The sequence below is a fragment of the Paracidovorax oryzae ATCC 19882 genome (assembly GCF_000687165.1).
Classification (GTDB): Bacteria; Pseudomonadota; Gammaproteobacteria; order Burkholderiales; family Burkholderiaceae_C; genus Paracidovorax; species Paracidovorax oryzae.
The window spans coordinates 1-56058 of the sequence record NZ_JMKU01000012.1 but is presented as its reverse complement, the minus strand read 5'-3'; the positions used below and the strand labels follow the sequence as shown (position 1 = coordinate 56058).

Below are 56058 nucleotides of genomic sequence, written 5' to 3'. Positions count from 1 at the left end.
GGTGGGCTGGGAGCACAGCATGAAGAACGAGTTGATCGTGGCGCGACACACCGGCCAGCGCAAGCGCAGCGCGGCCGAGCGGCTGCGTGCGATCCTCTCCGAGTTCGGACTGGAGCGGGACCTCGGTTCGCGTTTCGGCCTGGCGGGCGACGAAGGTGCTAGCCCGGACGAGGGCAGGGCGGCTGCCCACGACGTGCCCGCCTGAGCCGGCAAAGTGCGTAGCGGCTTGTCAGGGCGGCCGTCCACGGCGGGTCTAATATCGCAGCCCCGCCGCTCCCTTCGTGCCCGACCATGGCCCGCCTTCCCCGCCTGACCCTTCCCGGTTATCCGCACCACGTGATCCACCGGGGCAACAACCGGCAGGCGGTCTTCGTGGACCGGCAGGACCGCGAGATGCTGCTCGAATCGCTCGCCGATCAAGCGCGTGCCTTCGACGTGGCGGTCCACGCCTACGTGCTGATGGACAACCACTTCCATTTGCTGGCCACGCCACGCACGGCCGAGGGCCTGCCGCTGCTGATGCAGGCCGTGGGCCGCCGCTACGTGCGCGCCTTCAACCAGCGCCACGGGCGCACGGGAACGCTGTGGGAAGGGCGCTACCGTTCCACCGTTCTCGATCCTGCGCGCTACCTGCTGGCCTGCATGGCCTATATCGACCTGAACCCGGTGCGCGCCGGCCTGGTGGCCGATCCCGCGGAGTACCCCTGGTCCAGCCATGCGCATGCTCTGGGCCTGCGGCCCGACCGGCTGGTGACGCCGCACGCGCTCTACTGGGCCTTGGGGAACACCCCTTTCGCGCGCGAGGCTGCCTATGGCGCGCTGGTGCACGCCGGACTCTCCGCGCAGGACTGCAAGCGCATTACCGACGCGACGCTGTCGGGATGGGCGCTCGGCGATGCGGAGTTCGCCGCAGCGCTGCAGTCCCAGACGGCGCGGCGGGTGACGAAGGCGCAGGCAGGGCGCCCGCGCAAGCGCCTCGTGCCTCCCGAGGGCTGAGCGCAGGCATGTGAATGCCCATTTGCCAGTTTTGATGTGTCCCTTATTAAATGTTGATGAATCGTATGGGAAGAATATTGCTTATCTGACCCTGATTTAAAATGCTTGCTCCGCATAACGTCATGCAATACGCTCGGGCTCCCCGCGATTTTTCTTGAGGAGTGCGCCATGACGACGGCCGCCGAAATCCAGCACCTGCAACAGCACGGTTTGTATGCATCCGCCAACGAGCACGATGCGTGCGGCCTCGGCTTCGTGGCCCACATCAAGGGCGAGAAGCGCCATGACATCGTCACCCAGGCGCTGAAGATCCTCGAGAACATCGACCACCGCGGTGCCGTGGGTGCCGACAAGCTGATGGGCGACGGCGCCGGCATCCTGATCCAGATCCCGGACGCGCTCTACCGCGAAGAGATGGCCCGCCAGGGCGTCACCCTGCCGCCCGCCGGCGAGTACGGCGTGGGCATGATCTTCCTGCCCAAGGAGCACGCATCGCGCCTGGCCTGCGAGCAGGAGATGGAGCGCGCCGTCAAGGCCGAGGGCCAGGTGCTGCTGGGCTGGCGCGACGTGCCGGTGAACGTCGAGATGCCGATGTCGCCCACCGTGCGCACCAAGGAGCCCATCCTGCGCCAGGTCTTCATCGGCCGCGGCAACGACGTGATCGTGCAGGATGCGCTGGAGCGCAAGCTCTACGTGATCCGCAAGACGGCCAGCGCCGCCATCCAGAGCCTGAAGCTCAAGCACAGCAAGGAATACTACGTTCCCAGCATGTCGAGCCGCACCGTGGTCTACAAGGGCCTGCTGCTGGCCGACCAGGTGGGCACCTACTACCTCGACCTGCAGGACCCGCGCTGCGTCTCGGCCATCGGCCTCGTGCACCAGCGCTTCTCCACCAACACCTTCCCCGAGTGGCCGCTCGCCCACCCGTACCGCTACGTGGCGCACAACGGCGAGATCAACACCGTCAAGGGCAACTACAACTGGATGCGCGCGCGTGAAGGCGTGATGGCCTCGCCCGTGCTGGGCCCGGACCTGAAGAAGCTCTACCCGATCAGCTTCGCAGACCAGTCCGACACCGCCACGTTCGACAACTGCCTCGAACTGCTGACCATGGCCGGCTATCCGATCAGCCAGGCCGTGATGATGATGATCCCCGAGCCGTGGGAGCAGCATGCCACCATGGACGGCCGCCGCCGCGCCTTCTACGAATACCACGCCGCCATGATGGAACCCTGGGACGGCCCGGCCTCCATCGTGTTCACCGACGGCCGCCAGATCGGCGCCACGCTGGACCGCAACGGCCTGCGCCCCTCGCGCTACTGCGTGACCGACGACGACATCGTGATCCTGGCCTCCGAGTCCGGCGTGCTGCCCGTGCCCGAGAACAAGATCGTGCGCAAGTGGCGCCTGCAGCCCGGCAAGATGCTCCTGATCGACCTGGAGCAGGGCCGGATGATCGACGACGACGAGCTCAAGGCCAACATCGTCAACACCAAGCCCTACAAGCAGTGGATCGAGAACCTGCGCATCAAGCTCGACAGCGTCGGCAGCGACGTGCCGGTCGCGCCGCTGCCGGCCGAGCTGCCGCTGCTGGACCGCCAGCAGGCCTTCGGCTACACGCAGGAGGACATCAAGTTCCTGATGGCCCCGATGGCGAAGAACGGCGAGGAGGGCATCGGCTCCATGGGCAATGACAGCCCGCTGGCCGTGCTCTCGGGCAAGAACAAGCCGCTCTACAACTATTTCAAGCAGCTGTTCGCGCAGGTGACCAACCCGCCGATCGACCCGATCCGCGAAGCGATCGTGATGTCGCTCGTGAGCTTCATCGGGCCGAAGCCCAATCTGCTGGACATCAACCAGGTCAACCCGCCGATGCGGCTCGAAGTGGGCCAGCCCGTGCTCGACTTCGCCGGCATGGCCAAGCTGCGCGACATCGAGCAGCACACGCAGGGCAAGTTCAAGAGCGCGGTGATCGACATCACCTACCCGCTGTCCTGGGGCCGCGAGGGCGTGGAGGCCAAGCTGGCCTCGCTGTGCGCGCAGGCGGTGGACGCGATCAAGGGCGGCGCCAACATCCTGATCATCAGCGACCGCGCCGTGAGCGCGACGCAGGTGGCCATCCCCGCGCTGCTGGCGCTGTCGGCCATCCACCAGCACCTGGTGCGCGAGGGCCTGCGCACCACGGCGGGCCTGGTGGTGGAGACCGGCACGGCGCGCGAGGTGCACCACTTCGCCGTGCTCGCGGGCTATGGCGCCGAGGCCGTGCACCCCTACCTGGCCATGGAGACGCTGGCCGACATGCACAAGGACATGTCCGGCGACCTGTCGCCGGAGAAGGCCATCTACAACTATGTGAAGGCGATCGGCAAGGGCCTGTCGAAGATCATGTCCAAGATGGGCGTGTCCACGTACATGAGCTACTGCGGCGCGCAGCTGTTCGAGGCCATCGGCCTGAACACCGACACCATCGCCAAATACTTCACCGGCACGGCCAGCCGCGTGGAAGGCATCGGCGTGTTCGAGATCGCCGAAGAGGCCATCCGCATGCACAAGGCCGCGTTCGGCGACGACCCGGTGCTGGAGACCATGCTGGACGCAGGCGGCGAGTACGCCTGGCGCGCACGTGGCGAGGAGCACATGTGGAGCCCCGACGCGATTGCCAAGCTGCAGCATTCCACGCGTGCCAACAACTGGAACACCTACAAGGAATACGCGCAGATCATCAACGACCAGAGCCGCCGCCACATGACGCTGCGCGGCCTGTTCGAGTTCAAGTTCGACCCGGCCAAAGCCATCCCCGTCGAGCAGGTCGAATCGGCCAAGGAGATCGTCAAGCGCTTCGCCACCGGCGCGATGTCGCTGGGCTCCATCTCCACCGAGGCGCACGCCACGCTGGCCGTGGCGATGAACCGCATCGGCGGCAAGAGCAACACGGGCGAGGGTGGCGAGGATGCCGCGCGCTACCGCCAGGAGCTCAAGGGCATCCCGATCAGGCAGGGCGATACGCTCAAGAGCGTGATCGGCGCTGCCAACGTCGAGGTGGACCTGCCGCTGCAGGACGGCGATTCGCTGCGCTCGCGCATCAAGCAGGTGGCCTCGGGCCGCTTCGGCGTCACCGCCGAATACCTGTCGTCGGCCGACCAGATCCAGATCAAGATGGCCCAGGGCGCCAAGCCGGGCGAGGGCGGCCAGCTGCCCGGCGGCAAGGTGTCCGACTACATCGGCAAGCTGCGCCACAGCGTGCCGGGCGTGGGCCTGATCTCGCCGCCGCCGCACCATGACATCTACTCGATCGAGGATCTCGCGCAGCTGATCCACGACCTGAAGAACGTGGCGCCGCACGCCGACATCTCGGTCAAGCTCGTCTCCGAAGTGGGCGTGGGCACGATCGCGGCCGGCGTGGCCAAGTGCAAGAGCGACCACGTGGTGATCGCCGGCCATGACGGCGGCACGGGCGCCTCGCCCTGGTCGTCCATCAAGCACGCGGGCTCGCCCTGGGAGATCGGCCTCGCCGAAACCCAGCAGACCCTGGTGCTCAACCGCCTGCGCGGCCGCATCCGCGTGCAGGCCGACGGCCAGATGAAGACGGGCCGCGACGTCGCCATCGGCGCGCTGCTGGGCGCCGACGAGTTCGGCTTCGCCACCGCGCCGCTGGTGGTGGAGGGCTGCATCATGATGCGCAAGTGCCACCTGAACACCTGCCCGGTGGGCGTGGCCACGCAGGACCCGGTGCTGCGCCAGAAGTTCTCGGGCAAGCCCGAGCACGTGGTGAACTACTTCTTCTTCGTCGCCGAGGAAGTGCGCCAGATCATGGCGCAGCTGGGCATCGCGAAGTTCGACGACCTGATCGGCCGCACCGACCTGCTCGACATGCGCGCCGGCATCGCGCACTGGAAGGCGCGCGGCCTCGATTTCGGCCGCCTGTTCGCCCAGCCGCAGGTGCCGGCCGACGTGCCGCGCTTCCACGTGGACACGCAGGACCACAACATCGAGCACACGCTGGACCGCAAGCTGATCGAGCGCAGCCGGCCCGCCATCGAGAAGGGCGAGCGCGTGCAGTTCATCGAGGTGGCGCGCAACGTGAACCGTTCCGTGGGCGCGATGCTCTCGGGCGCGGTGACGCGCGTGCACCCGGAAGGCCTGCCCGACGACACCATCCGCATCCAGCTCGAAGGCACGGGCGGGCAGTCGTTCGGCGCGTTCCTGACGCGCGGCATCACGCTCTACCTGATCGGCGACGCCAACGACTACACCGGCAAGGGCCTCTCGGGCGGCCGCGTGATCGTGCGTCCCAGCATCGACTTCCGCGGCGACACCACGCGCAACACCATCGTGGGCAACACGGTGATGTACGGCGCCACGACCGGCGAAGCATTCTTCGGCGGCGTGGCGGGCGAGCGCTTCGCGGTGCGCCTGTCGGGCGCCTCCGCGGTGGTGGAGGGCACGGGCGACCATGGCTGCGAATACATGACGGGCGGCACGGTGGTGGTGCTCGGCAAGACGGGCCGCAACTTCGCGGCCGGCATGAGCGGCGGCGTGGCCTACGTCTATGACGAGGACGGCCTGTTCCACACGCGCTGCAACCTGTCGATGGTGACGCTGGACCGCATCCTGCCCTCCGACGAGCAGATGGCGACCACCCACGCCGGCATCTGGCACCGCGGCCAGACCGACGAGGCGCAGCTCAAGAAGATGCTGGAGGACCACAACCGCTGGACCGGCAGCAAGCGTGCACGCGAACTGCTGGACAACTGGGCGGCCTCGCGGGCGAAGTTCGTGAAGGTGTTCCCCACGGAATACAAGCGCGCGCTGTCCGAGATCCACGAACGCAAGGCGCTGCAGGAGCCGCCCACCCCGCCGGTGGCCGCCCCCGAGCAGGAGAAGGCGCGCACAGCGGTGCCGGCCAAATAAGGCCGCACGCACCGACGACGCACCGCTTCGCACCCCACAACGACAGGACACGCAATCATGGGAAAGACCACCGGCTTCATGGAATACGAGCGCATCGAGGAGGGCTACAAGCCCGTCGCCGAGCGCCTGAAGCACTACAAGGAATTCGTCATCGGCCTCGACGAGGCGCAGGCCAAGCTGCAGGGCGCGCGCTGCATGGACTGCGGCACGCCGTTCTGCAACAACGGCTGCCCGGTCAACAACATCATTCCGGACTTCAACGACCTGGTCTATCAGCAGGACTGGAAGAGCGCCTGGGCCGTGCTGGATTCGACCAACAACTTCCCCGAGTTCACCGGCCGCATCTGCCCCGCACCCTGCGAGGCCGCCTGCGTGCTGAACGTGAATGACGACCCGGTGGGCATCAAGTCCATCGAGCACGCCATCATCGACCGCGCCTGGGCCGAGGGCTGGGTGAAACCGCGCCCGGCCAGGCACAAGACGGGCAAGAAGGTGGCCGTGGTGGGCTCCGGCCCCGCGGGCATGGCGGCCGCCCAGCAGCTCGCGCGCGCCGGCCACGACGTGACGCTCTTCGAGAAGAACGACCGCATCGGCGGCCTGCTGCGCTACGGCATTCCCGACTTCAAGATGGAGAAGTCGCACATCGACCGCCGCGCCGAGCAGATGCAGGCCGAGGGCGTCACCATCCGCACCGGCGTGTTCGTGGGCGCGGCCAAGGACGGCCTGGGCAAGGGCTCCAAGGTGACCAACTGGGCCAAGGAAACGGTGACGCCCGAGCAGCTGCGGCAGGAGTTCGACGCCGTGCTGCTGGCCGGCGGCGCCGAGCAGAGCCGCGACCTGCCCGTGCCGGGCCGCGAGCTGGACGGCGTGCATTTCGCGATGGAGTTCCTGCCCCAGCAGAACAAGGTGAATGCGGGCGACAAGCTCAAGGGCCAGCTGCGCGCCGATGGCAAGCACGTCATCGTGATCGGCGGCGGCGATACGGGCAGCGACTGCGTGGGCACGAGCAACCGCCATGGCGCCGCGAGCGTGACGCAGTTCGAGCTGATGCCCCAGCCGCCCGAGGTGGAGAACCGCCCGCTCACGTGGCCCTACTGGCCCTACAAGCTGCGCACCAGTTCCAGCCACGAAGAGGGCTGCGAGCGCGAGTTCGCCATCGCCACGAAGGAATTCATCGGCGAGAAGGGCAAGGTCACCGGCCTGAAGACCGTGCGCGTGGAGTGGAAGGACGGCAAGATGGTCGAGGTGGAAGGCTCCGAGCAGACGCTCAAGGCCGACCTCGTGCTGCTGGCCATGGGCTTCGTCGCTCCGGTGTCGCCCGTGCTGGAAGCCTTCGGCGTCGAGAAGGATGCCCGCGGCAACGCGCGCGCCAGCACCGATTTCACCGGCGGCTACACGACCAACGTGCCCAAGGTGTTCGCGGCCGGCGACATGCGCCGCGGCCAGTCGCTGGTGGTGTGGGCCATCCGCGAGGGCCGGCAGGCCGCTCGGGCGGTGGACGAGTTCCTGATGGGCTATTCCGACCTGCCGCGTTGAAGCGTCGCCGTCGCAAGCGGCACGCCTCGAAAGGAAAATGGCGCTCTGAAGAGCGCCATTTTCTTTTTTCTCCTGCTTCTCTCTCTCCTGCCGAAAACAGGTTGGCGGATGCATTTCCACCGTGTCCGGAAGGCTCGTGAATTGCTGGTCAATTCGCCGCAAGCATGCTTGCTTCGCCTGGTCGGACGGTCGTGCGGCTTACGCATCTATAAGGAACTTTGATTCAAGGAGATGCTGAATGGATGATTGGATGAGAGGTGTTGGCAGGACTTTTGACTCCCGTGCCCATCGGGCTGCGGCAGGGTCTGAATCAACGCCGCACCGTCAGGCCGCGGGCAGTTCGACGCTTGCTCGCGACGGGGCCCTCGGCGGCCTGCCGCTGGGGAGGCGGCAGTCTGCATCGCGAGAGGGCTCCAACGTCGATCCCTTGACCGGCTTCTCCCGGCAGTCCGTGGTCAAGTTGCATCAAGTCTGCGCGCCGCAGGAACTGGGCGTGCCCAGCTACAGCGGCCGGAAAGTCCGAGTGCGCGGCGAGACGATGAAGAATCTGAAGACCGCCTCGGATGTGTTGATGGAAGTCAAGCACATGATGCCGTTCGGTGCCGGGAATCAGATCGCGGATATTGTCCAGACGCAGGGCGAATCTTGGGCCAGAGCGTCGATGGCCAGAGTCACGGCTAGCCGGAATTCGTCGGTCATGGAGTATGCCCAGGCCGGCATGCAGGCCCAGGGCGGCGCGTGCAATGAGCATGCGAGCGTGGCATTCGTGGCACTGGCTTCGAGGGAAATCAATGCGCCCATCATGAGGGTGAAAGACAACCGGATCGACCATGCCTACGCCTTGATCGGCGATCCCCGGGACCCCCGATGGGGAGAGTCCGATACCGTGGTCGTTGACCCGTGGGTTCGTTATCCCTCCGCCTGCACGCTGGCGGAAACCGGGATGCATCACACCCCGTCTTCTGCACACTCTCAGGTGCCCCCGCGCGGCGGTCCCATACCTGAAGCGGTTGCGTTGATGCAAGGTGTTCAGCAGGCGAGCCGTGCCGAAGTGGACCGGATGCTGGTGGACAATGGCCTTCCTCCCGTCGGCAATCCCCTTCTACGGCATCTGAATCACAACGTGCTGGGAACATCGCTTCATGCTTACGACAACCGAATCGCTGCCAGGGACCCCAGTGTCAGGTACACGGACGGAAGCCTTTTGGGAGGAAAGACCATGGACAAGATGGCCCTGTCGCAGGTAAATCGTCAGAAGGAAGCGCAGCGGATGCTGGACGAGCGGCGTGGGTAGACCTTGAGCGGCTGTCAACCAGGACGGCCGACCTGTTTCGGTCACCCGACGTCATGAAAATGGAGCCCCCAGGGCGTCGCAGCGTGGAGGGGGCTCGATAGCACGCCATGGTGCCCTCGAGGAATTCGAGGCGCTCCAGTCGGGGCAGCGCCTGACGGGCCATGGCGTGGCGCTTGGCCCATGGCCACCGCGCGTCGGGCGGCAGGGGTGTTTTATTTTGCTATTTAATTAATAGCACAATGTCGTGATCATAATTGTGCTGCAGGCCCTTTGGGGTTCGACGGGGTGGCGTGCCCTGCACCGCCTTGGGGCGCGCTCCTTACTCTCGGAGACAATACCGCCCTGAACCCACCACCTTCGTGCATGGCCGCCTGCAGTGCCGGGCCGCCGCGCGCATTGCTTTTCGTCCCTCTGGAATCCCCCCCTCTACCATGAAGAAGATCGCCGCCATCGCCCTGGTGTCCCTCGGTGCCCTGCTTGCCGCCTGCGGCAAGAACGACAGCGCCCAGCCGGCCGCCGCCACCCCCGCCACGCCCCCCGCCGCCGCCGCGAAGATCGTGATCGGGCTGGACGACAATTTCCCGCCGATGGGCTTCCGCGACGACAAGAACCAGCTCGTGGGCTTCGACATCGACATGGCCCGCGAGGCCGCCAAGCGCATGGGCGTGGAAGTGGAGTTCAAGCCCATCGACTGGAGCGCCAAGGAGGCCGAACTGTCGGGCAAGCGCGTGGACGCGCTCTGGAACGGCCTCACGATCACCGAAGAGCGCAAGCAGAACATCGCCTTTACCGCGCCCTACATGGAGAACCACCAGATCGTCGTGGTGGCCGCCAGCTCTCCGATCAGGACCAAGGCCGACCTCGCCGGCAAGATCGTCGGTGCGCAGGAGGGCAGCAGTGCCGTGGATGCGGTCAAGAAGGACGAAGCCGTCTTCAAGTCGTTCAAGGAGTTCAAGACCTTCGGCGACAACGTGACCGCGCTCATGGACCTCTCCACCGGCCGCCTGGAGGCCGTGGTGGTGGACGAGGTGGTGGGCCGCTACTACGTCGCCAAGAAGCCGCAGGACTATGCCGTGCTGGACGAGCATTTCGGCACCGAAGAATACGGCGTGGGCGTGCGCAAGGACGATACCGCGCTGCAGGGCCGGCTCGACAAGGCGCTGGCCGACATGAAGCAGGACGGCGCCGCGGCCACGATCGCGACGCAGTGGTTCGGCAAGAACATCATCAAGTAATAAGGTACAACCCCCTGAGCGGCTTTGCCGCTTCCCCCTTCTCTCGCATCGCTGCGCGATGCGGGAAGGGGGACGACGCCAGCGCGGCGGGGCGGCCCTTGCGCGGCGTCCGCTGATCTGGGCCGCGCCAGTTGCATACACCGCATGTCGTGCAATTGCTGAACTGTTCTGACTGCATGGATTACGTTCTTTCACTTCTGGGGCCGCTGGCGCAGGGCGCTACGGTCACGCTGAAGCTCTTCGCGATCACCCTGGTGCTGGCGGTGCCGCTCGGGCTGACGCTGGCGCTGGCGCGGGTGTCGCGCTGGGGGCTGCTGTCGGGGCTGGTCAACGGCTATATCTGGCTGATGCGCGGCACGCCGCTGATGCTGCAGATGCTGTTCATCTATTTCGCGCTGCCGTTCGTGCCGGTGATCGGCGTGCGGCTGCCGGACTTTCCCGCGGCGGTGGTGGCGTTCGCGCTGAACTACGCGGCGTATTTCGCGGAGATCTTCCGCGCCGGCATCCAGTCGATCGACCGCGGCCAGTACGAGGCCGCCAAGGTGCTGGGCATGACCTACGGCCAGACCATGCGGCGCATCGTGCTGCCGCAGATGGTGCGCCGCATCCTGCCACCCATGAGCAACGAGACCATCACGCTGGTCAAGGACACTTCGCTCATCTACGTGCTGGCCCTGAACGACCTGCTGCGCGCCGCGCGCGGCATCGTGCAGCGCGATTTCACGACCACGCCTTTCCTCGTGGCCGCCGCCTTCTATCTCGTGATGACCCTGGTGCTGACCTGGGGCTTCCAGCGCCTGGAGCGACGCTATGCCCGCCATGACGCCTGACCTCTCCACCGCCGCTGCCGGCGCCGCCGTGCCCATGATCGCGGCGCGCGGCCTGCACAAGGCTTTCGGCGGCCTGCCCGTGCTGCGGGACGTGTCGCTCACGCTCGGCCGCGGCGAGACCGTGGCCGTCATCGGCCCCTCGGGCTCGGGCAAGAGCACCTTCCTGCGCTGCCTGAACCACCTGGAGACCATCGACCGCGGCGACATCGCCATCGAAGGCGACGCTCTGGCCACGACCGGCCCGGACGGGCGCTGCCGCTACGTGCCCGATGCCGAGGTGCGCCGCATCGGCCGGCGCATGGGCATGGTCTTCCAGTCCTTCAACCTGTTCCCCCACCTCACGGTGCTGGAGAACGTCATCGAGGCGCCGATGGTGGTCAAGGGCGTGGCCCGGCAGGCTGCCGTGCCGCCCGCCCAGGCGCTGCTGGCCAAGGTGGGCCTGCTGGAAAAGCAGGACAGCTATCCCGGCCGGCTCTCGGGCGGGCAGAAGCAGCGCGTGGCGATCGCCCGCGCCCTGGCCATGGAGCCCGACATCCTGCTCTTCGACGAGCCCACTTCCGCGCTCGATCCGGAGCTGACCGGCGAGGTGCTGCGCACCATGCGCGCGCTCGCCCAGGAGCGGATGACCATGCTGGTGGTCACGCACGAGATGGGCTTTGCGCGCGAGGTGGCCCACCGCGTGGTCTTCATGGACCAGGGGGAGATCATCGAAGCCGCGCCGTCGGCAGAGTTCTTTGCGAATCCGCGACATGCGCGAACCCAGGCATTCCTTCGCAGCATGCTGTGAAAGGGCTTGCCGGCGGCGGGAGAATATCGCTCCGCTGGGCTTCCAGGGCTTTCCCGATCTGCTTTGCGTGCTATTGAAAGCGTAGTGCTCGGCCGCCAATCATTCCAGCAAACATGCATGCATGTATGTTTGCGTTACCATCGCTCGCATCGCCAATGGCCGCAGCCGCGACAATCACGTTCCCAACCGATATTTCCAGCACCCTCCGCATGTCCGAAACCCCCCTGGTCGAACTGCGCAACGTCACGTTCTCGTATGGCGAGCGCCCGATCCTGCGCGATGTCTCGCTGCGCATCCCGCGCGGCAAGGTGACCGCGCTCATGGGTGCCTCCGGCGGGGGCAAGACCACGGTGCTGCGCCTCATCGGCGGGCAGCATCTCGCGCAGCAGGGCGAGGTGCTGGTGAACGGCCAGGACGTCGCGCGCATGGACACGCAGCAGCTCTATGCCGCGCGTCGCCGGATGGGCATGCTGTTCCAGTTCGGGGCGCTCTTCACCGACATGAGCGTGTTCGAGAACGTGGCTTTCCCGCTGCGCGAGCACACCGACCTGTCCGAGGCGCTGGTGCGCGACATCGTGCTCATGAAGCTGCAGGCCGTGGGCCTGCGGGGCGCGCGCGACCTCATGCCCAGCCAGATCTCGGGCGGCATGGCGCGGCGCGTGGCGCTCGCGCGGGCCATCGCGCTCGACCCGGAACTGATCCTCTACGACGAGCCCTTCGCCGGGCTCGACCCCATTTCGCTCGGCACGGCCGCGCAGCTGATCCGGCAACTCAACGACGCCATGGGCCTGACCACGCTGGTCGTGTCCCACGACGTGGAGGAGACCTTCCGCGTGGCGGACCACGTCGTCATCCTCGGGCCGGGCGTGGTCGCCGCGCAGGGCTCGCCCGACGAGGTGCGTGCGAGCACCGATCCGCTGGTGCACCAGTTCGTGCATGCGCTGCCCACCGGGCCGGTACCGTTCCATTACCCCGGCCCTTCGGTGGCCGACGATTTCGGACCGCTGGGCGGCCCGGGCGGAGGCGCGCGATGAGCTGGTGGAAACCTTCCGACGTCGGCTTCGCCACGCGCAGCCTGCTGGCGGACATGGGCCGCGCGGCGCGGCTGTTCGTGCGCCTGGCCGGCCTCCTCGGTCCGACGCTGCAGCGCTTCGGGCTGGTGCGCGACCAGTTGCACTTCCTGGGCAACTATTCGCTGTCCATCATTTCCGTATCGGGCCTGTTCGTGGGCTTCGTGCTGGGCCTGCAGGGCTACTACACGCTGCAGCGCTACGGCTCCGCACAGGCGCTGGGCCTGCTCGTGGCGCTGTCGCTGGTGCGCGAGCTCGGGCCCGTCGTCTCGGCGCTGCTGTTCGCGGGCCGCGCCGGTACCTCGCTCACGGCGGAGATCGGCCTGATGCGCGCGGGCGAGCAGCTCTCGGCCATGGAGATGATGGCCGTGGACCCGGTGCGCCGCATCCTGGCCCCGCGTTTCTGGGCCGGCGTGATCGCCATGCCGCTGTTGGCGGCGGTGTTCAGCGCGGTGGGCGTGATCGGCGGATGGATCGTCGGCGTGGTCATGCTCGGCGTGGACGGCGGCGCCTTCTGGGGCCAGATGCAGAGCGGGGTGGACGTGTGGGCGGACGTGGGCAACGGCGTCCTCAAGAGCTTCGTCTTCGGCGTCACGGTCACCTTCATCGCGCTGCTGCAGGGCTACATCGCCAAGCCTACGCCCGAGGGCGTGTCCCGCGCCACCACCCGCACCGTGGTGATGGCCTCGCTCACGGTGCTGGGGCTGGATTTCCTGCTCACGGCCTGGATGTTCAGCATCTGACGCGGCAGCGCCCAAGAACCCTTCAGAGAGAAAAACACCATGCAGCATTCCAAGAACGACGTCTGGGTCGGCCTCTTCGTCCTCCTCGGCGGTGCGGCCCTGCTCTTCCTCGCCCTGCAGTCGGCCAACCTGCTGCGCGTGCAGTGGCAGTCCGGCTACCACGTCACCGCGCTCTTCGACAACATCGGCGGGCTCAAGCCCCAGTCCGCGGTGCGCAGCGCCGGCGTGGTGGTGGGCCGGGTGAATTCCATCACCTTCGACGACAAGACCTTCCAGGCCCAGGTGACGCTGGAGATGGACAAGCGCTACGCCTTCCCCAAGGACAGCTCGCTCAAGATCCTCACCAGCGGCCTGCTGGGCGACCAGTACATCGGCATCCAGGCGGGTGCCGACGAAAAGAACCTCGCCGAGGGCGACCGCATCACGTCCACGCAGTCCGCCGTGGTGCTGGAAAACCTCATCGGCCAGTTCCTCTACGGCAAGGCCGAAGAGGGCGGCGGCGGGGCCTCCGCGGGCGGCGCCAAGAAATGACGACAACAATGATGACCACCAAATCCCAAGCTCTCCGGGCCCCGTCCCTGCGCCGCGGTGCCTGCGCGCTGGCCGTGGCCTGCCTGCTGGCCGGCTGTGCCACCGGGCCCGACGCCAATCCGCGCGATCCGTTCGAGCCCTACAACCGCGGCATGACCCGGTTCAACGACAAGGTGGACGACGTGCTGCTGCGGCCCGTCGCCACCGCCTATACCGAGGTCACCCCGCGCCTCGTGCGCACTGGCGTGAGCAACTTCTTCGCCAACCTCGGCGACCTGTGGTCCTTCGTGAACAATGCGCTGCAGCTGCGCGGCGAGGGCGCGCTCAACAGCATCGCGCGCTTCAGCGCGAACACCGTGTTCGGCATCGGCGGCCTGTTCGATGTCGCCACCGAGATGCGCATCGAGCGCTCGAAGCAGGATTTCGGCCTCACGCTCGGCCGCTGGGGCGTGCCCACGGGGCCGTACCTCGTGCTGCCGTTCCTGGGCCCGTCCACCGTGCGCGACACGGTGGCCCTGCCGGTGGATGCCAAGGGCAACCTGATCACCTACGTCGATCCCGTGTCCGACCGCAACGCCCTCTATGCCCTGAGCGCGGTGAACACGCGGGCCAACCTGCTGCGCGCGAGTTCCGTGCTGGACAGCGCCGCGCTCGACAAGTACAGCTTCACCCGCGACGCCTACCTGCAGGTGCGCAGCCAGGCCGTGCAGACGGACCGGCGCAGCGAGGAACGCTACGACCAGGACGCCGGCAAGCTGCCCGAGGAGCCGAAGCCCTGAGGGCCGCGGCAGAGCCCGGAGCAGCGTTGCAGTTGCTTGCATCCATGCACCGGGCAGACGCATGGGGGGCGACACCCCCGCCCACAATGGAACATGACATGGGGCGCCCCGCCGGGGACGCCCCTTCAGAAAGGAAACCGATATGACGATGAGCCGACGTACCCTGGGCCACGCCGCCCTCTGCACCGCCGCTGTTCTGTGGCTGGGCATGCCCGTGGCGGCCCTGGCCGCCGACGAAACGCCCGACGAACTGGTCAAGCGCCTGTCCACCGACGTGCTGAACACGGTGCGCAGCGACAAGAGCATCAAGTCGGGCGACATCAACAAGATCACCGCGCTGGTGGACAAGGTCATCCTGCCGCACGTGAACTTCCGCCGCATGACGGCCGCCGCGGTGGGCCCGGCCTGGCGCCAGGCCACGCCGCAGCAGCAGGCGCGCCTGCAGGACGAATTCAAGTCGCTGCTCGTGCGCACCTACTCGGGCGCCCTCAGCCAGGTCAACGACCTGTCGATCCAGGTCAAGCCGCTGCGCGCCGGCGCCGACGACAAGGACGTGCTCGTGCGCTCCGAGATCCTGGGCCGCGGCGACCCGATCCAGCTCGACTACCGCCTGGAGAAGACCCCCGGCGACGGCGCGGGCTGGAAGATCTACAACCTGAACGTGATGGGCGTGTGGCTGGTCGAGACCTACCGAACGCAGTTCGCCCAGGAGATCAACGCCAAGGGCATCGACGGCCTCATCGAATCCCTGGCCGCACGCAACAAGGCCAACGCCGCCGGCTCCGGCAAGGCGGGCTGACGCATCCACGGGGCGTCCGCCATGCTGGTCTTACCCACCGAGCTGACCCACCAGCAGGCCGAGGCCTGCCTGCGCATGCTGCTGCAGGGGCTCAAGGCGCACCGCGACGAGATCCTCGTCGTGGACGCCGCGCCGCTCGCCACCTTCGACTCCTCGGCCCTGGCGGTGCTGCTCGAGTGCCGCCGCGCCGCGTTGCTGGAGAACCGGCGCTTCGAAGTGAAGGACCTGCCCGCGGGCCTGGCCAAGCTGGCCGGGCTGTACGGGGTGGGGGAGCTGCTGGCCAGCCCGGCGGTGGCCGCGGCGGCCGATTGAACTGAACGCGCGCCTCAGCGCGCGGCGTTCGAGCGCTCCTGCCACTGGCGCCAAAAGCTCTTCAGCCAGCCCGACAGGCTGAAGATGTCTTCCGTCACGCTCGCCACGTCGTCCTTCTTCCCGTGCTGCCGGAGCGCGGCCAGCCATTTTCGGGCGGCGGCGCGATCGACGCCGGTTCCATGCCCGAACCACAGGGCCCTGATCAGGTAGCTGATCGCCAGCACATCGTCCTCGCATGCCGCGTTGTACAGGTGCTCGAGTGCGGCTTCGAAGTCCACGGGCCCGCCCTGGCCGCGGTACAGCAGGACGCCATAGACCGCGGTAGAGTCCACGCAGTCCATGTCGGCACCCTGTGCCGCATAGCGCCGTGCCTTGGCGAAGTCCCTGGGAATGCTGCCCTTTCCCTGCCAGTACGCCAGCACGGCATTCCAGATGGCGGCGTGGGAGCCCCATGCCAGCGCGCTCTCCCAGTAGGGCACGGCGGCTTCGGCATCCTTGGGCGTTCCCAGGCCGAGCGAGAAGTGGCAGCCGCGCTCGAAAATCGCGTGTCCGCTGAATTGCTCTGCCCCCAGCTCGCACCAGCGCACCGCCTCGGCTGCCACGGCCGGGTCGCCCATGCGCGGCCGCAGGCGGTTGGCGACGGTGCCTGCGGCATCGCCGTCTCCCAGGAGCGCCGCCTGCGCATAGGCGGCATCCGCTTCCCCGTCACGCCCGAGCGCGGCCAGGCTCGTGGCCAGGCGTTCATAGAGGTCAGGCGCGGGCTTGTGCGCAATCACGGCCTGCAATGATTCGACGGCTTCCGCATGCCGGTCCTGCTGCTGGAGGTGCCGGCTCAGGCTTTGCAGAACCCGGGGCGACCGGGCATGCCGGCTGCCGGCCAGCAGGGCTTGCGCCCTGTCGATCCTGCCTTCGCAGCAAAGGATTTCCGCCTGGTAGCAGTCGTGTGCGGCTTCGAGCATCGCGGCGGATTCCGCGGGCCAGTCCAGCGCATGGATGCGCCGGAAGAAAGCCTCCAGCGCTCCGTCCTCTCCGCCCCATTTGGGCTGCAGCGCCCACATGTGCGCGAGGCACACTTCCACGGAGCGCTCGATATGCGTTTCCGACAACGCGAGGAAGCTGTGGGGCAGGTCCAGGCTGCCCGCGGTTTCCAGGTGAATGCCGATGGACAGTGCGCAATAGGGCCTGGGGCTCAGTTCGATGGCGCGGTAGAGGTGGGGCAGCGCTTTCTGGAAATAGGCATTCATCAGCGAAAACTGGTGTTCCGTCGTGAATTGCCGTGTCTGGATGCCGCGCGCCCGCCAGCCGATGTGGAGAAAGTAATTGCCCGCCGCGAACCGGGCGAAGTAGTCTTCCGGAAACTCGCTGGCCCAGGCCTGCATGGCGGGCTCTGCGCTGCGCCGCTCGACGGAGGCCGCTGCGGCCTGCCTCAGGTATTCCGGCTCGCCGATGCGGTCGTTCTCGAAATCCTGCTGCAGGGCCTGGAAATGCCGTGCGGGTGTCCGGTGGTCGCCTTGCAGCAGGAGGGACTGGATGTCTTGGAGTTGCATGGGAAGGGCCGGGGCCGGGTCTATGGGCGGGGCCCCCGAGGTGGCATCGATGAGGTCGGCAAGCATATCCGCGCCAGACCCGTAAAATGGCTGGCTCCCATGCCCGCAGTCTCCTTCCAGTCCGTCTCCAAGACCTACGACACGCCCAAAGGGCCCTTCCAGGCGCTCGACGGCGTGAGCCTCGACATCGAGGAGGGCGAGTTCTTCGGCCTGCTCGGGCCCAATGGCGCAGGCAAGACCACGCTCATCAGCATCCTCGCGGGCCTCTCCCGGGCCTCCGGCGGGCGCGTGCTGGTGCAGGGCAGCGACGTGCTGTCCGACTATGCCGATGCGCGCCGCAAGCTCGGCATCGTGCCGCAGGAGCTCGTCTTCGATCCGTTCTTCAACGTGCGCGAGGCACTGCGCATCCAGTCGGGCTATTTCGGTGTGAAGAACAACGACGCCTGGATCGACGAGCTGCTCGAGAGCCTGGGCCTGGCCGACAAGGCCTCCGCCAACATGCGCCAGCTCTCGGGCGGCATGAAACGCCGCGTGCTCGTCGCGCAGGCGCTGGTGCACAAGCCGCCCATCATCGTGCTGGACGAGCCCACGGCCGGGGTCGACGTGGAACTGCGCCAGACCCTCTGGCACTTCGTCGCGCGGCTCAACAAGGCGGGCCATACGGTGCTGCTCACCACCCATTACCTGGAAGAGGCCGAAGCGCTCTGCAACCGGATCGCGATGCTCAAGCGCGGCCGGATGGTGGCGCTCTCGACCACGTCGGAACTGCTGCAGGCCGCTTCCACGAACGTGCTGCGCTTCAAGACCGACGACGCGCTGCCGCCGGTGCTGGCTGCCGCCGCGCGCGTTACCGGCCGCGTGGTGCAGTTGCCCGCGCAGGACGCGGCGGACATCGAGCGCATCCTCTCGGGCCTGCGTGCCGCGGGCGTCGGCGTGCACGACGTCGAGATCCGCAAGGCGGACCTGGAGGACGTGTTCCTCAGCCTCATGGCCGAAGGGCGCTACCCCGATCCTGCGCGCGAGCCCGCTCCGGCGGACGAACCCGTGGAAACACCGGAAGGCGGGGTGCGCCTATGACCGGCTGGCAGACCCTGTTCTACAAGGAGGTGCTGCGTTTCTGGAAGGTGAGCTTCCAGACCATCGCCGCCCCCGTGCTCACGGCCGTGCTCTACCTGCTGATCTTCGGCCATGTGCTGGAAGACCACGTGAAGGTCTATGACCGCCTGAGCTATACCGCCTTCCTGGTGCCCGGCCTGGTGATGATGAGCGTGCTGCAGAACGCCTTCGCGAACAGCTCGTCGAGCCTCATCCAGAGCAAGATCATGGGCAACCTGGTGTTCGTGCTGCTCACGCCGCTGTCGCACTGGTCCTGGTTCTTCGCCTACGTGGGGTCGTCCGTGGTGCGCGGCCTGGCCGTGGGGCTGGGCGTGTTCATCGCCACGCTCGGCTTCGCGCGGCCGGAATTCGCCGCGCCGCTGTGGATCGCGGCGTTCGCGCTCCTGGGGGCTGCGCTGCTGGCCACGCTCGGCCTGATCGCCGGGCTCTGGGCCGACAAGTTCGACCAGATGGCGGCGTTCCAGAATTTCATCATCGTGCCGATGACCTTCCTCTCGGGCGTGTTCTATTCCATCCAGTCGCTGCCGCCTTTCTGGCAGACGGTGAGCCACCTGAATCCGTTCTTCTACATGATCGACGGGTTCCGCTACGGCTTCTTCGGGCAGAGCGATACATCGCCCTGGCTGAGCCTGGCCATCGTGGGCAGCGCCTGGCTGGCCGTGAGCGCGCTGGCCGTCCACCTGCTGCGCACCGGCTACAAGATCAGGAACTGATGACCACCCTCCCGGGCGTGCGCACGCCAGGCGCCGCGCGTGCGGCCCGGTGCCCGTCCTCCACATGAACCACTGACATGACCGCCGACCAACTCAAAGACCTGATCCGGGCGGGGCTGCCCTGCGAGCACCTCACGCTGGAAGGCGACGGCCGCCATTGGTATGCCACCATCGTCTCCGCGGAGTTCGAGGGCAAGCGTGCGATCCAGCGGCACCAGCGGGTGTACGCCACGCTGGGCAGCCGCATGCACACGGACGAGGTGCATGCGCTTTCCATGAAGACCTTCACCCCCGCCGAATGGGCCGCGCAGCCGCGCGGCGAATGAGCGCAGGTCCCCTCCCGCTGCGCCATCCGCCGCAACGGCCCCTTTTCGACCTCCAGATCCCAGAACAACAAGCCATGGACCAACTCCAGATTCGCGGCGGCCGTGCCCTGAGCGGCGACGTGCCGATCTCCGGCGCGAAGAACGCCGCCTTGCCCGAGCTGTGCGCCGCGCTGCTCACGGCCGAGCCCGTCACCCTCCTGAACGTGCCGCGCCTGCAGGACGTGGCGACCATGCTGCAGCTCATCCGCAACATGGGCGTGGCGGCCGAGCATTCCCAGGGCGATGACCGGGCCAGCAGCGGCACGGTGCGCATCGATGCCGGCGCGCTGTCCACGCCCGAGGCGCCCTACGAGCTGGTCAAGACCATGCGCGCGTCGGTGCTGGCGCTGGGCCCGCTGCTCGCGCGCTTCGGCGAGGCCACGGTGTCGCTGCCCGGCGGCTGCGCCATCGGATCGCGTCCGGTGGACCAGCACATCAAGGGCCTGTCGGCCATGGGCGCGGAGATCGTGGTGGAGCATGGGTACATGATCGCGCGGCTGCCCGAGGGCCGCTCGCGGCTGCAGGGTGCCCGCATCACCACCGACATGGTCACGGTGACCGGCACCGAGAACCTGCTCATGGCGGCCACGCTGGCCGACGGCGAGACGGTGCTGGAGAACGCGGCCCAGGAGCCCGAGGTGGTGGACCTGGCCGAGATGCTCATCGCCATGGGCGCGCAGATCGAGGGCCACGGCACGAGCCGCATCCGGGTGCAGGGCGTGGAGCGCCTGCACGGCTGCACGCACCGCGTGGTGGCCGACCGCATCGAGGCCGGCACCTTCCTGTGCGCGGTGGCCGCCACGGGCGGCGAGGCGCTGCTGCGCCATGGCCGCGCCGACCACCTGGACGCCGTCATCGACAAGCTGCGCGATGCAGGCGTGACCGTGGAGTCCGTCGAGGGGGGCATCCGCGTGCGCAGCCCGGGGGCGGGCCAGTTGCGGGCGCAGAGCTTCCGCACCACCGAATACCCGGGGTTCCCCACCGACATGCAGGCGCAGTTCATGGCGCTCAACGTGGTGGCCCAGGGCGCCTCGCGCGTGACCGAGACGATTTTCGAGAACCGCTTCATGCACGTCGATGAACTGCTGCGACTGGGCGCGCGCATCCAGGCCGACGGCAAGGTGGCGGTGATCGAGGGGCTGGGCGACACGGGCGCGCTGCTGTCGGGCGCCACCGTGATGGCCACCGACTTGCGCGCCTCCGCCAGCCTGGTGATCGCCGGCCTGGTGGCCACGGGCCAGACCACGGTGGACCGCATCTACCACCTCGACCGGGGCTACGACTGCATGGAAGGCAAGCTGCGCGCCCTGGGCGCCGATATCGAAAGGGTGAAGGCATGACGAACCCGGGCGACGTGATCACCCTGGCCCTCTCCAAGGGCCGCATCTTCGAGGAAACCCTTCCGTTGCTGGCCGCCGCCGGCATCGAGGTGCTGGAAGACCCCGAGAAATCCCGCAAGCTGATCCTGCCGACCAACCAGCCCGAGGTGCGCGTGGTGCTGGTGCGCGCCACCGACGTGCCCACCTACGTGCAGTACGGCGGCGCGGACCTGGGCGTGACGGGCAAGGACACGCTCATCGAGCACGGCGGCCAGGGGCTGTACCAGCCGCTGGACCTGCGCATCGCCAAGTGCCGCGTGAGCGTCGCGGTGCGCGAGGATTTCGACTACGCCCGCGCGGTGAAGCAGGGCGCGCGCCTCAACGTGGCCACCAAGTACACCACCATCGCCCGCGAGTTCTTCGCGGCCAAGGGCGTGCACGTGGACATGATCAAGCTGTACGGCAGCATGGAGCTCGCACCGCTCACGGGGCTGGCCGATGCCATCGTGGACCTGGTCTCCACGGGCAGCACGCTGCGCGCCAACCACCTGGTGGAGGTGGAGCGCATCATGGATATCAGCTCCCACCTCGTGGTGAACCAGGCCGCGCTCAAGCTCAAGCGCGAGCCGCTGCGCCGCATCATCGATGCGTTTGCTGCCGCGACGGACCGAAAAAGCTGAAATCCACGGTACGGATGAGTTTTCGTTGAAACAAGCATCAAAATGCGAAGACCGGGAAAATTGTTTCCTGGTGCATCATTTGTTTCAAATCGGAGGGGGCATCCCATGGTCAAGAAATTCCTGCTGCTCGGCGGCCTGTTCCTCGGCGGTGCCGCGTTCGCCGCGGACGCGGATTTCACGCTGGTCAACCGTACGGGCTATGCGCTGAACGAAGTGTTCATCTCGCCGACGAAAATGGACAATTGGGGTTCCGACCGTCTGGGCCGCAACCAGCTGGCCAACGGGGCCTCCCGGAAGTTCAAGTTCGGCGACACCAAGCACTGCGTCCAGGACATCAAGGTGGTGTTCACGGACGACGGATCGGAAGTCGAGTGGGAAGGCCTCAACCTCTGCGAACTCGACAAGATCACCCTGAAATACAACCGCAAGACGCGCGAGGTGTCGGCGGAGACCGAATAAGTCTCCCCTGCCGCCGCAAGCGCCAGAGAGATCCATGAAAGCCACGCCTGCCCGCCTGCATACCCAGAGTGCCGATTTCGAAACCGCCTTCCGGGAGCGCCTGCACTGGTCCGCGGACACCGACGCCGCCATCGAGCAGCGCGTGGCCGACATCCTGGCCGACGTGCAGGCGCGCGGCGATGCGGCCGTGCTGGAGTACACGCAGCGCTTCGACGGGCTGCAGGCGGATTCCGTGGCGGTGCTGGAGCTGTCCCAGGCGGAGCTGAAGGCGGCCTTCGAGACGCTGCCGGCGGCGCAGCGCGAGGCACTGGAGGCGGCAGCCCGCCGCGTGCGTACATACCACGAGGCGCAGAAGAAGGCGAGCGGCGAGAGCTGGAGCTACCGCGACGAGGACGGCACGCTGCTGGGCCAGAAGGTGACGCCGCTGGACCGCGTGGGCATCTACGTGCCCGGCGGCAAGGCGGCCTACCCTTCCAGCGTGCTGATGAATGCCATTCCGGCCCACGTGGCCGGCGTGCAGGACATCGTCATGGTGGTGCCCACGCCGCGCGGCGAGAAGAACCCGCTGGTGCTGGCGGCCGCCTATGTGGCGGGCGTGAGCCGCGCCTTCACCCTCGGCGGCGCGCAGGCCGTGGCCGCGCTGGCCTACGGCACGGCCACCGTGCCGAAGGTGGACAAGATCACCGGCCCCGGCAACGCCTATGTGGCCAGCGCCAAGAAGCGCGTGTTCGGCACGGTGGGCATCGACATGATCGCCGGCCCGAGCGAGATCCTGGTGCTGGCCGACGGCACCACGCCGCCCGACTGGGTGGCGATGGACCTCTTCAGCCAGGCCGAGCACGACGAACTGGCACAGTCCATCCTGCTGTGCCCGGATGCCGCCTACATCGATGCGGTGCAGGCTGCCATCGACCGCCTGCTGCCCGACATGCCGCGTGCCGAGATCATCGCCAAAAGCCTCACGGGCCGCGGCGCGCTGATCCTCACGAAGGACATGGAAGAGGCCTGCGCCATCAGCAACCGCATCGCGCCGGAGCACCTGGAGGTGTCGAGCCGCGACCCGCACCGCTGGGAGCCGCTGCTGCGCCATGCGGGCGCGATCTTCCTCGGGGCCTATACCAGCGAGAGCCTGGGCGACTACTGCGCGGGCCCCAACCACGTGCTGCCGACCAGCGGCACGGCGCGGTTCTCGTCGCCGCTGGGCGTGTACGACTTCCAGAAGCGCAGCAGCCTGATCGAGGTGAGCGAGCAGGGCGCGCAGGCGCTGGGCCGCATCGCCAGCGTGCTGGCGCATGGCGAGGGGCTGCAGGCCCATGCACGGGCTGCGGAGATGAGACTGAAGTGACACCCCCCTGAGGCGCTCTCGCCGTGCTGCGCACGGCGGGCAGGGGGACGCAGCCTTCGCTGCGGGGCGGCCTTTGGCCAGTGAAGCGTTCAGGCCACACCACGCACGGAGCCCGCCGTGCCGTCCCGCGGCGGGGCAGGCTCCACCACCCAGCGTAGCCGCAGGGGCGCGCTGCCCTCGGCGCCCACGTAGAGCCGCCCCGGCCCTGGCAGGGCCAGCCGCTGGCCGGCCTGCAGGAACCAGTCGTCCTCGTCGCCGTGCTGCGTGACCCATGCGAGGCCCGCCAGTACCTGCAGCGTGGCGCGGCAGCCGGGGGCACAGTCCAGCGGCTGCACCGGATCGGTGGGCGCCAGCGTGGCCACGAGGGTCCGGGGCGCCGCTGCCGGGCGCGGGACCAGGCGGCGCAGGAGGGCGAGGGATGCAGAGGCGGTTGCGGAGTTCATGCGGTCCACTGTGCCGGTGCCGGGCGGGGTGCGACAGCCGCAGGTACGCCCCGGATGGACCAGCACAGATGCCGGCCGCGTGGCGTCTGTATTGCCTGGATTGCCGGGCATCTGTATCGATTCCGGAGTGGTGGAGCGATACAGAATGGATGCAATGCCCGACCTCGACTCCACCCCGCTGTACTTGCAGATCGCTTCGCAGATGGCCGATCTGATCCGCAACGGCACGCTCGCGCGCGGAGCGCGCATGCCCTCCGTGCGCGAACTGTCCCGCCAGCGGGGCGTCGCCCAGAGCACGGTGGTGCAGGCCTACCACTGGCTGGAGGACGCGCGCCTGATCGCCGCCCGCCCGCGCTCGGGCTATTTCGTGGCGCCACGGCCGGCCGTGCTGCCCGAGCCGACGGTGTCCCGGGGGCTGCGCCGTCCGCGCGACGTGTCCGTGGACTGGCTGGGACAGCGCATCCTGGGCACGCCCCAGCCGGCCGACGTGGTGTCGTTCAGCAGCGGCACGCCGGGCCCGGACCTGCTCGACGTGGACCGGGTGCGGCGCGCGGTCGCCCGGTCGGTGCAGCGCCACCGCCACCTCCTGTGCATGTATCCCTCATCCGAGGGGCACGAGGAGGCGCGGCGCGCCATCGCGCGCTACGCCGTGGGCATGGGCTGTAGCCTGGATCCGGAGCGCATCCTCATCACCGGCGGCTGCATGGATGCCATCAGCCTGTGCCTGCGGGCGGTGACGCAGCCGGGCGATGTCGTGGCCCTGGAGTCGCCCACGCATTTTTCCTTCCTGGAGTTGCTGCAGGGGCTGCACCTGAAGGTGCTGGAGATTCCAACGCATCCACGGCACGGCATTTCGCTGGACGCCCTGCAGCTGGCGCTGGAAACGCAGCCGGTGAAGGCCCTGGTCGTGGTGCCCACGCTCAGCAATCCGCTCGGGGCCTGCATGCCGCAGGTGGAGCGGCGGCGGCTCGTGCAGCTTGCCATGCGCCACGGTCTGGCTGTGATCGAGGACGCGGTCTACAACGATCTCGCGGAGCAGGAGGAGCATCGACGCACCGTAAAATCTCACGATGCCGCGGGCCAGGTCATGTTGTGCAGTTCGTTCTCCAAGACGCTCGCGCCGGGTCTCAGGCTGGGCTGGCTGGAAGGCGGACGCTGGACGGATGCGCTGCGCCGGATGAAGGACCTGCAGGCCGGTGGCCAGTCTCCGGTACTGGAACTGGCGCTGGCCGACTTGATGTTGCAGACCGGACATGCGGCGGCGATGCGCCAGTTGCGTACGGCCGTGGCGGCGCGGATGGACGCCGTGCGGCACGCCATCGCGCAGTCGTTCCCTGCCGGTACCCGGGTGAGTGATCCGCCGGGCGGGCTGCTGCTGTGGTTGGAACTGCCGCGCGGGCTGGACACTCTGCAGTTGCACCAGGCCTGCCTGCAGGAGCGTATCCTCGTGCCTCCGGGTACCGTGTTCGGCACGGGAGGACGCTTCCGGAACTGCTTGCGCGTGGGGGTGGGGGGTGACTGGACAGAGCACCACGTGGCTGCACTGCGGAGGGTAGGCGCCGCCGCCTGCAGCATGCTTTTCAGGGAGTCGGCCAATACAGCCAAGTTGTCATGACGCTCGACGCCGACCGAATTCACAAGATTTTTTCATGAATTTTCCTAAATTCCTGCCTGCATTGCTGGTACCGACGATGGCAATGGCGACGGCCGCTGGCGCTGCCGGAAATGGGGTTGATCCTGAAGTCTTCTCGTGGAAAGATAATCCCATTGTCGAGACGCGGCCTCACTCCGAGGAATCCCTCCATGTCGAATACCCTACGGTGTTCATGGTGGGGGAACGAAAATTCATGCTTTACTCTGCATACGGTGACGACGGCCGATGGCGAATAAAGCTTGCCATTGCCGAAGAAGGGAATAATTTTATTGGGCAGGGAAATATTTTCGATGAATCATCCTTGCCTTTTAATGGGGCATATGCTTTCCCGTTCGTTTCGGTTTCGGTTTCGGTTTCGGTTTCGGGCTCGGGAGAGGGGACGGTCTATCACCTGTATTTTTCCGTGGCCGATGGGAAGGAGCCGTGGAGGTATTCTGCAATTTATCATTCTTCCAGCCGAGATGGCCTCCAATGGGCCATGCCAGGGAAGTTGCTGGCTGACAGCGCGCTCGATCCATTCGTGATGGAGCGCGACGGCAGGAAATTCATCATATATACCACCCTGTTCAAGAAAAAGAACTTCATCAAGATGGCGGAGTTGCCGGTTCCAAATGCTGCAGGGAAGCCGCGCGTGTTGTATTCCTCTTCCGCAGGCTTCTATACGCTGGGAAAGTTGACGGTTGGTGACAAGCCCATGGTCGTTGTTGAAACCACTGAAGACTGGGTGGCAATGTGCTTCGCGCCCGGTGGACAGCTCGTAAGATCTTCCATGAAACCCCTTTTGCGATTGGGCAAGGATGATGGCTCCCGGTGGGATAACCTGAGATATGGGATGTATTTCGCTGATACCACTGGAAGCCCGGAGATTTTCTATAACGGCATCAGAGGCCGGGGGGTGGAGAGTGGGGGGCAGATTGGAGCAGGTACCTACGACGTGACGGCCATTGCCAAGACGCTGGACACCACAGTCTGCCAGTAAACCTTGGCGGGCACACGAAGTTCGTGTTCCACGAACTTCGTGTAAATTTCCGCTACCATAGCTTCCGTGAAAAATGTCACCGTCACCATGGACGATGCGGTCGCCGAATGGGTCCGCGTGGAGGCCGCCCGGCGCGGCACGAGCGTGTCCCGCATGCTGGGCGAATGGTTGGCGGAGAAGATGCGCCAGGAAGATGCCTATGCCCAGGCCATGCGCGAGGCATTGGCGTTCGAGACCTGGGGCGCCGCGGCACGTCCTTACCTGGCGCGGCCCGAACTGATGGAGCGCGAGGAGCCGCCTGCGCCATGAGCACGCCCCTGTTCGTCGATACCGGCGTGCTGCTCAGCAGCGTGGACGACCGCGATCCCGTCCGGCAGGCCCGGGCCCGCGAATGGCTCGCGCTGTGCTGGAACACGCGCCGCGGCCGCATCAGCTCGCAGGTGCTCAACGAGCTGTATCACAACGCCGTGGCCTGCTTTCCCGGCCCGCAGACGCTGCACCTGGTGCGCGCGCAGGTGCGCCGCCTGCGCGTCTGGCAGCCGCCGCACCTCGATGCCTACGTGGTCGACGGCGCCTGGGACCTGCAGGACCGCTACGGCCTGAGCTATTGGAACGCGCTCATCGTCGCGTCCGCGCACCAGCAGGGCTGCCGCCACGTGCTGGGCGACGTGCTGCCGCACGGGCAGCGCTACGACGCTGTGCGCGCCGTCAATCCCTTTCTCCTGGCTCCCGACGAACTGGAATCGCTCGAATGACCGACACCCTTGCCGCCGCGCTCGGCCGCATCCGCCCCGACGTCCGCGCCATGCATGCCTATGCGGTGCAGCCCGCCACCGGCGTGCTCAAGATGGACGCAATGGAAAACCCGTTCCCGCTGCCCCCCGAACTGCAGGAGGCTCTGGGCCGGCGCCTGGGCGCGCTGGCACTGAACCGATACCCCGGCGCGCGGCTGCACGATCTGAAGCAGGCGCTCGCTGCGCATATCGGCATGCCGGAGGGCTTCTCGATGGTGCTGGGCAATGGCTCCGACGAGATCATCACGCTGCTGGCGTTGGCCTGCGCGCGGCCCGGCACGGGCGAGCGCGCGACCATGCTCGCGCCGATGCCGGGGTTCGTGATGTACCCGATGAGCGCGCAGCTGCAGGGCCTTGATTTCGTGGGCGTGCCGCTCACGGCCGATTTCGAGCTGGATGAACCTGCCATGCTCGCCGCCATCGCGCAGCACCGCCCGGCGATCACCTACCTGGCCTACCCGAACAACCCCACGGCCACGCTGTGGGACGAGGGGGCGGTGCAGCGCGTCATCGACGCGGTGGGCGCGCAGGGCGGCATCGTGGTCATGGACGAGGCGTACCAGCCTTTCGCGAGCCGCACCTGGCTGGACCGCATGCGCGCCGAGCCCGCCCGCAACGCTCACGTGCTGCTCATGCGCACGCTCAGCAAGTTCGGCCTGGCGGGCGTGCGCCTGGGCTACCTGGCGGGTCCGGCGGCGCTCGTGGACGAGATCGAGAAGGTGCGCCCGCCCTACAACGTGAGCGTGCTCAACTGCGAGGCGGCGCTGTTCGCGCTGGAGCATGCGCAGGTTTTCGCCGCTCAGGCGGCCGAGCTGCGCGCCGCGCGCACCGGGCTGGTCGCCGCGCTGCGCGCCATGCCGGGCATCGAGCGCGTGTGGGACAGCGAGGCCAACATGGTGCTCGTGCGCGTGCCCGACGCGGCGCGGGCCTTCGAGGGCATGAAGGCCCGCAAGGTTCTCGTCAAGAACGTTTCTACAATGCATCCCTTGCTGGCCCGCTGCCTGCGCCTCACGGTGGGCAGCGAAGCCGACAACGCCCAGATGCTCGACGCACTCCAGGCTTCCCTATGACTTCCTCCGCACTCGTTCCCTCCACCGCCTCCGAGGGCGCCGACCGCATCGCCGAGGTCGCCCGCAACACGGCCGAGACCCGCATCCGCGTGCGCGTGAACCTCGACGGCACGGGCGCTGCGCGCCTGTCCTCGGGCATCGGCTTCTTCGACCACATGCTCGACCAGATCGCCAGGCACGGCCTCATCGACCTGGACATCGAGTGCGAGGGTGACCTGCACATCGACGGCCACCACACGGTGGAGGACGTGGGCATCACGCTGGGCCAGGCGTTCGCGCGGGCCGTGGGCGACAAGAAGGGCATCCGCCGCTACGGCCATGCCTACGTGCCGCTCGACGAGGCGCTCTCGCGCGTCGTGGTCGATTTCTCGGGCCGGCCGGGCCTGCACATGGACGTGAAGTTCACGGCCGGCAGCATCGGGCAGCTCGATACCCAACTGGTGTACGAGTTCTTCCAGGGCTTCGTGAACCATGCCGGCGTGACGCTGCACATCGACAACCTGAAGGGCTTCAATGCCCACCACCAGTGCGAGACCATCTTCAAGGCCTTCGCGCGCGCGCTGCGCGCAGCGCTCGAGCGCGACCCGCGCTCGGCCGGTGTCATTCCCTCCACCAAGGGCTCGCTCTAGGCTGCCGCCATGCAATTTGAAGCAAAGACCGTCGCCGTCGTGGATTACGGCATGGGCAACCTGCGCTCGGTGTCCCAGGCCGTGCAGGCCGCCGCCGAGGGCAGCGGCTGGACCGTGGTCGTGACCTCGCGGCCCGAGGACGTGCGTGCCGCGCAGCGCGTGGTGCTGCCGGGGCAGGGCGCGATGCCCGATTGCATGCGCGAGTTGCGCGAATCCGGCCTGCAGGAATCCGTGCTGGAGGCCGCGGCGGCGAAGCCGCTATTCGGTGTCTGCGTGGGCATGCAGATGCTGCTGGACCACAGCGCCGAGGGTGACACCCCGGGCCTGGGGCTGGTCCCGGGCGACGTGGCGCGCTTCGAGCTGGCCGGCCGTCTGCAGCCGGACGGCAGCCGCTACAAGGTGCCCCAAATGGGCTGGAACCGGGTGCGGCAGGTGCCGCACGGCGGTGCCGTGCACCCCGTGTGGGCCGGCATTCCCGACGAAAGCTATTTTTATTTCGTGCATAGTTTCCATGCGTTGCCGCGCGATGCGGCGCACACTGCAGGGGAAACCGATTACGGCGGACGCTTTGCATCCGCCGTGGCTCGCGATAATATTTTCGCCACGCAATTCCATCCTGAGAAAAGTTCCGAGCACGGCCTGGCGCTCTACCGCAACTTCCTCCACTGGAATCCCTGAGCATTCCCCCGCTTCTTCCTTCCCTCTTTCCTTCACCCCCGGCCGGCACTGGCACGCCCCTGCCACGGCACATTCCCACCTCGTCATTCCATCATGCTGCTCATCCCCGCCATCGACCTCAAGGACGGACACTGCGTACGCCTCAAGCAAGGTGACATGGATCAATCGACCACCTTCGGCGAAGACCCGGCAGCCATGGCGCGCAAGTGGGTGGATGCCGGTGCGCGGCGCCTGCACCTCGTGGACCTGAACGGCGCTTTCGCCGGCACGCCCAAGAACTATGCGGCGATCAAGGCCATCCTCAAGGAGGTGGGCGACGACCTGCCCGTGCAGCTGGGCGGCGGCATCCGCGACCTGGACACGATCGAGAAATACATCGACGGCGGGCTGCGCTACGTCATCATCGGCACGGCCGCAGTGAAGAACCCCGGCTTCCTGAAGGACGCCTGCAGCGCTTTCGGCGGCCACATCATCGTGGGCCTGGACGCGAAGGACGGCAAGGTCGCCACGGACGGCTGGAGCAAGCTCACCGGCCACGAGGTGGTCGATCTCGCGAAGAAGTTCGAGGACTGGGGCGTCGAGTCCATCGTCTATACCGACATCGGCCGCGACGGCATGCTGTCGGGCATCAACATCGACGCCACGGTGAAGCTGGCGCAGGCCCTCACCATTCCCGTGATTGCCTCCGGCGGCCTGGCCGGCATGGCCGACATCGACCAGCTCTGCGCGGTGGAGAGCGAAGGCGTGGAAGGTGTCATCTGCGGCCGGGCGATCTACTCCGGCGACCTCGACTTCGCCGCGGCGCAGGCGCGCGCGGACGAGCTGAACGGCGCGGCCTGAGCCGGCGCCTGCGCCGCAGGGCGCAGGCGGTGTCCGCGTCAGCAGCCGGGAGGCGTGCGTCCCTGGTTCACGGCTGCCACGGTTTGCAGCAGGGCGGTCCAGTACGAGGGCAGCGAGGCCCACGGGTTGCCGATGTCCTTCACCGGGTCGTACTGCAGGTCCGTCATGTAGATGGGGCCGGCGTTGTAGAGCGCGGATGCGGCGGACCGCACGGCCTTCTGCATGTCGGCGCAGGTGGCCGTGTCGTGCACCAGCGAGCTCTGGCGGCTGTTGGCCAGGGTGTAGAGCCACGGGGTGGTGCGCGGATCGTAGGTGGCGTAGCTGCTGTTGCGCGCTTCGAAGGTCACCAGCACGTCGGCCACCGAGGCGTAGTCGGCGGTGTTCGGCACCATGCCGGGGTTGCCGATCACGCGCAGGCTGGAATCTTTGGCCTTGATGTAGGCGTAGATCTCGCGGTATCCGGCCAGCATGGCCGCGTCGGAAGACATTTCATCCAGGAAGATGCCGCTGATCGCGCTGCGCCCGTAGAGCGTGAAATACGCATCGATGTTGGCCTTCACGGTGGCCAGCGGGCGCTTCCCGTAGCCCGTGTACACGTAGCCCACCACCTTGCCGCCGGCGGCGACGAACTGGGTGAGCGCGCTCACGTAGGCAGGATCCGCCGCGTCGAACTCCCCGTTGTCGGGGTTCATGATGGCGGTGACCTGCACGCCGGGGTTGGCGGCGGCGCCGCTGGCCATGCGGCTCCATTCGGTACCGGAAGAGGGCGAGAAATAGGCAGGCACCAGCACTTCCATCGGCGCCGGGGCGGGGCGCAGGTAGATGACGCGCGTGGCCGTCGCGGTGGCGTTCGCCGACGACGAGGCCACCGACACGGAGGCGCTGAGCTGCTGCCGGCCCGGCGTGGCGCCGTTGAACGTGACCGTGGCCACGCCGGAGCGCGTGGTGCCGGTCGCGGAGAACGTGCCCGGGGAGACCGCGAAACTGACCGGCGTGCCGTCTGCGGCAGCTGCGCCGTTCACCGTGACCTGCGCGCTCAGCGACAGGGCGGCGCCCGCGGTGGAGACCGTTTCCGCATCGGGCCCGGAGAAGGCGATGGCGACGGTCGTGGGGTTCGAGGGATTGGTCGGGTTGGTCGGCGTCGTGCCGTCCGAAGAGCCGCCGCCTCCACCGCCACAGGCAGCGATCAGGGCCGCCAGCGACAGGCTGCACCAGCGGGCAAGGGGGGACATACGGGCCATGGCGATTCCTGTCTGGGTAAGAACGAAGGGGGCGGACGGCATTGTGTGTCGGTCCGGCCTGCGTAGTTTTGACGATTTCTGTTGTTCTTGTAAATTTTCGACACAATTCGGCGGGAAGACGCCGGGAAATGCCCGGCAGGTGCTCAGCAGGACGGCAGGGTCCCCCCACGGTTGACGGCATCGACCGTGCCGAGGAAGCGCAGCCAGTAGCCCGGCAGGGTGTCCCACGGGTCGCCTTCGCCTGTATCGGGGTTGAACTGGCCGTCGGTCACGTACAGCATGCCGGCGTTGCTGCGCGGCGCGGCGGCCGCGCGCACGGCCTGCTGCATCGCGGCGCAGTCGGGTGCATCGTGCAGCAGCGCCGCCTGCCGTGTGTTGGCCACCTGGTAGAGCCAGCCGCCATCGGCGCGCGGGTCGTAGCTGGCGAAGGCCGGCGATCGGTTCTCGAAGTTCACCAGCGTGTCGGCCGCCGCGAGGTAGCCGCTGGTGGTCTGGGTGCCGGGGTTGCCCACCACCCGCAGGCCCGCATCGCGCGCCTTGATGTAGGTGTACAGGTCCAGGTAATAGGCCAGGCGCTTCGGCGACGTGGACATCTCGTCGATGAAGAACCCGCTGATGAGGCCCCGGCCGTAGAGCTGCAGGTAGCTGTCGATGTTGCGCTTCACCGTGCTGGCGGAGCGGGCGCCGTAGCGGGTGTAGACGTAGCCGAGCAGCCGGCCGCCCGACTGCACGAAGGTGCCGGCCGCCGCCGCGAATTCCGGGTTGGCGCGCTTGAAGACGCCGTTGTCGGGGTTGAGGATGGCGGTGACGGCCACGCCCGGGTAGGCACGCGCGCCCGCGCTGAGGGCGTCCCAGGGCGAGCCCTCCGACGGATAGAAGTAGGCGGGCACCAGCACCTCGAGCGGGGCCGGGGCCGGCCGTGCGTACACCGTGCGCAAGGCGGATGCGGCGCCACTGGACGACGCCAGCGTGGCGGAAATCACCTGGGGGCCGGGGATGGATGCGGTGAAGCTGGCCGAGGCGGTGCCGGCGCGGACCGGGGCGGCCACCGGCAGGATGGCGGCGGTGCCCGCGGAGAACACCACGCTGTCGCCGTCCTCTGCACCCGGGGCCTCCACGGCGACGCCGACGGCAGCCCCCACGTCGAACACGTCCGCGCCATCGCCGGGCGCGGTGAACGCGAGGGCCGCCGCCGGCAGGGCGGAGGCCTTCGCGTCCTGCGCGGCCTCGGAGGTCATGGCGGTGCCGGTGCTTTCGGCGGGGCTTGCGCCGCCGCCGCAGGCGCCCAGCAATCCGGCAGCGGCCAGGAGGCAGGCGGGCAGGGCCGCGCGTGCGTTCGGAAAGTTCGGCTGTGCCATCGGGCCCCCTCTGCTGGTCTGGAGCACCGATTGTGGAATGCCGCCGGCTACTGCAGCATAAAAGTTTCGTATTCCAACCGGTTCAGCTGTCGAGACAATAAATACATGCCCGTGCACAGCGTGAGCAGCGTGGCGATGGCGAAGCCGTAGCCGTACAGCGCGGCGCCCGCATGCAGCGTGAAGCCGGTCAGCACCATGTTGAGCAGCACGAACTGCACGCAGAGCATCAGCACGATGCGGCGCTGGTCCAGGTAGAAGAACACGTTGAGGATGGCCATCAGCCCCACCTGCAGCCCCGCGCCGATCACCTGCACGTGCAGCAGCGGCAGGTACAGGCGCGAGATGCCCAGGCCGCTCAGGATGGCCGGCCCGGCGACGAAGGTGATGAGCACGGCCAGCGTCTGGATCTTGCCGATCTCGCCCAGGCCCTGCTGGATGGAATAGACCATCTCGTCGCGCATCGCCTCGATGTACTCCAGCGAACCGCCGCTGCGCACGGCGTCGTAGAACTTGTCGTAGTACTCGACGAAATCGGTCTCGATGCGCACCAGGAACACGGCCATGCCGGGAATGATGGACAGGTAGGCCAGGAACACGGGCAGGTCGTAGATCAGCGAGGCCCGCAGCGCCCCGATGATGGGCTCGGAGGTGGGCGGGAAGTACCAGAACATGAACTTGTCCACCCAGATCCCGAAGTTGTAGAGGAAGCCGATGGCGACCAGGGAGGGGTAGAGCAGCTTGCGGTCCGCGAAGTCGAAGGCGATGATGCGGCCGCGCGGGTTGAACTCGCGCACCACGAGCAGCCACATGCCCGCGAGCAGCAGGTAGTTGCCCAGAACGAAGCCCGCGAGCAGTCCTTCCAGGCCCCAGGGCCGCATCAGCAGCGCGCTGACCACGATGACGGCGTACGACACGCCGAAAAGCGCCACGATCTCCTTGTAGCGCTTCATGCCCGACAGCAGCACGGTGAGCACCCACACGTCGCACATGAGGGTGAAGCCCGCGAGCATGAGCATGCGGTACACCAGCCCCAGGTGCGGCAGCACGGTGAAGAGCGCCAGCGTGCCCAGGGCCGCGGCGGCCAGCGTGGTCACCAGCAGCAGGCCGTGCAGGTTGGGCAGGATCGAGTCCTTGCGCTTCTCGAAGAGCCGGTCGGACACGAAGCGCGTGAACGCCAGTTGCACCAGTCCGGTGAGGATGAGGCTGCCCGCCACCATGTAGGTGACGGACGTCTGGAACTGGGTGACGAGCACGCCCGGCACCACCACGCTCGCGCTGAAGATACCGATGAGCAGGATGCCCACGATGGAGAACACCCAGGGGCCGGAGCCGATCACGCCCGCGTAGGCATAGGCCTGCACGAGGCCGACCAGGGTGTTCTTGCGCAGCATGCGGCGCAGCTCGAATCCGATGCCAGCCATCAGCGGGGGCCCTCCGTCTGCTCGAACGCCCGTTCGTACACGCGCCGGTAGCGGTCGAACATCAGCGTGTCGGTGTAGTAGCGCTCCACGCGCGCCACGGCGGCGCGGCTGGCCGCATGCCAGGCGGGCGCGTCGTTCAGCAGCGACAGCGACGCGTCCGCGAGCTGCTGCGGATCGGCGATGGGCACCACCTTGCCGGAGGCGCCGAGCGCGCGGTCTTCGTCGTCCAGCCCCTCGATGAGCTGGCGGCACGAGCCCACGTCGGTGGAGACGGCCGGCACGCCGGCCGCGTAGCCTTCCAGCAGCACCAGGGGCAGCGCCTCGCTGATGGACGAGAGGATGATGAGCCCGATGCGCGGCATGAGGTCTTCCACCTTCTGGAAGCCCAGGAAGCGCACGTTGTTCTCCAGGCCCAGGCTGCGCACGAGGTTCTCGCATTCCTGCGCGTAGGCCGGGTCTTCCTCGGTCGGGCCGGCGATCCAGCCTTCGGCATCAGGGCGCTGGTTCACCACGCGGCGCATCGCGCGGATGAAGGTCTTGATGTCCTTGATGGGAACCACCCGGCCGATGAGGCAGAGGATGGGCGGCACCTCGGCCGGGCGCTGGTCGCGCAGCGGCGCGAAGCGGCCGAGCTTGATGCCGTTGGGGATGTTGAAGGTGCGCGCGGGGTCCGCGCCGTCGGCCACCTGCCGCAGCCGGTTGGCCTCGTAGAGCGCGATGATCGGGTCGGCCGCCGCGTAGCAGTAGTAGCCCAGCCACTCGAAGAACTGGATCCACATCTGGCGGAAGTACGACAGCTCGGTCGGGTCGCGCTGGAAGATGTTGCGGTTGTCGCGGATCCACTCGCTCTTGAACAGGTCGATCTTGCGTTCCTTGGTGTAGATGCCGTGCTCCGAGAGGATGAGCGGCACGCCGCGCATCTGCCGGACCAGGCCGCCCAGGTAGCCCGCGTAGCCGGTGGAGGCGCTGTGCACCATGCGCACGCGCAGCATGCTGCGGGCGACGCGCGCGAGCATCCAGAGCGGCTGGTACATGATGCGCACGGTCCAGAAATAGTCCACGAAGGACGGGTCCGTGCAGTGTTCGCGGTAGCTCTGGCAGATGATTTCCCAGGCGCGCTCGCTGTAGAGGAAGTCTTCCAGCGGCAGGCGGCCGCCGGGCTGCATCTCCAGGCTGATGCGCTGGAAGGCCTCGATCGCCGCAGGGCTGCGGTCGCCGAGCCGGAACGAATCGACGAGCGTGCGCACCATCTCGAGCGCGGCGCGGTCGCCCCGGCGCCGCGCGGGCATGGAGCGCACGCCGAGGTGCTCGTAGAGGTAGTGCTCCTCGAAATGCACCACGTTGGGCGGCAGTTCGTACTTGAACCCGGAATAGTCCTCGCGGCGGCTGCCCAGGAAGATGATGGCGAACCGGTATTCGGGGTAGGCGCGAATGATCTGGTTGATCCAGCTCGACACGCCCCCGCTCACGTAGGGAAACGTGCCTTCGAGCAGCAGCGCGATGTCGGCTTCCTGGGCCTGGGGGCGGACGTCGCTCATCGGGCGTTCCAGTAGTCGAGCACCGGCCGCAGGCGCGGCAGGGCGCGCCACTGGCCGAGTTCCTGCAGCAGCGCGCGGGCCTGCGCATAGTCGCGCCGCTCGAAGCACAGCTCGGCCTGGTAGGGCAGCACGCGCGTGGCCGGCAGCCCCAGTTCCCGGGCGCGGGCATACGCTTCGCCCGCCTCATCGGTGCGGCCCTGCGCGTGCAGCAGGCGCCCGCGCCGCAGGTTGAGTTGCGCGTTGCCGGGGGACTGGGCCAGCACCATGTCGCAGTAGCGCAGGGATTCGTGGATGGCGTGGGTGCGCAGGTCACCCTGCACCAGTTCCTGGTACACCAGTTCCCAGTAGAGGTCTGAGAGCCGGTGTGCGGATTCCAGCATCAGCGGGCCGGGCGTGGCGCCTTCCTCGGCCTCGGCGCGGCGCATGGCGTCGAGCTCGCTGTCGATGGTGCGGTTGATGCGCTTTTCCAGCGTGTCGAGCATGCCGTAGGCGAGCAGCCGCAGGTCTTCGCTGGGGTCGCTGAGGATGCTGCGCAGCAGGGGCGAGGCGATGCGGCCGGAGACGTGCTGCAGCGCCACCATGGCGCGCATGCGGGTCTGCATGGGGGCCTGGGCGTTGCCCAGGAAGGACCGCAGCCCCGCCTGCCGGAAGCTGGCCTGCATGCGCTGGTGCAGGTCGAATTCGGGCAGCTGCAGGGATTCGAAATCGTCCTGCCCGGTCGGCGACCGGTACAGGCGCAGCACCACCACGCCCACCACCGCGCCGACGAATCCGGCGATGGGGATGGCGTAGCTGAAGGCGGCCATGAGCACCAGCAGGGGCAGGCGGGGGCGGGCCTGCTCGCCCGAGAGCAATGGCAGCAGGCACAGCGCGAGCATGGCGCAGGCCAGCGCGTGCACGATCAGGTAGCTCGCCAGGGCCGCGTCGGAGCGGCCCTGCAGCATCAGGGGGCCGCTCCAGGCGCCCAGTTCGAGCAGGAAGGCCGAGATGCCGAGCTTGAGGTTAAGCATGGGCGATCCTGTGCAGTTGTTCCAGCACCGCAAGCGGTTCGCCCTCCAGGGGCAGCACGTGCGGGAAGATGCCGGATTCGGCGAGCGGCTGGCCGCCCTTCTGCCGGGACCAGTTCTCGAGCCGGTTGATGTAGCCCTCCGCGGTGGCCATGTCGCCCAGCGGCATGAGCACCGCCAGCACCTGGCGCTCGGGGCCGGTGATCAGCCAGCTTTCGTCGAGTTCGCGCTTCAGGCGCTCGATCTGGGCCGGCAGGCCGCGCTCGACGGCGCGGGGCAGGAACTCGAGCGCCACGATGATGCTGGGCACGCTCGTGGTGTCGCGCATGTGGGACAGCCGCCGGGCCTCGAAGGCGAAATCCGCCGGGCAGTCGGGAATGCGCTCCATGATCGGGCGTGCCAGGGTCTGCATGGCGAGGCCGTCGGTGTAGTAGCCCAGCAGCAGATTGATGGTCTGCAGGTTCTCGTCCTGCAGCGAGAAGAACGGCATGTCCTCGATCACCAGCAGGCCGTAGATCTCCCCGCCCAGGTCCAGCAGCGGCGCGACGGCGAGGTAGCGTGTCTGCTGCTTGTGCGTGAGCAGCTGGCTGATGTGGCAGAGCTTGCGGGTCTCCAGCGCCTGCTGCACCAGCGGGTCGTGCGTGTCCAGCGGCTCGCTGCCGCTGCCGATGCGGGCCACGGGCTCGGCTTCCACGCGGTCTTCGGTGGCCGCGTGCAGCGCGGCCGATTCGAGCTGGCAGTACTGCGCGAGCAGCCGCAGCAGGGTCTGCGCGCCCTGCGCGGCGTCCTCGGGCGCGCCGGTGTCCACGCTCTGCAGCGTGGAGAGCGCGTCGCGCATCGACATGGGCCGGCCGATGAGTTCCTGCTCCAGCCGGTCGTGCGACAGGCGCAGCAGGTAGTACTGGCGCACGAGGTGCTCCAGGCGCTGGTCGAGGTAGAGCTGCACGTTCTCTGCGCGCCGGGTGCGGGCCTGCCACAGGCTGGAGAACTCGCCCACGATCAGCACCAGGATGAGGCCGCCCAGGAAGAACAGCTGAGGGAAGCGGTCGTAGTGGCCGAGGTTGGTCAGCAGCCAGCCCGCGAGCAGCACCACGGCGCCGCCCAGGCCGGCGAGCGGCCCGTAGCGCAGCGCCACGATGACGGGCGCGAGCCAGGCCCAGGGGAAGTCGCCCTCGCTCCAGATTGGATCCTGCGGATGGAGCAGCAGGCCCAGCGCGATCGCCAGGCCCGGCAGCAGCAGGGTCTCCAGCAGCATGATGGCCGGGCGCGTGTCGGTGGCGGCGAGCTTGCCCAGCAGCTGCTGCGGCAGCGGGCGCAGGCCCGTGCGCCCCGAGGCCGGCGCGGCGCCTGCGGGCGCGGCGCCGACCGCGCGGCGGCGGCCGGGGGAGGGCGGGGGAGACTTCTCCGGCGGCATGGCGGGGTCAGCGGGCACCGGACAGGCCGGAATCCATCAGGCTGCGGATCAGCTTCTGTGCCACGCCCGAGAGGGACTCGCGGCTCCATCCGCTCTTGCCGCCCGTGCCGCTCCACAGCGTGTCGCCGGTGGCGACGTCGATGATCTGCAGGGTGACGCCGGCCGCGGGTTCGCCGTCCACGCCGACCTTGTAGCGCCATTCGTCCACCGCGCCGGCCAGCGCGTATCTGGCCTGCTTCTCGCGCGCCCAGGCCAGCACCTCTTCCTGGCGCTTGGCGTCCCCCGCGTCGAACAGGGCTTCCTGCTGCGTGCCGCCCGGGTAGCGCTGCACGCGGCCCACGCCGCGTGCCTGCAGCAGGGCCAGCGCGATGGCTTCCGCGCGGTTGCCGGCCAGCGGCGTTTCCGTGTGGTTGGCGAACGGCAGGACGACCCAGCTGGCATTGCGCTCCAGCGGCGGGGGCGTCCCGCGGTCGATGGTGGAGCACGCCGCGAGCATCACCAGGATCAGGCCGCCGGCAGCGCCGTTGCGCAGGCGTTGCAGCAGGGTGCGTGGATGTGGCATGGGAGAGTCCTTTCTTGTTGGGAGAAACGCGTCAGAAATGCAGCCGGTAGCTGAAGACCAGGTTGCGGTTGAGCCCCTGCTGCAGCTGCAGTCCGGACTTGCTCAGGCCCCAGGTCAGGCCCAGGTGGTCGCCGCCCAGCACGCTGCCGGCCATGCCCAGCCGCACCTCGTAGCCCGGCCCGAGCCGGCTGTGCCAGGTGCGGCTCGCGCTGGCGTAGGGCCGCAGCGTGCGGGAATACTCTTCCTCGTAGCGCATGTTGGTCGATACCTGCAGCCCGTAGTAGGTGAAGCTGTCGGGCAGGAAGTAGTCCGGCCCCGGAACGACCCCGGGCAGCAGGTAGCGCTGGAATTCGCGGTCGCGCGGGGCGAGCGAGAAGATGTCGTTGCGCGAGAAATCGTGCCGCGACCAGAACGCGCCGAACTCCAGCAGCGGCGCCTCCTGCCGGTAGGTGTGGATGTAGCTCAGCGTGGTGTGCCGTCCGCTGCCGAGGTCGGCGCCGGTCTGCAGGCGGTAGCGCTCGTCCGCGTATTCGAGCACGAAACGGTCCAGGCGCGATGCCTGGTAGCGCAGGCTGGCGCCCGCGCGGCGTTTCATGCCGGCGATGCGCAACGCCAGGCTTTCCTGGCTGGGCAGCTGGAATCCCAGTTCCATGCGCAGCGACAGGCGGTTGTCGATGCGCTGCTCGTGCTCGATCTGCACGGGCGTATAGACCTGGAAGCTCACGCGGCGGCCCGCGCGCAGCGTGGTCTCCCCGTCCGGATGGCGCCAGTGCAGGCGGGCGTCGAACACGCTTTCATCCGGCGGATTCACCACCACCAGCGGGTCGGTGGAGCGGCGCCGGATGCTGGCGAACTCCAGGTCCAGCGCCATGCGCGGATTGAAGGCGATGTGGAAACGGCTGCCGGCCTCGTCCTCGTCCAGGCCGCCCAGCTGCTGGATCTTGCCGTAGCCGCCGGCATGGTCGCTGAACGCCAGCAGGGTTTCGGTGAGCTGCAGCTGCAGGGGTTCGTCCTCCCGTTGCTCGCCCTGCGCCTCGAAGGCCGCGGTCTGCGCGAGCCGCACGTCGTCCACCGCGCGGGCGGCATTGACGCGGTCGTAGCGGGGCAGGCGCTCGTCGAAGCCCTCCAGCAGCTGGCCGGTGGCGGCCTTGTCGTCCTCGGCCAGCGCCACCGTGATCTCGGCCCAGAGCGGCCGGTTGGTGCGCGTGCCGCGGGCGCGGGCGTACTGCTGCCAGAGGTAGCCGCGCTCGGCGGTGTACTCGCCGGCGTCCTGCAGCCAGCCGATGGCGGTTTCCGCCGCCGCATTGGACATGCGGTTGCGGTCGTCCGTGTCCATGCGCAGCAGTTCGCGCAGCACGTCCAGCGCCGGATCGCCGGGCCGCTGGGTGAGCATGAGGCGGGCGCGGGCCACGCGGCGCGTGGTGTCCAGCCCTTCCTCGGTGAGCCAGCGGGCGCGGGCCTCCTGCGGCGTGAGCCGCCTGCCGCCTTCGCCTGCCTGCCGGGCCGCGCGCCATTCGCGCGAGAGCAGTTCGCGGCGCAGGCGCCAGGAGCGGTCGGTCTGCTGGTTCTGGTCCAGCGCGTCCGCATAGTTCATGAGCCACAGGAAATCGTCCTGGTGCTGCGCCACGCGCGGCGTGAGGTAGCGCTCCAGCGCGACCTGCGGCAGCGAGAGCGCCTGGTAGGCGGCGGCGAGCGCGTCGTGCACGTCCTCGTCGCGCGCCCAGCGGCGCTCCTGCGTGGTCAGCAGGGTGCGCAGCGCGACCGCATCGTTGCTGTCGATGAACAGCCAGATCAGCGCCTGCCGCATCTCGGACGAATCGGGGCTGGCGCGCAGGCCGTCCTCGTAATAGCGCCGCGCGCGGGCGAGGTCGCCCTGGGCCTGGTAATAGCCGCCCGCCAGGCGCAGGAACTCGGGAATCTCCCGCAGGGCGGCGACCGCCTGCTTCGTCTCCTGCGAGCCGTCTTCCAGCTTGCGCATCAGGGCGCCCATCGCCTCCCACTGGTTGCGGCTGGAATAGACCGAGAGCGCGTCCACGAGGTAGCGCGGGTCGCCGAATTTCTCCCAGGCGAGCGCCGACACCTTGGCGGCCTCGAGCGGCTGGTCGGCCATGAGCAGGCGGATCAGCGCGTCGTAGTCGGAGCGGTCGTGGTCCTTGGCGCCCACCAGCGCCCGGTAGGCCTGCACGGCCAGGGCCTGCCGCTGCCGGCTCTCGGCCAGCTGGCCCGTCAGGCGCCAGAAGTCCATGGCGGTCGCTTCCGAAGGCGCCTGCCGCTGCTGGGCGGCCTCCAGCCAGCCCAGGCCCTCGTCGGGCCGGTCGTGGGTGAGCGCGAGCACGGCCGCGCGCATGGCCCGCTCGGGGGTGAGCTGCTTCGGGTCCGCCAGCAGGCGGCGCCATGTCTCCAGCGCCAGCGTGGGCTGCCCCGCGCGCTCGGCCAGCTGGGCCAGCAGCTCCACCGCCTCGGGTATCTTGCCGTGCTGGCGCAGGTAGTCGATGGCCGGCTGGGGCTCGCCGATGCGTTCGTAGGTGGCCACCAGCTGGCGGATCAGCGTGAAATCGTCCGGCCGCTGGCGCAGCTGGAAGCGGATGGCCTGCACCAGGGCCGTGTCGTCGAACTGTCCGGGCGCGATGCGCAGCACGGCCTGCCAGGCGGCCTCTTTTTGCGTGCGCTGGGCCACCACCAGCCAGTTCTGCAGCGCCACGCCGGGCCGCTGCGACCATTCCGACACCTGGGCGAGCCGTTCGCGCCAGGCCATGTCGTCGGGCCGTGCCTGCACCGCGGCATGTGCGATCAGCCAGGCGTCGTCGAGCTTGCGGTTTTCCAGGAAGACCTCGAACGCGATGCCGTAGATCTTCTCGTCGTAGGGCAGCAGGTGCGCGGGGATCGGCACGGGCGGGGCCGCCACGGCTGGAGCAGCGGGTGCGGGCGCTGGAGCGGGGCCTGCCGTGCGGCGAAATCCCCAGCCGTGCGCCGTGCCGGCCCCGGCCTCCGCGGACGGCAGGGTGAGCACGGGCGGGCGCAGCAGGTGGGCGCCATCGTCGTAGCGCTGCGCCGGAGCCGGGGCGGGCGCGGGGGATACGTGCCAGGCCATGGGGCGCAGCATCGCGCCGACGGGAGGCACCGCCGCGGCCAGCGCGGTGGCATCGTCCTCCCATTGCCGCAGCCAGGACATGCGCAGCAGCTGCCGCACGTAGCGGTCCGCGACGGCGGGCTTGCCGGCCGCGCGCGCCAGCTGCGTGATCATCAGCAGCACCTGCGGATCCTTCGCCAGCGGGCCGATCTCGCGCTCGGCCATCTCCAGCGCTTCCACGGGGCGGTTGCCCGACTGCAGGGTGCGCACCGCGGCCATGTAGAAGGCCTTGGCCTGCTCCGCGTCGGGCGTGGCGCGGCGTGCCAGCAGGTACAGCTCCGCGGAGCCCGCGTAGTCCGACTGGCCCAGGGCCTCCTTCGCGGCGCGCTCGTAGAGCAGGGCGGCTTCCCGCGGATCGGTGGCCTCCTCGGCCATCCTGCGGGTCATCGCGGCCCCGAGCACGCGGTCCTGAAGCTCGGCGGCGCGGCGCGTCAGCAGCACGCGGCGCTCCAGCGGCCAGGGTTCGGCGGACAGGGCGCGCAACTGCCGCAGCAGGTCCTCGCGCATGGCCTTGCGGTAGGTGGCCTCCCGCTCGGGCGTGCGCTGGTACTCGGCGTACGACAACTCCCAGAGTGCCCAGAGCGCGTCGCGGTGGATCTGCGGGTCGGACGAGTCCAGCGCGGGCTGCAGCGTGGCGCGCGCGTCGCCCATCTGGCCGACGGCGATCTGCCGCTGCGCCAGCAGCAACCGCAGGCGCGGGTTGTCCGGATCGCTGCGCAGCAGGTTGTGCAGGTAGGCGACCGAGAGCGCGGAGTTCTCGGTCTCGGCCAGCCGGCGTTCCAGATCCTGCCGCGGGTAGAGCAGCCACAGGCCGCCGCCCACCATGCCGGCGAGCAGCGTGATCAGCCAGGGCGGCGCCAGGACGGGCCGCTCAGCGGGCTGGGCACTGGAGCTGGATTTGCGCAGCAGCATGGGTCAGTCGGTAGGCGAGGACGTCGGTGCCGGCCGTGGCGGGGGCCGTGCGTTCCGGGGCGATGGTGCGCTGGTCGGCGCGCACTTGGCAGCCGCGCGCGTTCGCGAGGCTGAAAGCGAGGGGGGCATGGCCCGTGAGCCGGAAATCGGCGCGCGTGCCGTCGGCCGCCACGCTCCAGTCCGCGATCCGGGCATTGGCTTCGAGCAGGTAGGGCGTCGGCCGTGCCGCCGTGGCTGCCGCCGGGGCAGGCTCCGTGGTGTTGCCCGACATGCCGGAGGCCGGGTCCGTGCGCAGCCAGGCCGATCCGCCCGTGAGGTGCACGTACAGGCCTTCCAGCCCACCGCGATAGCCTGCCACGCCATGGCTGGTGGCCAGTTGCGGCATGCCGAGCGCGCCGGGCAGGCGCAGCGTGCGCAGCTCGCCGTCGCCGCGCACGCGCCAGCCATCGCCGTCGCGCGCGATGGCTATGGTGTGGAAGTCGCGCACCTTGCGGATGTATTCCGATGCGAACACCGGGTGCAGCGGCTGCGCCGTGGCCCAGTCGTACACCTTGCGCAGCGCGTTCAGTCCGGCGCGCTTGCTGGCGGAATACACGTGGTAGTAGATGTCCACCGGCTTGATGCGCCGGGGCCTGTCGGTCATCTCGAAGCTCTGGATCACCTGCTCGAAGCCGTAGTAAGGGCCTTTCCAGAGGTTGGTATAGATGTTCTCGTTGGTGATGGGCGCGTACACCTGCAGGTAACCGTTCTTCTGGATGCCGAAGGCGCCGATGGCGGTGAGCGACGGATTGGTGCGCGTGATGGAGGTGTCGCCGCCATTCATGTTCAGCAGGCCCGCGCGCTCGGTGATCTCGAGCGCCTCCGCGTTGGGTGCGGTGTCTCCCGACCACAGCAGGATCTTCACGCGCTTGTCGGGCGGGGCGAGCCGGCTGTTGATGTAGTCGGTGGAGCCCACGATCTCGCGGCGCAGGTCCATGGTGTAGCCCGGCACGTCCAGGCTCATGGCCGCTTCCGAGTTGTCGCTGAACAGGCCGTGGCGCACGCTGCGGTCCCAGAGGAACGGGTGCGAATACGTGTGGCTGGCGATCTCCACGTGCGGCAGGCGGAACATGCGCCGCGCGATGTCCTCCATCTCCGCGCTGGTGTCGGGGTGCAGCCCGTGCGGCGCGACCTCGGCCTCGATGACCGACATGGTCTGCGGCACCTGGGTGTATTTCTCGAAAATTTCCTTGAGCAGCACGCCGCCCGCGTTGGGGCTGCCCGCCAGCTCCGCGCGCGAGGGGAAGCCGTCGCCGTCCACGTGCGAGAACAGCAGGCGCCGGCCGTTTTCGGTGGTGATGTCCGGCACCGGCACGGGCTGCAGCCGCAGCGCCTGCGTGAGGAAGGCGAAGGGATCGACCATCCAGCGGGCGTAGTCGGTGCCGGGCACTTCCGTCACCACGAAGGGATCGACGACGAAGCCGCCCCACGGCAGGATGGCGCCGCCCAGGTACGAGCCGCCGCGCGCGTCGCGGTGCTCGATCAGCGCGCGCGCGGGCTGCAGGGCCGGGGCACCGTTGCGCATCACCCATTCGAAGCGCGAGCCGCTGGAAGGCTGCACGGCCAGCTCGAAACCCATCATCGGGTCCTGCACGGCCACCCGCTGCTCGCCGCGCGGCGGGCTCGCGTTGCCCTTGATGCCCAGCGCCTCGTTGAACTGCCGGTCCAGCGCGAAGCCGAAGTTGCCCATCACGGCGAGCGGCATGCGTTCGCCGAGCCGCGCGGACAGCCATTGGCTCACGGTGCGCACGCGGCCCTCGGGCAGGTAGCCCGAGAACCAGGTGACGATGCCCGCGTACCGGTCCTGCAGGATGCCTTCGGGCAGCGGGTTGCGCACGTCCGCGTAGTCCACCACATAGCCCATGTGGTTGAGCGGCATCTGCAGGAAGCGGTGGGGCGACGAATAGTTGAGCGACAGCGATTCGCCGCCGTAATAGACGACCAGCACCCGGCGGGGCACCAGCTCGATGCTGCCCACGCCCACGGTACCCACCTGCCCGTCGGTCACCCAGGGGATGAAGCCCAGGGCCTTGATGCGCTCGGCCGTCGCGCGGGTGAGTTCCCGGTCGGCGGGCGGCACGTAGTCGATGGCCAGGACCGGCAGGCCGTCGCGCTCGTGGATGGTGCGCAGCTGCCCCAGCAGCCATTCCCGGTCGGAGGCCTTCACTTCCTCGTAGCGGCGCGTGTTGGCGTTCCATCCCTGGAAGAGCGACTCGGCGGCGACCATTTGCACTTTGTCCTTGACCCGGGGCACGATCTCGAAGCCCCGGTTCAGGATCAGCCGGATGCCGGGAAAGCGCTGGTGCAGCGTCTCGATCACCCGCACGAGGCCCTGCTGCTGCGCCGCCTCGTCGAACTGCTTTGCCAGCCGGTACGAATCCAGCGTGTCGAGGAAGAAGCCCCGATAGCCTTTCTCCCACAGGGGAGCGACCACCCGGGTGGCGAAGAATTCGGGCCACTCGGCGGGCGTCTGGTCGATCACCTCGGAGTTCCAGGCGCCGTTGCGGGCCATCTTCCAGGCATCGGGAATGTCGCGGAAATACGCGCGCGAGGACTGCACCTCGGCCACGGAAACATAGGCATAGAGGGCGCTGCCCGTCTTCGCGAAGGACTGCGGGTCGTAGCCGTGGCCTGGCTCGACCACCACGATGTCGAACACCTTCAGCTCGGACAGCGGGGCGGAGGGCCCGTAATGCAGCGCCACCGCCGGCGGCGCGGCCCAGGCCACCGCCGCGGAAAGCTGCGCGATCAAGCAGAAAAACAACAGTCTCAGGCGTCTGGACACGGCTCGTTGGGCTTATGGGTGAGAAAACGTCTAAGGGTTTGCCCGCGATTGGCGGGGCCCGCCGGAGCGCCTTGCCCTGTGGGTCTCGGGTCACTCCCTCCTATGGAATACATCGTGGCCCAAGCCGGACGCTGTGGTTAATCCCATAGAAAAAAACAATTTATTGTATTGTTTCAATAAGTATCAATTCTGGTGCACTCTTTGCTGCTTTCAGCAGATCCCCCTTCCGGCAGGGGCCCGGGCTTGCGCGCGGACCGCATTCCGGAGTTGGCCTCCCGGTATTACGCAGGCCAGAATAGGGTGGATTCACTGGGAGCAGATCGCGTGATACTTGTAACGGGCGGGGCCGGATTCATCGGCTCGCATACCTGCGTGGCACTGGCCGAGGCCGGGCTGCCATTCCTCATCCTGGACAACTTCTGCAACAGCCGCCGCTCGGTGCTGGAGCGCGTGGGCCGCATCACCGGCCGCGTGCCCGACCTGGTCGAGGGCGACGTGCGGGACGAGGGCCTGCTCGCGCGGATCTTCGCGGAGCATTCCATCGATGCGGTGATCCATTTCGCCGCGCTCAAGGCGGTGGGCGAATCGGTGCGGGAGCCGCTGTCGTACTACGACAACAACGTGGCCGGCACGGTGGCGCTGCTGCGCGCGATGCGCAAGGCGGACGTCCGCACCCTGGTGTTCTCCTCGTCCGCCACCGTGTACGGCGAGCCGGCCTCCCTGCCCATCCGCGAGGATTTCCCCCTCTCGGCCACCAACCCGTACGGCCAGAGCAAGCTCATGATGGAGCAGGTGCTGGCCGACGTGGACGCCTCGGAGCCCGGCCGCTGGCGCATCGCCCGGCTGCGCTACTTCAACCCCGTGGGCGCGCACGAAAGCGGCCTCATCGGCGAAGACCCGCAGGACGTTCCCAACAACCTGCTGCCCTACGTGGCCCAGGTGGCCGTGGGGCTGCGCGAGCGCCTGAGCGTGTACGGCGGCGACTACCCCACCCCCGACGGCACGGGCGTGCGCGACTACATCCACGTGTGCGACCTGGCCGATGGCCACGTGGCGGCGCTGCGCTACCTGCGCGCGCACCCCGGCCTGCTCACGGTGAACCTGGGCACGGGGCGGCCCGTGTCGGTGCTGGAGATGGTGCGCGGCTTCGAGGCCGCGAGCGGCCGGCCGGTGCCCTACCAGGTGGTGGCGCGGCGGCCCGGGGACGTGGCCGCCTGCTGGGCGGACCCGGGGCTGGCCGAACGGCTGCTGGGCTGGAAGGCCCGCCACGGCCTGGACCGGATGTGCGCCGATGCCTGGCGCTGGCAGGACGGCGTGGCCCGCACCCTGCAGGCGGGCTGAAAAAAAGCAAGGGGCCCGGCGCTGTCGCGGGGCCCCTTGCGGCGGGCGTGGCGGTCAGGCCGCCGTGGCGGTGCCCGGAGTGCCTGCAGGGGCCTCGTCGGGCTGGGTGTCCAGCGTGGCGGCGTGCACGGCCGCATCCTCTTCCGACAGCAGGGCGTCTTCCCACTTCGCCACCACCGCCGCGGCGATGGAGTTGCCCACGGCGTTCGTCGCCGAGCGGCCCATGTCCAGGAACGTGTCCACGCCCAGGATCAGCAGCAGGCCGGCCTCGGGGATGTGGAACTGGTTCAGCGTGGCGGCGATCACCACCAGCGAGGCGCGCGGCACGCCGGCCATGCCCTTGGAGGTGAGCATCAGGATCAGCAGCATGGTGATCTGCGTCTCGATCGGCAGGTGGATGCCGTAGGCCTGCGCGATGAACAGCGTGGCGAACGTGCAGTAGATCATCGAGCCGTCGAGGTTGAACGAGTAGCCCAGCGGCATCACGAAGCTCGACACCCGGCGCTTCACGCCGAAGCGGTCCAGCGCGTCCAGCAGCTTGGGGTAGGCGGCTTCGGAGCTGGCCGTGGCGAAGGACAGCAGGAAGGCCTCGCGGATGTTGCGCAGCAGCTTGAACACGCGGCCGCGCAGCGCGATGAAGCCCGCGGTGATCAGCAGCGCCCAGAGGATCACCAGCCCCATGTAGAACTGGCCCATGAACACCGCGAACTTGAGCAGGATGCCCAGGCCGTTCACCGCCACCGTGGCGGCCATGGCGGCGAACACCGCCACGGGTGCGAACCGCATCACGTAACCGGTGATCTTGAGCATGGCGTGGGACAGCTCCTCCACGCAGCGCACCAGCGTGCGGGCCTTGTCGCCCAGGCTGGCGAGCGCGACGCCGAAGAACATCGAGAACACCACGATCTGCAGGATCTCGTTGTTGGCCATCGCCTCCGCGAACGACTTGGGCACGAGGTGGTTCACGAACTCCTTGAGCGTGAACTTGCCCGTGGCCAGCTGCGTCGCCTGGTGGGTGTCCGGCAGCGGCAGGCCGAGGTTGGCGCCGGGCTGGAGCACGTTGGCCAGGATGAGGCCCAGGGCCAGCGAGACCAGCGAGGCCGTCAGGAACCACGCCATGGCCTTGAGGAACACGCGGCCCACGGCGGCGGCGTCACCCATGTGGGCGATGCCCACCACCAGGGTGGAGAAGACCAGCGGCGCGATCAGCATCTTGATCAGCCGCAGGAAGATGTCCGAGAGGATCGATACGTAACCGGCGACCGCCGCCTTGTCCGCGACGTGTGTGTTGATCAGGTATCCCGCGATGATGCCGATGATCATCGCGATCAGGATGCTGACCGTTGGGGGAAGCTTTCTTTTGTTCTCTGGCATGGTGCAAGGCAGAAATGAGCAATGGATCCCCCGGCGCTCTCCTTGCGCCGTTGGCGGGGTGGCGCATTGTCGTTCAATACGCGGTGCGTACCCGGGCCGCAACGCGCCCGCCTTGCGGCCGCTCAAAGGCCGTCACTCCTACAATCCGAAATATGACAGCCACCGTTCCGGCCGCGTCCCCGGCCCCCGTCCCGCCGTTTCCGGACCTGCCCGCCGTCCGCCTGCACAGCCCCCGGTCGGGCACCGCCACCGTGGCTTTACAGGGGGCGCAGGTGCTTTCCTGGACCACCGCGGACGGCGTCGAGCGCCTGTTCCTGAGCCCCCGGACGGCCCATGACGGACACACGGCGATCCGCGGCGGGGTGCCGGTCTGCTGCCCCCAATTCAACCAGCGCGGGGCTTTGCCCAAGCATGGCTTCATGCGAAATTTGCCTTGGAAATTGGTATCCGATTCGTCAAATGGTCACGTGACGGGTGCCGTGATGGCGCTCGAGGACGACGAGACCACCCGCGCGATCTGGCCCCATGCCTTCCAGGCCCTGCTGCACGTCGAATTGTCCGGGGATGCGCTGCGCGTGTCGCTTACGCTGCACAACACCGGCGATGCGCCCTGGTCGTTCACCGGGGCGCTGCATACCTACCTGCGGGTGGCGGACATCGCCCGGGCGCAGGTGGACGGGCTGCAGGGCTGCGCCCGCTGGGACGCGGTGGCCGACCGGCGCGGCGTGCAGGAGGGCGCGGTGCGCTTCGACGGCGAATACGACAGCGTGTTCGAGGCCCCCGGCGCGCCGCTGCGCGTGGACACGGGGCAGGGCGTGCTGGCCGCCACCCAGGGCGGCTGGACCGAGAATGTCGTCTGGAACCCCGGGGCCGAGCGCTGCGCGGCGCTGCCGGACATGCCCGCAGACGGCTTCCGCCAGATGCTGTGCGTGGAGGCCGCCTGCGTGCACCGGCCCGTCGACGTCGCGCCGGGCGCCGAATGGACCGGCTGGCAGCGGTTCGAAGTGCTGCGCTGACGGCTCCCCGGGGTTCCGCTTCTCCTTCTTCCCTTCTTCCTTCCTTTTCCTTTCTCTCTCGCAGGATCCGCCCATGCTGGCCAAACGCATCATTCCCTGTCTGGACGTCACCGGAGGCCGCGTCGTGAAGGGCGTGAACTTCCTGGAGCTGCGCGATGCCGGCGACCCGGTGGAGATCGCTGCACGCTACAACGGCCAGGGGGCCGACGAACTCACCTTCCTGGACATCACCGCCACCAGCGACGGGCGCGACCTGATCCTGCCCATCATCGAGGCCGTGGCCAGCCAGGTGTTCATCCCCCTCACCGTGGGCGGCGGCGTGCGCACCGTGGAAGACGTGCGGCGCCTGCTGAACGCGGGCGCGGACAAGACCAGCTTCAATTCCGCCGCCATCGCCAACCCGGAGGTGATCGACGCCGCCTCCGCGAAATACGGCGCGCAGTGCATCGTGGTGGCCATCGACGCCAAGCGCCGCACCCCCGAGGAGGCCGCGCGCCCCGGCCCGGATGGCGCGCCCCGCGGCGAAGGCTGGGACGTGTACAGCCACGGCGGGCGCAAGAACACCGGCCTGGACGCCGTGCAATGGGCCGCCGAGATGGCGCGCCGCGGCGCGGGCGAGATCCTGCTCACCAGCATGGACCGGGACGGCACCAAGTCCGGCTTCGACCTGGCCCTGACCCGCGCCGTGAGCGACGCGGTGAGCGTGCCGGTGATCGCCTCGGGCGGCGTGGGCAGCCTCGACGACCTGGCCGACGGCGTGCAGCAGGGCGGGGCGGACGCGGTCCTGGCCGCCAGCATCTTCCACTACGGCGAATACACGGTGGGGCAGGCCAAGGAACGCATGGCTGCGCGGGGCATCCCCGTGCGCCTCTAGAGGCATGCCCCGGAGGGCATCCCGGGTTCATGTTGCAGTGCAACAAAAAAGCGGAGAATGGGGCGATGAACTGGCTCGATGAAGTGAAATGGGATGCGCAGGGCCTGGTGCCCGTGATCGCGCAGGAAGCGGCGACGGGCGACGTGCTCATGTTCGCCTGGATGAACCGCGAGGCATTGGCGAAGACGGCCGAACTCGGCCGCGCCGTGTATTTCAGCCGCTCGCGCGGCATGCTGTGGTTCAAGGGCGAGGAGTCCGGCCACGTGCAGACCGTGCACGAGATCCGGCTCGATTGCGACAACGACGTGGTGCTGCTCAAGGTGACCCAGTTGGGCCACGAGCCCGGCATCGCCTGCCATACCGGCCGGCACAGCTGCTTCTTCAGCGTGCTGAAGGACGGCGCCTGGCAGGCCGTCGATCCGGTCTTGAAAGACCCCGAATCCATCTACAAGTGACAGCGATGAACCACGATTCCCTTTCGCCCGCGGCCGCGCCGGCCGTGCATTCCGGCGACGCGCTCGCACGGCTCGCCGCCGTGATCGAAAGCCGCAAGCCCGCCAACGGCGGCGATGCCGACAAGAGCTACGTCGCGCGCCTGCTGCACAAGGGCCCGGACGCCTTCCTCAAGAAGATCGGCGAGGAGGCCACCGAGGTGGTCATGGCCGCCAAGGACGTGGACCACGGCGCGGACGCCTCCAAGCTGGTCTACGAGGTGGCCGATCTCTGGTTCCACTCCATGATCGCCCTGGCGCACTACGGCCTGGCGCCGGCCGACGTGGTGGCCGAGCTGGAGCGCCGCGAGGGCACGAGCGGCATCGAGGAAAAGGCGCTGCGCAAATCCCTGCAGCGCGCCGCCGACGAATCCCAACCCTGAGGACCGCCGACATGAACCGCAACGACATCACCGACATCGACCTCGACGCGCGCGCCGACGGCCTGAAAACCATCGGCTGGGTGAGCTACATCCTGCACCTCATCGTTGCGGTGGGCGCCGTCATCCCGGGCGCGCAGCCCGGCGCGGCGCTGCTCATCATCGCCCTCGTCATCGACCTGGTGAAGAAAAGCGATGCCGAGGGCACGTGGCAGGCCTCGCACTTCTCCTGGCGCATCCGCACCGTGATCTGGGCCGGCGTGCTGTACGTGCTCACGGCGCCGCTGTGGATATTGATCTTCCCCGGCTGGATCGCCTGGGGCCTGATCTCCATCTGGTTCCTCTACCGCATCGTGCGCGGCATGGTGGCCATGAACAAGGGCCAGGCCATCGATGTCTGACCCAGCCGCGCTGGCACCGGGCTCGGTGCCCCTCAACCTCGCCCTGCAGGGCGGGGGATCGCACGGCGCGCTCACCTGGGGCGTGCTGGACGCGCTGCTGGAAGACGGGCGCTTCCACTTCGAGGGCATCAGCGGCACCAGCGCCGGCGCGATGAACGCGGTGGCGCTGGCCCACGGCTTCGCCCAGGCCGCCCACCAGAACCCCGGACTGCGCGGCGAAGCGCTGCACGAGCGCGGCTGCGCCATGGCGCGCGAGTCCCTCACGCGGCTCTGGGAGGGCGTGGGCGCCATGGGCAGCCTGATGTGGGGCGTGCCGCTCGCCTCCACGCCCCTGATGGGCATGATGTCGCAGTGGCTGTCGCCCTACCAGACCAACCCGCTGGGCATCAACCCGCTGCGCCGGCTGCTGGAGCGCGAGGTCGATTTCGACGTACTGCGCGACGCGCCCGGGCCGCGCGTCTTCGTCTGTGCCACCAACGTGCGCACCGGCCGCGGCGTGATCTTCTCGGGCCAGCGCCTGAGCGCCGACGCGGTCATGGCCTCGGCCTGCCTGCCGCTGCTCTTCAAGGCGGTGCAGATCGAGGGCGAGCACTACTGGGACGGCGGCTACTCCGGCAACCCCGCGCTGCACCCGCTGATCTACAAGACGCGCTGCGCCGACATCCTGCTGGTGCAGATCAACCCCATCGAGCACACCGAACTGCCCGACAGCGCCGCCGACATCATGGAGCGCATGAACGAGGTCACCTTCAACGCCAGCCTGCTGGCCGAGATGCGCGCCATCGAGTTCGTGCGGCGCCTGCTGGCCGAGGGCAAGCTGGACGCGCAACGCTACAAGAGCGTGCGCATGCACCGCATCGACGGCGGCTCCGTGCTGGCCGAGTTCGGCGCCTCCAGCAAGCTGCGGGCCGACCTGCCGTTCGTGCGCCAGCTCTTCGCGCTCGGCCGCGCGGCCGGCCAGGCCTGGATCGCCCGCCACCACGGGGACGTCGGGGTGCGTCCCACGGTGAACATCGCCGACAATGCCTGACGCGTTTCCCGACCCGATTCCCTTTCCCACGCCATGCACGATCCCGACTGCCTTTTCTGCAAGATCATCGCCGGCCAGATCCCCTCGCGGAAGGTCTATGAGGACGACGAAGTCTTCGCCTTCCACGACATCCACCCCGGCGCGCCCGTCCACTTCCTCATGGTGCCCAAGCAGCACGTGCACTCCATGGCCGGCGTGACCGACGCCCATGCCGGCGTGCTCGGCCGCATGATGGTGCTGGCGCCCAAGCTGGCGCTGGAGCAGGGCTGCAATCCCTATCCGGACGGCGGATTCCGCATCGTGGTAAACACCGGCACCGAAGGCGGCCAGGAAGTGCACCACCTGCACCTCCACGTGATGGGCGGCCCCAGGCCCTGGCTGAAGGGCTGAAACCGCCCCCGGCGGCGGTCAGGGATATGCAACTTCCGTGACGTGCGCCGGGTCTAGAATGGGCCGTATTCGTTAGGAGATTTCCATGGGTTCCTTTTCCATCTGGCACTGGCTGATCGTGCTGCTCATCGTGGTGATGGTGTTCGGCACGAAGAAGCTCAAGAACATCGGCTCCGACCTCGGCGGTGCCGTGAAGGGCTTCAAGGACGGCATGAAGGACGGCAGCACGCCCGACGGCACGCCCGCCTCCACCACCGCCGCCACGCCGCCCGCAGGGCAGGTGACGAACCAGCAGGCCCACGCCGCCGACCCGGGCACGATCGACGTCGAGGCCAAGCACAAGGGCTGACCGCTCCTGCCCTGTCTCCCGTCGCCCTGTTTCCCTGCTGAACCGCCCTCCCGCCTTCCATGATCGACATCGGCCTCTCCAAGATGGCGCTGATCGGCGCCGTGGCGCTCATCGTCATCGGCCCCGAGAAGCTGCCCCGCGTCGCGCGCACCGTCGGCACCCTCCTGGGCAAGGCGCAGCGCTACGTGGCCGACGTGAAGGCCGAGGTCAACCGCTCCATGGAGCTGGACGAGCTGCGCAAGATGAAGGACACGGTGGAGACCGCCGCGCGCGACGCCCACCACAGCTTCCAGACCCACGCGAGCGAATTCCAGAAGGACTGGGAATCCGGCACCTCCGACGCGGCCGCAGCCGGCCACGACGGCACCCTGGATCCCGCCGCCCTCGAGGGGCCATCGTCCCGCATCGTCCCGACCTACAAGCACCCCGGCAAGAACTGGCGCCTCAAGCGCAGTGCCACCCCGCAGTGGTACAAGGCGCGCGCCGGCGTGCGCACCAAGGCCCAGTCGGGCGCGGCGCGCGTCGCGCGCTTCCGGCCCCGCAAGTTCCAGTGATGGCCCGCTGACGGCCGCGTCCGCGCGGCCCCGCGCGGGCCGCCCACCTCCACCATGTCCGAAAAACCCTCCCTCGAAGACGAGCTGGCCGGTACCGAGCAGCCCTTCGTCGCGCACCTCATGGAGCTGCGCGACCGGCTCATCAAGGCCATCGTCGCCGTCGGCATCGTCGGGGCCGTGCTCTTCTTCTACCCCGGCCCGGGCCGGCTCTACGACCTGCTGGCCGCGCCCCTGGTGGCGCACCTGCCCGCCGGCGCGACGCTCATCGCCACCTCGGTGATCTCGCCCTTCATGGTGCCGATCAAGATCCTGCTGATGTCGGCCTTCCTGATCGCCCTGCCCGTGGTGCTCTACCAGGTCTGGGCCTTCGTGGCGCCGGGCCTGTATTCGCACGAGAAGAAGCTCGTGCTGCCCCTGGTCGTCTCCAGCACGGTGCTGTTCTTCGCGGGCGTGGCGTTCTGCTACTTCTTCGTGTTCGGGCAGGTTTTCAGCTTCATCCAGAGCTTCGCGCCCAAGAGCATCACCGCCGCGCCGGACATCGAGGCCTACCTGAGCTTCGTGCTCACCATGTTCCTGGCCTTCGGCCTGGCCTTCGAGGTGCCAGTGGTCGTCGTCGTGCTGGCACGCATGGGCATCGTGGACGTGGCCAAGCTCAAGAGCTTCCGCGGCTACTTCATCGTCGTCGCCTTCATCATCGCCGCCGTCGTCACCCCGCCGGACGTGGTGTCGCAGCTTGCGCTGGCCGTGCCCATGTGCCTGCTGTACGAACTGGGCATCTGGGCGGCGCAGATCTTCATCCGGCACACGCAGGCGCCGGAGGACGCGGCGGAGCAGCGGGAGCCGTCGGCCTGAGGGTTGACAGGCCTGCATGTGCGCGAGCCAAGCAAAGACGCACGCATCCCGCAGGTCATGGCAGCACAACCACCGCGAACCCACCATCTCCGCCTGCTGGCGGACTATCACCAGTTCATCCTGCAGGACGAGGCGGCCGAGGGCGACCTCTCCAGCGCCTGGGACCAGGCCGCCGTGCACCGCATGCTGGCGGTCGCGTCCGGCATCGTGGGTTGCGGCACCGTGCGAAACATGCAGGTGCCGGTCACGCTGGAACTGTGGGATGCCGAGCCGTCGGCTGATTTCGAGCGCTTCGACCATGTGGTGGAGGCATCGCTGGCCTTGGCGTCCGGGACGCTGGTGGTGGCGGGGTGTACGGACTATTTGCCGGACGCAGCGCGGTTTGCCTTGGTGCCGGGGGTGTACCGGGTGAGGTTGTCGGCTGCGGGGTTGGGCTCGTTGTCTGAGGATGGATTGGAGGGGGAGGACTGGTACCGGGTGCAGGTGTGGCCAGGGGCGGAGACGGCGCCTGTGGTGGTGAAGCAGTATTTGGATTGAGTGCGGGAGGGGCTCTGCTGGCATCTGGCGGTCGGCCTGCATTTCCAGTGACCGCTAAGGTTGTTCGTTGACGTTCACGCGGCCGAGCTTGAGCGACTGCTATCGACGCAAAGCGGGCATGACCCTTAGAGCGTATATGGACGCCCCGGTTTGCCAAGCCTTCAGTTCGTGATGCCAGGAAGGTCAAGATTGCACGCGTATATCCGGACTGGTGCGGCAGCGTGCTGCCACGGTCCCTGATGGAATTCGCTGGCCAAGGTCCCATCGGTTAAGAGCGGCTAACACCACCGATCCACGAAGCGCGCACAGATAATTGCTGCAGCCAGTTTCAACAGCGCTTCGTGGATGTCCAGCCGCCGCTCGAAGCGGATGCGCAGCTTGCCAAAGCCTGCAAACCATCCATGCGTTCTCTCCACCACCCAGCGATGCCGGCCCAGCCGCTCGCTGCTCTCCACGCCTCTTCTGGCAATTCTGCTGGCAATGCCCCGCTTCTTCAGATAGGCACGGCAACGCGCGTAGTCGTAGCCCTTGTCGGCGTGCAGCTTCGAAGGCCTGCGGCGCGGCTTGCCCTGCAGTCCCCTGATGGCTGGCAGCGCATCGATGCATTT

The 56058-nt window shown here is 68.2% G+C and carries 54 protein-coding genes (1 of these 54 only partly in view); 41 read left to right on the top strand and 13 right to left on the bottom strand.

The features are described from left to right. The 14 genes from T336_RS0111865 to T336_RS0111800 all read left to right on the top strand — a co-directional run. A protein-coding gene (locus T336_RS0111865; RefSeq protein WP_026432699.1) for a class I SAM-dependent methyltransferase crosses the window boundary here: on the top strand, positions 1-205 show its 3' portion. It extends 758 nt beyond the left edge of the window; the window shows 205 of its 963 coding nt (coding positions 759-963); its start codon lies beyond the left edge, outside the window; its stop codon occupies positions 203-205. 86 nt (positions 206-291) lie between these two features. Then, positions 292-996 (top strand): transposase, encoded by a 705-nt coding sequence (locus T336_RS0111860; protein ID WP_026432698.1) that lies wholly within the window; start codon positions 292-294, stop codon positions 994-996. Positions 997-1164: 168 nt separating this feature from the next. Then, positions 1165-5907, top strand: coding sequence for a glutamate synthase-related protein (locus T336_RS0111855; protein ID WP_026432697.1), 4743 nt, complete (start codon positions 1165-1167; stop codon positions 5905-5907). A 57-nt stretch (positions 5908-5964) separates the two neighbouring features. Then, positions 5965-7443 (top strand): glutamate synthase subunit beta, encoded by a 1479-nt coding sequence (locus T336_RS0111850; RefSeq protein WP_026432696.1) that lies wholly within the window; start codon positions 5965-5967, stop codon positions 7441-7443. Positions 7444-7681: 238 nt separating this feature from the next. Further along, positions 7682-8737: a type III effector gene (locus T336_RS0111845; RefSeq protein WP_156957847.1), complete on the top strand. Its 1056-nt coding sequence runs from the start codon at positions 7682-7684 to the stop codon at positions 8735-8737. A gap of 431 nt (positions 8738-9168) precedes the next feature. Then, on the top strand, positions 9169-9972 hold the full coding sequence (locus tag T336_RS0111840; protein WP_026432694.1) for an amino acid ABC transporter substrate-binding protein: 804 nt from the start codon (positions 9169-9171) through the stop codon (positions 9970-9972). Between the two features lie 176 nt (positions 9973-10148). Further along, the gene (locus T336_RS0111835) at positions 10149-10802 is read left to right on the top strand and encodes an amino acid ABC transporter permease (RefSeq protein WP_019702622.1); all 654 of its coding nucleotides are present in this window, start codon (positions 10149-10151) and stop codon (positions 10800-10802) included. Beyond that, positions 10783-11589, top strand: a complete 807-nt coding sequence (locus T336_RS0111830) for an amino acid ABC transporter ATP-binding protein (protein WP_026432693.1) — start codon at positions 10783-10785, stop codon at positions 11587-11589. Before T336_RS0111835 ends, T336_RS0111830 begins: the two co-directional genes overlap by 20 nt. Positions 11590-11798: 209 nt before the next feature. Further along, positions 11799-12623, top strand: coding sequence for an ABC transporter ATP-binding protein (locus T336_RS0111825; protein ID WP_019702624.1), 825 nt, complete (start codon positions 11799-11801; stop codon positions 12621-12623). Then, on the top strand, positions 12620-13402 hold the full coding sequence (gene mlaE / locus T336_RS0111820) for a lipid asymmetry maintenance ABC transporter permease subunit MlaE (protein WP_019702625.1): 783 nt from the start codon (positions 12620-12622) through the stop codon (positions 13400-13402). The genes T336_RS0111825 and mlaE overlap by 4 nt, the downstream gene beginning before the upstream one ends. Before the next feature lie 39 nt (positions 13403-13441). Next, positions 13442-13933 carry an outer membrane lipid asymmetry maintenance protein MlaD gene (gene mlaD / locus T336_RS0111815; RefSeq protein WP_026432692.1) on the top strand — a complete coding sequence of 164 codons (492 nt, stop codon included), beginning with the start codon at positions 13442-13444 and terminating at the stop codon, positions 13931-13933. Further along, on the top strand, positions 13930-14712 hold the full coding sequence (locus T336_RS0111810) for an MlaA family lipoprotein (RefSeq protein WP_026432691.1): 783 nt from the start codon (positions 13930-13932) through the stop codon (positions 14710-14712). Before mlaD ends, T336_RS0111810 begins: the two co-directional genes overlap by 4 nt. 142 nt (positions 14713-14854) lie before the next feature. Next, positions 14855-15511: an MlaC/ttg2D family ABC transporter substrate-binding protein gene (locus T336_RS0111805; protein WP_019702626.1), complete on the top strand. Its 657-nt coding sequence runs from the start codon at positions 14855-14857 to the stop codon at positions 15509-15511. A gap of 3 nt (positions 15512-15514) precedes the next feature. Then, on the top strand, positions 15515-15823 hold the full coding sequence (locus tag T336_RS0111800; protein WP_501037338.1) for an STAS domain-containing protein: 309 nt from the start codon (positions 15515-15517) through the stop codon (positions 15821-15823). A 14-nt stretch (positions 15824-15837) separates the two neighbouring features. Here T336_RS0111800 and T336_RS0111795 read toward each other — a convergent pair whose 3' ends face one another. Next, complete coding sequence (locus T336_RS0111795; protein WP_167333647.1) at positions 15838-17370, bottom strand: DUF4034 domain-containing protein; 1533 nt, start codon at positions 17368-17370, stop codon at positions 15838-15840. Between the two features lie 99 nt (positions 17371-17469). On the opposite strand from T336_RS0111795, the gene T336_RS0111790 reads away from it, so the two are divergent. From T336_RS0111790 to hisD, 7 genes are all read left to right on the top strand, one after another. Beyond that, entirely contained in the window at positions 17470-18447 is a 978-nt protein-coding gene (locus tag T336_RS0111790; RefSeq protein ID WP_026432689.1) for an ABC transporter ATP-binding protein, read from the top strand. Continuing rightward, a complete protein-coding gene (locus T336_RS0111785; protein WP_013593455.1) occupies positions 18444-19199 on the top strand; it encodes an ABC transporter permease in 756 nt (251 codons plus the stop codon). The genes T336_RS0111790 and T336_RS0111785 overlap by 4 nt, the downstream gene beginning before the upstream one ends. A 77-nt stretch (positions 19200-19276) precedes the next feature. After that, entirely contained in the window at positions 19277-19525 is a 249-nt protein-coding gene (locus T336_RS0111780) for a BolA family protein (protein ID WP_011794177.1), read from the top strand. A gap of 74 nt (positions 19526-19599) precedes the next feature. Next, the gene (murA, locus tag T336_RS0111775; protein WP_013593456.1) at positions 19600-20904 is read left to right on the top strand and encodes a UDP-N-acetylglucosamine 1-carboxyvinyltransferase; all 1305 of its coding nucleotides are present in this window, start codon (positions 19600-19602) and stop codon (positions 20902-20904) included. Continuing rightward, positions 20901-21563 (top strand): ATP phosphoribosyltransferase, encoded by a 663-nt coding sequence (hisG, locus tag T336_RS0111770; RefSeq protein ID WP_019702629.1) that lies wholly within the window; start codon positions 20901-20903, stop codon positions 21561-21563. Before murA ends, hisG begins: the two co-directional genes overlap by 4 nt. A gap of 105 nt (positions 21564-21668) precedes the next feature. After that, entirely contained in the window at positions 21669-22022 is a 354-nt protein-coding gene (locus T336_RS0111765) for a hypothetical protein (protein ID WP_019702630.1), read from the top strand. A gap of 34 nt (positions 22023-22056) precedes the next feature. After that, positions 22057-23367 carry a histidinol dehydrogenase gene (hisD, locus tag T336_RS0111760; RefSeq protein ID WP_026432688.1) on the top strand — a complete coding sequence of 437 codons (1311 nt, stop codon included), beginning with the start codon at positions 22057-22059 and terminating at the stop codon, positions 23365-23367. A gap of 89 nt (positions 23368-23456) precedes the next feature. On the opposite strand, the gene T336_RS27125 is transcribed toward hisD, so the two are convergent. Beyond that, on the bottom strand, positions 23457-23810 hold the full coding sequence (locus T336_RS27125) for a DUF2917 domain-containing protein (protein ID WP_051647136.1): 354 nt from the start codon (positions 23808-23810) through the stop codon (positions 23457-23459). Between the two features lie 145 nt (positions 23811-23955). Between T336_RS27125 and T336_RS0111750 the strand changes: the two genes are divergently transcribed. The 8 genes from T336_RS0111750 (at position 23956) to hisA (ending at position 30454) form a co-directional block, all read left to right on the top strand. Beyond that, positions 23956-25425, top strand: coding sequence for an aminotransferase-like domain-containing protein (locus T336_RS0111750; RefSeq protein ID WP_026432687.1), 1470 nt, complete (start codon positions 23956-23958; stop codon positions 25423-25425). A 34-nt stretch (positions 25426-25459) separates the two neighbouring features. Then, positions 25460-26443 (top strand): hypothetical protein, encoded by a 984-nt coding sequence (locus T336_RS26645; protein WP_156957845.1) that lies wholly within the window; start codon positions 25460-25462, stop codon positions 26441-26443. A gap of 66 nt (positions 26444-26509) precedes the next feature. Then, positions 26510-26752 (top strand): hypothetical protein, encoded by a 243-nt coding sequence (locus T336_RS0111740; RefSeq protein ID WP_026432685.1) that lies wholly within the window; start codon positions 26510-26512, stop codon positions 26750-26752. Continuing rightward, a complete protein-coding gene (locus tag T336_RS0111735) occupies positions 26749-27198 on the top strand; it encodes a PIN domain-containing protein (RefSeq protein WP_019699798.1) in 450 nt (149 codons plus the stop codon). The genes T336_RS0111740 and T336_RS0111735 overlap by 4 nt, the downstream gene beginning before the upstream one ends. After that, complete coding sequence (gene hisC / locus T336_RS0111730; protein ID WP_026432684.1) at positions 27195-28307, top strand: histidinol-phosphate transaminase; 1113 nt, start codon at positions 27195-27197, stop codon at positions 28305-28307. The genes T336_RS0111735 and hisC overlap by 4 nt, the downstream gene beginning before the upstream one ends. Next, complete coding sequence (hisB, locus tag T336_RS0111725; protein WP_019699799.1) at positions 28304-28936, top strand: imidazoleglycerol-phosphate dehydratase HisB; 633 nt, start codon at positions 28304-28306, stop codon at positions 28934-28936. The genes hisC and hisB overlap by 4 nt, the downstream gene beginning before the upstream one ends. 9 nt (positions 28937-28945) lie before the next feature. Further along, complete coding sequence (hisH, locus tag T336_RS0111720) at positions 28946-29614, top strand: imidazole glycerol phosphate synthase subunit HisH (RefSeq protein ID WP_026432683.1); 669 nt, start codon at positions 28946-28948, stop codon at positions 29612-29614. A 93-nt stretch (positions 29615-29707) separates the two neighbouring features. Further along, the gene (gene hisA, locus T336_RS0111715; protein ID WP_026432682.1) at positions 29708-30454 is read left to right on the top strand and encodes a 1-(5-phosphoribosyl)-5-[(5-phosphoribosylamino)methylideneamino]imidazole-4-carboxamide isomerase; all 747 of its coding nucleotides are present in this window, start codon (positions 29708-29710) and stop codon (positions 30452-30454) included. Positions 30455-30492: 38 nt separating this feature from the next. Here hisA and T336_RS0111710 read toward each other — a convergent pair whose 3' ends face one another. The 9 genes from T336_RS0111710 to T336_RS0111670 all read right to left on the bottom strand — a co-directional run bounded on the left by T336_RS0111710 (position 30493) and on the right by T336_RS0111670 (position 45861). Continuing rightward, the gene (locus T336_RS0111710) at positions 30493-31695 is read right to left on the bottom strand and encodes a spherulation-specific family 4 protein (RefSeq protein WP_051647135.1); all 1203 of its coding nucleotides are present in this window, start codon (positions 31693-31695) and stop codon (positions 30493-30495) included. A gap of 143 nt (positions 31696-31838) precedes the next feature. Then, complete coding sequence (locus T336_RS0111705; protein WP_026432680.1) at positions 31839-33053, bottom strand: spherulation-specific family 4 protein; 1215 nt, start codon at positions 33051-33053, stop codon at positions 31839-31841. A 47-nt stretch (positions 33054-33100) separates the two neighbouring features. Beyond that, entirely contained in the window at positions 33101-34474 is a 1374-nt protein-coding gene (pelG, locus tag T336_RS0111700; protein WP_026432679.1) for an exopolysaccharide Pel transporter PelG, read from the bottom strand. After that, positions 34474-36012 (bottom strand): GT4 family glycosyltransferase PelF, encoded by a 1539-nt coding sequence (gene pelF, locus T336_RS0111695; RefSeq protein ID WP_026432678.1) that lies wholly within the window; start codon positions 36010-36012, stop codon positions 34474-34476. Before pelF ends, pelG begins: the two co-directional genes overlap by 1 nt. Then, positions 36009-37022, bottom strand: coding sequence for a tetratricopeptide repeat protein (locus tag T336_RS0111690; RefSeq protein WP_026432677.1), 1014 nt, complete (start codon positions 37020-37022; stop codon positions 36009-36011). Before T336_RS0111690 ends, pelF begins: the two co-directional genes overlap by 4 nt. Further along, a complete protein-coding gene (locus T336_RS0111685) occupies positions 37015-38433 on the bottom strand; it encodes a PelD GGDEF domain-containing protein (protein WP_019699807.1) in 1419 nt (472 codons plus the stop codon). The genes T336_RS0111690 and T336_RS0111685 overlap by 8 nt, the downstream gene beginning before the upstream one ends. A gap of 7 nt (positions 38434-38440) precedes the next feature. Next, a complete protein-coding gene (locus T336_RS0111680) occupies positions 38441-38995 on the bottom strand; it encodes a hypothetical protein (RefSeq protein WP_019699808.1) in 555 nt (184 codons plus the stop codon). Positions 38996-39026: 31 nt separating this feature from the next. After that, positions 39027-43037: a tetratricopeptide repeat protein gene (locus T336_RS0111675; RefSeq protein WP_026432676.1), complete on the bottom strand. Its 4011-nt coding sequence runs from the start codon at positions 43035-43037 to the stop codon at positions 39027-39029. Continuing rightward, entirely contained in the window at positions 42997-45861 is a 2865-nt protein-coding gene (locus tag T336_RS0111670) for a bifunctional glycoside hydrolase/polysaccharide deacetylase family protein (RefSeq protein WP_026432675.1), read from the bottom strand. Before T336_RS0111670 ends, T336_RS0111675 begins: the two co-directional genes overlap by 41 nt. Before the next feature lie 324 nt (positions 45862-46185). Between T336_RS0111670 and galE the strand changes: the two genes are divergently transcribed. Next, positions 46186-47202, top strand: coding sequence for a UDP-glucose 4-epimerase GalE (gene galE, locus T336_RS0111665; protein WP_026432674.1), 1017 nt, complete (start codon positions 46186-46188; stop codon positions 47200-47202). Between the two features lie 54 nt (positions 47203-47256). Here the strand turns inward: galE and T336_RS0111660 are convergent, their stop codons facing one another. Next, the gene (locus tag T336_RS0111660; RefSeq protein ID WP_026432673.1) at positions 47257-48576 is read right to left on the bottom strand and encodes a dicarboxylate/amino acid:cation symporter; all 1320 of its coding nucleotides are present in this window, start codon (positions 48574-48576) and stop codon (positions 47257-47259) included. 152 nt (positions 48577-48728) lie between these two features. Here T336_RS0111660 and T336_RS0111655 point away from each other — a divergent pair, with 152 nt between their 5' ends. The 11 genes from T336_RS0111655 to T336_RS0111605 all read left to right on the top strand — a co-directional run bounded on the left by T336_RS0111655 (position 48729) and on the right by T336_RS0111605 (position 55450). Then, complete coding sequence (locus T336_RS0111655) at positions 48729-49592, top strand: D-hexose-6-phosphate mutarotase (RefSeq protein ID WP_026432672.1); 864 nt, start codon at positions 48729-48731, stop codon at positions 49590-49592. Positions 49593-49665: 73 nt separating this feature from the next. Beyond that, positions 49666-50466, top strand: coding sequence for an imidazole glycerol phosphate synthase subunit HisF (hisF, locus tag T336_RS0111650; protein ID WP_026432671.1), 801 nt, complete (start codon positions 49666-49668; stop codon positions 50464-50466). Positions 50467-50495: 29 nt separating this feature from the next. Next, positions 50496-50921, top strand: coding sequence for a phosphoribosyl-AMP cyclohydrolase (hisI, locus tag T336_RS0111645; RefSeq protein ID WP_084151412.1), 426 nt, complete (start codon positions 50496-50498; stop codon positions 50919-50921). Between the two features lie 5 nt (positions 50922-50926). After that, positions 50927-51340, top strand: a complete 414-nt coding sequence (locus T336_RS0111640) for a phosphoribosyl-ATP diphosphatase (protein WP_019699814.1) — start codon at positions 50927-50929, stop codon at positions 51338-51340. A gap of 11 nt (positions 51341-51351) precedes the next feature. Then, on the top strand, positions 51352-51738 hold the full coding sequence (locus T336_RS0111635; protein ID WP_013593483.1) for a DUF4870 family protein: 387 nt from the start codon (positions 51352-51354) through the stop codon (positions 51736-51738). Beyond that, entirely contained in the window at positions 51731-52768 is a 1038-nt protein-coding gene (locus T336_RS0111630; RefSeq protein ID WP_026432669.1) for a patatin-like phospholipase family protein, read from the top strand. Before T336_RS0111635 ends, T336_RS0111630 begins: the two co-directional genes overlap by 8 nt. Before the next feature lie 33 nt (positions 52769-52801). Beyond that, on the top strand, positions 52802-53158 hold the full coding sequence (locus T336_RS0111625; RefSeq protein ID WP_013593485.1) for a histidine triad nucleotide-binding protein: 357 nt from the start codon (positions 52802-52804) through the stop codon (positions 53156-53158). Positions 53159-53243: 85 nt separating this feature from the next. Then, positions 53244-53507, top strand: a complete 264-nt coding sequence (gene tatA / locus T336_RS0111620; RefSeq protein WP_026432668.1) for a Sec-independent protein translocase subunit TatA — start codon at positions 53244-53246, stop codon at positions 53505-53507. Between the two features lie 59 nt (positions 53508-53566). Then, the gene (gene tatB, locus T336_RS0111615; protein ID WP_026432667.1) at positions 53567-54061 is read left to right on the top strand and encodes a Sec-independent protein translocase protein TatB; all 495 of its coding nucleotides are present in this window, start codon (positions 53567-53569) and stop codon (positions 54059-54061) included. Between the two features lie 54 nt (positions 54062-54115). Next, positions 54116-54913 carry a twin-arginine translocase subunit TatC gene (gene tatC / locus T336_RS0111610; RefSeq protein WP_026432666.1) on the top strand — a complete coding sequence of 266 codons (798 nt, stop codon included), beginning with the start codon at positions 54116-54118 and terminating at the stop codon, positions 54911-54913. A 57-nt stretch (positions 54914-54970) separates the two neighbouring features. Further along, positions 54971-55450 carry a hypothetical protein gene (locus tag T336_RS0111605; protein WP_026432665.1) on the top strand — a complete coding sequence of 160 codons (480 nt, stop codon included), beginning with the start codon at positions 54971-54973 and terminating at the stop codon, positions 55448-55450. 278 nt (positions 55451-55728) lie between these two features. Here the strand turns inward: T336_RS0111605 and T336_RS25085 are convergent. Beyond that, positions 55729-56058 (bottom strand): IS5/IS1182 family transposase (locus T336_RS25085; RefSeq protein ID WP_026433377.1); only part of this gene is annotated, 330 nt, incomplete at its 5' end.

What these genes read in the sequence shown, in the direction of transcription:
- T336_RS0111860 (WP_026432698.1), top strand. Translation starts at nt 292, where the DNA reads ATGGCCCGCCTTCCCCGCCTGACCCTTCCCGGTTATCCGCACCACGTG.
- T336_RS0111855 (WP_026432697.1), top strand. Translation starts at nt 1,165, where the DNA reads ATGACGACGGCCGCCGAAATCCAGCACCTGCAACAGCACGGTTTGTAT.
- T336_RS0111850 (WP_026432696.1), top strand. Translation starts at nt 5,965, where the DNA reads ATGGGAAAGACCACCGGCTTCATGGAATACGAGCGCATCGAGGAGGGC.
- T336_RS0111845 (WP_156957847.1), top strand. Translation starts at nt 7,682, where the DNA reads ATGGATGATTGGATGAGAGGTGTTGGCAGGACTTTTGACTCCCGTGCC.
- T336_RS0111840 (WP_026432694.1), top strand. Translation starts at nt 9,169, where the DNA reads ATGAAGAAGATCGCCGCCATCGCCCTGGTGTCCCTCGGTGCCCTGCTT.
- T336_RS0111835 (WP_019702622.1), top strand. Translation starts at nt 10,149, where the DNA reads ATGGATTACGTTCTTTCACTTCTGGGGCCGCTGGCGCAGGGCGCTACG.
- T336_RS0111830 (WP_026432693.1), top strand. Translation starts at nt 10,783, where the DNA reads ATGCCCGCCATGACGCCTGACCTCTCCACCGCCGCTGCCGGCGCCGCC.
- T336_RS0111825 (WP_019702624.1), top strand. Translation starts at nt 11,799, where the DNA reads ATGTCCGAAACCCCCCTGGTCGAACTGCGCAACGTCACGTTCTCGTAT.
- mlaE (WP_019702625.1), top strand. Translation starts at nt 12,620, where the DNA reads ATGAGCTGGTGGAAACCTTCCGACGTCGGCTTCGCCACGCGCAGCCTG.
- mlaD (WP_026432692.1), top strand. Translation starts at nt 13,442, where the DNA reads ATGCAGCATTCCAAGAACGACGTCTGGGTCGGCCTCTTCGTCCTCCTC.
- T336_RS0111810 (WP_026432691.1), top strand. Translation starts at nt 13,930, where the DNA reads ATGACGACAACAATGATGACCACCAAATCCCAAGCTCTCCGGGCCCCG.
- T336_RS0111805 (WP_019702626.1), top strand. Translation starts at nt 14,855, where the DNA reads ATGACGATGAGCCGACGTACCCTGGGCCACGCCGCCCTCTGCACCGCC.
- T336_RS0111795 (WP_167333647.1), bottom strand. Translation starts at nt 17,370, where the DNA reads ATGCAACTCCAAGACATCCAGTCCCTCCTGCTGCAAGGCGACCACCGG.
- T336_RS0111790 (WP_026432689.1), top strand. Translation starts at nt 17,470, where the DNA reads ATGCCCGCAGTCTCCTTCCAGTCCGTCTCCAAGACCTACGACACGCCC.
- T336_RS0111785 (WP_013593455.1), top strand. Translation starts at nt 18,444, where the DNA reads ATGACCGGCTGGCAGACCCTGTTCTACAAGGAGGTGCTGCGTTTCTGG.
- T336_RS0111780 (WP_011794177.1), top strand. Translation starts at nt 19,277, where the DNA reads ATGACCGCCGACCAACTCAAAGACCTGATCCGGGCGGGGCTGCCCTGC.
- murA (WP_013593456.1), top strand. Translation starts at nt 19,600, where the DNA reads ATGGACCAACTCCAGATTCGCGGCGGCCGTGCCCTGAGCGGCGACGTG.
- hisG (WP_019702629.1), top strand. Translation starts at nt 20,901, where the DNA reads ATGACGAACCCGGGCGACGTGATCACCCTGGCCCTCTCCAAGGGCCGC.
- T336_RS0111765 (WP_019702630.1), top strand. Translation starts at nt 21,669, where the DNA reads ATGGTCAAGAAATTCCTGCTGCTCGGCGGCCTGTTCCTCGGCGGTGCC.
- hisD (WP_026432688.1), top strand. Translation starts at nt 22,057, where the DNA reads ATGAAAGCCACGCCTGCCCGCCTGCATACCCAGAGTGCCGATTTCGAA.
- T336_RS27125 (WP_051647136.1), bottom strand. Translation starts at nt 23,810, where the DNA reads ATGAACTCCGCAACCGCCTCTGCATCCCTCGCCCTCCTGCGCCGCCTG.
- T336_RS0111750 (WP_026432687.1), top strand. Translation starts at nt 23,956, where the DNA reads ATGGATGCAATGCCCGACCTCGACTCCACCCCGCTGTACTTGCAGATC.
- T336_RS26645 (WP_156957845.1), top strand. Translation starts at nt 25,460, where the DNA reads ATGAATTTTCCTAAATTCCTGCCTGCATTGCTGGTACCGACGATGGCA.
- T336_RS0111735 (WP_019699798.1), top strand. Translation starts at nt 26,749, where the DNA reads ATGAGCACGCCCCTGTTCGTCGATACCGGCGTGCTGCTCAGCAGCGTG.
- hisC (WP_026432684.1), top strand. Translation starts at nt 27,195, where the DNA reads ATGACCGACACCCTTGCCGCCGCGCTCGGCCGCATCCGCCCCGACGTC.
- hisB (WP_019699799.1), top strand. Translation starts at nt 28,304, where the DNA reads ATGACTTCCTCCGCACTCGTTCCCTCCACCGCCTCCGAGGGCGCCGAC.
- hisH (WP_026432683.1), top strand. Translation starts at nt 28,946, where the DNA reads ATGCAATTTGAAGCAAAGACCGTCGCCGTCGTGGATTACGGCATGGGC.
- hisA (WP_026432682.1), top strand. Translation starts at nt 29,708, where the DNA reads ATGCTGCTCATCCCCGCCATCGACCTCAAGGACGGACACTGCGTACGC.
- T336_RS0111710 (WP_051647135.1), bottom strand. Translation starts at nt 31,695, where the DNA reads ATGGCCCGTATGTCCCCCCTTGCCCGCTGGTGCAGCCTGTCGCTGGCG.
- T336_RS0111705 (WP_026432680.1), bottom strand. Translation starts at nt 33,053, where the DNA reads ATGGCACAGCCGAACTTTCCGAACGCACGCGCGGCCCTGCCCGCCTGC.
- pelG (WP_026432679.1), bottom strand. Translation starts at nt 34,474, where the DNA reads ATGGCTGGCATCGGATTCGAGCTGCGCCGCATGCTGCGCAAGAACACC.
- pelF (WP_026432678.1), bottom strand. Translation starts at nt 36,012, where the DNA reads ATGAGCGACGTCCGCCCCCAGGCCCAGGAAGCCGACATCGCGCTGCTG.
- T336_RS0111690 (WP_026432677.1), bottom strand. Translation starts at nt 37,022, where the DNA reads ATGCTTAACCTCAAGCTCGGCATCTCGGCCTTCCTGCTCGAACTGGGC.
- T336_RS0111685 (WP_019699807.1), bottom strand. Translation starts at nt 38,433, where the DNA reads ATGCCGCCGGAGAAGTCTCCCCCGCCCTCCCCCGGCCGCCGCCGCGCG.
- T336_RS0111680 (WP_019699808.1), bottom strand. Translation starts at nt 38,995, where the DNA reads ATGCCACATCCACGCACCCTGCTGCAACGCCTGCGCAACGGCGCTGCC.
- T336_RS0111675 (WP_026432676.1), bottom strand. Translation starts at nt 43,037, where the DNA reads ATGCTGCTGCGCAAATCCAGCTCCAGTGCCCAGCCCGCTGAGCGGCCC.
- T336_RS0111660 (WP_026432673.1), bottom strand. Translation starts at nt 48,576, where the DNA reads ATGCCAGAGAACAAAAGAAAGCTTCCCCCAACGGTCAGCATCCTGATC.
- T336_RS0111655 (WP_026432672.1), top strand. Translation starts at nt 48,729, where the DNA reads ATGACAGCCACCGTTCCGGCCGCGTCCCCGGCCCCCGTCCCGCCGTTT.
- hisF (WP_026432671.1), top strand. Translation starts at nt 49,666, where the DNA reads ATGCTGGCCAAACGCATCATTCCCTGTCTGGACGTCACCGGAGGCCGC.
- hisI (WP_084151412.1), top strand. Translation starts at nt 50,496, where the DNA reads ATGTTGCAGTGCAACAAAAAAGCGGAGAATGGGGCGATGAACTGGCTC.
- T336_RS0111640 (WP_019699814.1), top strand. Translation starts at nt 50,927, where the DNA reads ATGAACCACGATTCCCTTTCGCCCGCGGCCGCGCCGGCCGTGCATTCC.
- T336_RS0111635 (WP_013593483.1), top strand. Translation starts at nt 51,352, where the DNA reads ATGAACCGCAACGACATCACCGACATCGACCTCGACGCGCGCGCCGAC.
- T336_RS0111630 (WP_026432669.1), top strand. Translation starts at nt 51,731, where the DNA reads ATGTCTGACCCAGCCGCGCTGGCACCGGGCTCGGTGCCCCTCAACCTC.
- T336_RS0111625 (WP_013593485.1), top strand. Translation starts at nt 52,802, where the DNA reads ATGCACGATCCCGACTGCCTTTTCTGCAAGATCATCGCCGGCCAGATC.
- tatA (WP_026432668.1), top strand. Translation starts at nt 53,244, where the DNA reads ATGGGTTCCTTTTCCATCTGGCACTGGCTGATCGTGCTGCTCATCGTG.
- tatB (WP_026432667.1), top strand. Translation starts at nt 53,567, where the DNA reads ATGATCGACATCGGCCTCTCCAAGATGGCGCTGATCGGCGCCGTGGCG.
- tatC (WP_026432666.1), top strand. Translation starts at nt 54,116, where the DNA reads ATGTCCGAAAAACCCTCCCTCGAAGACGAGCTGGCCGGTACCGAGCAG.
- T336_RS0111605 (WP_026432665.1), top strand. Translation starts at nt 54,971, where the DNA reads ATGGCAGCACAACCACCGCGAACCCACCATCTCCGCCTGCTGGCGGAC.